35 protein-coding genes and 1 pseudogene (1 of these 36 cut by a window edge) are annotated in these 48,282 nt (G+C 67.4%); 9 read left to right on the top strand and 27 right to left on the bottom strand.

From position 1 onward, the window contains the following. Nucleotides 1-486 (top strand): annotated as a pseudogene (locus A5784_RS38735) (L-asparaginase); the annotation flags it as partial. A gap of 22 nt (nucleotides 487-508) precedes the next feature. Continuing rightward, on the top strand, nucleotides 509-976 hold the full coding sequence (locus A5784_RS08715; RefSeq protein WP_502687505.1) for a hypothetical protein: 468 nt from the start codon (nucleotides 509-511) through the stop codon (nucleotides 974-976). Nucleotides 977-998: 22 nt separating this feature from the next. Here A5784_RS08715 and A5784_RS08710 read toward each other — a convergent pair whose 3' ends face one another. Next, complete coding sequence (locus tag A5784_RS08710) at nucleotides 999-2,363, bottom strand: DNA polymerase IV (RefSeq protein ID WP_064944308.1); 1,365 nt, start codon at nucleotides 2,361-2,363, stop codon at nucleotides 999-1,001. A 33-nt stretch (nucleotides 2,364-2,396) separates the two neighbouring features. On the opposite strand from A5784_RS08710, the gene A5784_RS08705 reads away from it, so the two are divergent. Further along, nucleotides 2,397-2,615, top strand: a complete 219-nt coding sequence (locus tag A5784_RS08705; protein WP_064944306.1) for an RNA-binding S4 domain-containing protein — start codon at nucleotides 2,397-2,399, stop codon at nucleotides 2,613-2,615. A gap of 3 nt (nucleotides 2,616-2,618) precedes the next feature. Here A5784_RS08705 and ileS read toward each other — a convergent pair whose 3' ends face one another. Beyond that, nucleotides 2,619-5,762: an isoleucine--tRNA ligase gene (gene ileS, locus A5784_RS08700; protein ID WP_064944304.1), complete on the bottom strand. Its 3,144-nt coding sequence runs from the start codon at nucleotides 5,760-5,762 to the stop codon at nucleotides 2,619-2,621. A gap of 280 nt (nucleotides 5,763-6,042) precedes the next feature. Next, nucleotides 6,043-6,600, bottom strand: coding sequence for a hypothetical protein (locus A5784_RS08695; RefSeq protein ID WP_064944331.1), 558 nt, complete (start codon nucleotides 6,598-6,600; stop codon nucleotides 6,043-6,045). A gap of 136 nt (nucleotides 6,601-6,736) precedes the next feature. Here A5784_RS08695 and A5784_RS08690 point away from each other — a divergent pair, with 136 nt between their 5' ends. Together A5784_RS08690 and A5784_RS08685 are read left to right on the top strand one after the other, a co-directional pair. Continuing rightward, nucleotides 6,737-7,093 carry a transcriptional regulator gene (locus A5784_RS08690; protein WP_064944329.1) on the top strand — a complete coding sequence of 119 codons (357 nt, stop codon included), beginning with the start codon at nucleotides 6,737-6,739 and terminating at the stop codon, nucleotides 7,091-7,093. A gap of 45 nt (nucleotides 7,094-7,138) precedes the next feature. After that, nucleotides 7,139-7,876, top strand: coding sequence for a hypothetical protein (locus tag A5784_RS08685; RefSeq protein WP_064944302.1), 738 nt, complete (start codon nucleotides 7,139-7,141; stop codon nucleotides 7,874-7,876). A 17-nt stretch (nucleotides 7,877-7,893) separates the two neighbouring features. Here the strand turns inward: A5784_RS08685 and A5784_RS08680 are convergent, their stop codons facing one another. From A5784_RS08680 to mutA, 11 genes are all read right to left on the bottom strand, one after another. After that, complete coding sequence (locus A5784_RS08680; protein ID WP_502687504.1) at nucleotides 7,894-10,989, bottom strand: MMPL/RND family transporter; 3,096 nt, start codon at nucleotides 10,987-10,989, stop codon at nucleotides 7,894-7,896. A 9-nt stretch (nucleotides 10,990-10,998) separates the two neighbouring features. Continuing rightward, entirely contained in the window at nucleotides 10,999-12,744 is a 1,746-nt protein-coding gene (locus tag A5784_RS08675; protein WP_064944297.1) for an AMP-binding protein, read from the bottom strand. A 15-nt stretch (nucleotides 12,745-12,759) separates the two neighbouring features. Beyond that, the gene (locus tag A5784_RS08670) at nucleotides 12,760-14,148 is read right to left on the bottom strand and encodes a WS/DGAT/MGAT family O-acyltransferase (RefSeq protein ID WP_064944295.1); all 1,389 of its coding nucleotides are present in this window, start codon (nucleotides 14,146-14,148) and stop codon (nucleotides 12,760-12,762) included. 6 nt (nucleotides 14,149-14,154) lie between these two features. Then, nucleotides 14,155-15,495, bottom strand: coding sequence for a wax ester/triacylglycerol synthase domain-containing protein (locus A5784_RS08665; protein WP_064944293.1), 1,341 nt, complete (start codon nucleotides 15,493-15,495; stop codon nucleotides 14,155-14,157). Between the two features lie 2 nt (nucleotides 15,496-15,497). Beyond that, a complete protein-coding gene (locus tag A5784_RS08660) occupies nucleotides 15,498-16,937 on the bottom strand; it encodes a condensation domain-containing protein (protein WP_197514669.1) in 1,440 nt (479 codons plus the stop codon). A gap of 61 nt (nucleotides 16,938-16,998) precedes the next feature. Beyond that, on the bottom strand, nucleotides 16,999-23,274 hold the full coding sequence (pks2, locus tag A5784_RS08655) for a sulfolipid-1 biosynthesis phthioceranic/hydroxyphthioceranic acid synthase (protein WP_064944327.1): 6,276 nt from the start codon (nucleotides 23,272-23,274) through the stop codon (nucleotides 16,999-17,001). A 1,079-nt stretch (nucleotides 23,275-24,353) separates the two neighbouring features. Further along, nucleotides 24,354-25,622, bottom strand: a complete 1,269-nt coding sequence (gene lipL / locus A5784_RS08650; protein WP_064944289.1) for an esterase/beta-lactamase LipL — start codon at nucleotides 25,620-25,622, stop codon at nucleotides 24,354-24,356. Between the two features lie 74 nt (nucleotides 25,623-25,696). Next, nucleotides 25,697-26,026, bottom strand: a complete 330-nt coding sequence (locus tag A5784_RS08645) for a DUF4333 domain-containing protein (RefSeq protein ID WP_064944287.1) — start codon at nucleotides 26,024-26,026, stop codon at nucleotides 25,697-25,699. Nucleotides 26,027-26,063: 37 nt separating this feature from the next. Next, nucleotides 26,064-27,038 (bottom strand): methylmalonyl Co-A mutase-associated GTPase MeaB, encoded by a 975-nt coding sequence (gene meaB / locus A5784_RS08640; protein WP_064944286.1) that lies wholly within the window; start codon nucleotides 27,036-27,038, stop codon nucleotides 26,064-26,066. After that, nucleotides 27,038-29,317 (bottom strand): methylmalonyl-CoA mutase, encoded by a 2,280-nt coding sequence (gene scpA / locus A5784_RS08635; protein WP_064944284.1) that lies wholly within the window; start codon nucleotides 29,315-29,317, stop codon nucleotides 27,038-27,040. The genes meaB and scpA overlap by 1 nt, the downstream gene beginning before the upstream one ends. A 1-nt stretch (nucleotide 29,318) precedes the next feature. After that, nucleotides 29,319-31,181 (bottom strand): methylmalonyl-CoA mutase small subunit, encoded by a 1,863-nt coding sequence (mutA, locus tag A5784_RS08630; RefSeq protein ID WP_197514668.1) that lies wholly within the window; start codon nucleotides 31,179-31,181, stop codon nucleotides 29,319-29,321. Nucleotides 31,182-31,313: 132 nt separating this feature from the next. On the opposite strand from mutA, the gene A5784_RS08625 reads away from it, so the two are divergent. Then, a complete protein-coding gene (locus A5784_RS08625; protein WP_064944282.1) occupies nucleotides 31,314-32,060 on the top strand; it encodes a TVP38/TMEM64 family protein in 747 nt (248 codons plus the stop codon). A 74-nt stretch (nucleotides 32,061-32,134) separates the two neighbouring features. Here A5784_RS08625 and A5784_RS08620 read toward each other — a convergent pair whose 3' ends face one another. Both A5784_RS08620 and A5784_RS08615 read right to left on the bottom strand, forming a co-directional pair. After that, complete coding sequence (locus A5784_RS08620) at nucleotides 32,135-33,364, bottom strand: SPFH domain-containing protein (protein WP_064944280.1); 1,230 nt, start codon at nucleotides 33,362-33,364, stop codon at nucleotides 32,135-32,137. 20 nt (nucleotides 33,365-33,384) lie between these two features. Beyond that, a complete protein-coding gene (locus A5784_RS08615; protein WP_064944278.1) occupies nucleotides 33,385-33,819 on the bottom strand; it encodes an NfeD family protein in 435 nt (144 codons plus the stop codon). 57 nt (nucleotides 33,820-33,876) lie between these two features. On the opposite strand from A5784_RS08615, the gene A5784_RS08610 reads away from it, so the two are divergent. Next, complete coding sequence (locus A5784_RS08610) at nucleotides 33,877-34,731, top strand: Rv1486c family protein (protein ID WP_064944276.1); 855 nt, start codon at nucleotides 33,877-33,879, stop codon at nucleotides 34,729-34,731. 14 nt (nucleotides 34,732-34,745) lie between these two features. Here the strand turns inward: A5784_RS08610 and A5784_RS08605 are convergent, their stop codons facing one another. The 9 genes from A5784_RS08605 to A5784_RS08565 all read right to left on the bottom strand — a co-directional run bounded on the left by A5784_RS08605 (nucleotide 34,746) and on the right by A5784_RS08565 (nucleotide 43,802). After that, the gene (locus tag A5784_RS08605) at nucleotides 34,746-35,753 is read right to left on the bottom strand and encodes a ferrochelatase (RefSeq protein WP_064944274.1); all 1,008 of its coding nucleotides are present in this window, start codon (nucleotides 35,751-35,753) and stop codon (nucleotides 34,746-34,748) included. Nucleotides 35,754-35,762: 9 nt separating this feature from the next. Then, nucleotides 35,763-36,572: an NADH-dependent enoyl-ACP reductase InhA gene (inhA, locus tag A5784_RS08600; RefSeq protein ID WP_064944272.1), complete on the bottom strand. Its 810-nt coding sequence runs from the start codon at nucleotides 36,570-36,572 to the stop codon at nucleotides 35,763-35,765. A gap of 62 nt (nucleotides 36,573-36,634) precedes the next feature. Beyond that, entirely contained in the window at nucleotides 36,635-37,456 is an 822-nt protein-coding gene (gene fabG1 / locus A5784_RS08595; RefSeq protein WP_064944270.1) for a 3-oxoacyl-ACP reductase FabG1, read from the bottom strand. 97 nt (nucleotides 37,457-37,553) lie between these two features. After that, nucleotides 37,554-38,561, bottom strand: coding sequence for a VWA domain-containing protein (locus tag A5784_RS08590; protein ID WP_064944268.1), 1,008 nt, complete (start codon nucleotides 38,559-38,561; stop codon nucleotides 37,554-37,556). Between the two features lie 53 nt (nucleotides 38,562-38,614). Further along, nucleotides 38,615-39,562 carry a DUF58 domain-containing protein gene (locus tag A5784_RS08585; RefSeq protein ID WP_064944266.1) on the bottom strand — a complete coding sequence of 316 codons (948 nt, stop codon included), beginning with the start codon at nucleotides 39,560-39,562 and terminating at the stop codon, nucleotides 38,615-38,617. Then, nucleotides 39,559-40,722, bottom strand: coding sequence for a chaperone MoxR1 (gene moxR1 / locus A5784_RS08580; protein ID WP_064944264.1), 1,164 nt, complete (start codon nucleotides 40,720-40,722; stop codon nucleotides 39,559-39,561). Before moxR1 ends, A5784_RS08585 begins: the two co-directional genes overlap by 4 nt. 129 nt (nucleotides 40,723-40,851) lie before the next feature. Further along, nucleotides 40,852-41,559: an NlpC/P60 family peptidoglycan endopeptidase RipB gene (gene ripB, locus A5784_RS08575; RefSeq protein WP_064944261.1), complete on the bottom strand. Its 708-nt coding sequence runs from the start codon at nucleotides 41,557-41,559 to the stop codon at nucleotides 40,852-40,854. Between the two features lie 15 nt (nucleotides 41,560-41,574). Beyond that, nucleotides 41,575-42,993 (bottom strand): NlpC/P60 family peptidoglycan endopeptidase RipA, encoded by a 1,419-nt coding sequence (gene ripA, locus A5784_RS08570; protein WP_064944259.1) that lies wholly within the window; start codon nucleotides 42,991-42,993, stop codon nucleotides 41,575-41,577. Nucleotides 42,994-43,193: 200 nt separating this feature from the next. Beyond that, nucleotides 43,194-43,802, bottom strand: a complete 609-nt coding sequence (locus A5784_RS08565; protein WP_064944257.1) for an Rv1476 family membrane protein — start codon at nucleotides 43,800-43,802, stop codon at nucleotides 43,194-43,196. A gap of 271 nt (nucleotides 43,803-44,073) precedes the next feature. On the opposite strand from A5784_RS08565, the gene A5784_RS08560 reads away from it, so the two are divergent. Beyond that, the gene (locus A5784_RS08560; protein ID WP_064944255.1) at nucleotides 44,074-46,902 is read left to right on the top strand and encodes an aconitate hydratase; all 2,829 of its coding nucleotides are present in this window, start codon (nucleotides 44,074-44,076) and stop codon (nucleotides 46,900-46,902) included. Nucleotides 46,903-46,966: 64 nt separating this feature from the next. Next, nucleotides 46,967-47,551 carry a TetR/AcrR family transcriptional regulator gene (locus A5784_RS08555; RefSeq protein ID WP_064944253.1) on the top strand — a complete coding sequence of 195 codons (585 nt, stop codon included), beginning with the start codon at nucleotides 46,967-46,969 and terminating at the stop codon, nucleotides 47,549-47,551. A 28-nt stretch (nucleotides 47,552-47,579) separates the two neighbouring features. Here A5784_RS08555 and A5784_RS08550 read toward each other — a convergent pair whose 3' ends face one another. Both A5784_RS08550 and A5784_RS08545 read right to left on the bottom strand, forming a co-directional pair. Beyond that, entirely contained in the window at nucleotides 47,580-47,774 is a 195-nt protein-coding gene (locus A5784_RS08550; RefSeq protein ID WP_029371250.1) for a helix-turn-helix domain-containing protein, read from the bottom strand. A gap of 125 nt (nucleotides 47,775-47,899) precedes the next feature. Then, nucleotides 47,900-48,282, bottom strand: partial view of an ABC-F family ATP-binding cassette domain-containing protein gene (locus A5784_RS08545; RefSeq protein WP_064944251.1) — the end only. Its footprint extends 1,246 nt past the window's final position; 383 of the gene's 1,629 nt are visible here — the last part of the coding sequence; the start codon falls outside the window, past its right edge; its stop codon occupies nucleotides 47,900-47,902.

The following is a 48,282-nucleotide window of genomic DNA, read 5'->3' as shown; positions in this document are numbered from 1 at the left end:
TATGCGATCGTCGGCACGTCGATGTGGAGAAGAGACAGCTTCACCGGCACCCCGGTGGGTGCGGTCACCGCCGGCGGGTTCGAGCCAGGACCCGCCAAAGTACGGCCCGAACTGAGCGGACTGACCGCCGGGCGCGCACCCCGCGTCGACATCGTCGCGGTCTATCCGGGCAGCGACGCAACCGCCATGGAGGCGTGCGCCGCAGCCGGGGCCCGCGGGATCGTGCTGGAGGCCGTGGGGTCGGGCAACGCTGGTGAGCCCGTGATCGAAGGGGTCCGCAGGCTCACCGCCGCGGGGGTGACCGTCGCAGTGTCCACCCGGGTGCCCGACGGGCCGGTCAGCCCGGACTACGGACCCGGGCAACGCCTCCTCGACGCCGGGGCCGTTCTGGCGCGGCGGTTGCGCCCCGGGCAGGCCAGAGTGTTGCTGATGGCGGCGCTGGCCTCTGGGCAGCCGGTGAGCGGCATTATCGGGCAGTGGGGTTGACGTCCTCGGTTCAATGGAAGGCATGCTGTACCGCTTAGCTACGGCTGTCGCAGCCGCAGCACTGGCCGTGGCGGCCGCGCCATCCGCAGGTGCCGAGCCGCCATCTGGTGTCGACGACATCGACAGCTACCCGAACGCCCGCGGCTCCTTCTCGTCGGCCGCACCCGGCGACTTCTACTGGATCTTCTTCAAGACCCCGGACGGCAGGCACTGCGGCATCGGACCCAACGGCGGGCCGGTGGGCTGTGACGCCGTGCCGATCGACGCGCCTACCGGAACCAACCAGACCGTGGTCAACAGCTGGGGACCTGCCGAATACCAGCATTCCGACAACTCCAGATTCACCCGCGACGTGGATGTCCTGCCCGAAGGGCAGAGGCTGGAGAACTGGGGAGCCAGTTGCGGCGTCGGACATCAGGGCACCGTGACGTGCAAGACGTACGGACAGCACGGCTTCGTGCTGTCGGCAACCTACGGCGTGCTCTGGTAGTCCGGCGAGAAAAAACTGCTCCTCACGTCCGCCCGAGCCCCTCGAGATAATCGGCCCAGGCCAGGCTGTCCACCGGATTGGCCCGGCTCAGGCCCGGAGTGTCCGCGGCGAAGGTGCGGGTAGGCCCGGGCCCTGATGCCCGCGTTTCGAATCGAACGGTCATCACACCGTGTCCGGCGCCCTGAATCCAGCCGAAACCGTGCTCGGGGTGCAGCACGTCGTCTCCGATGCGCCACACCGTGGCAGCTGTGGGAGCCGCATCGACATGCTGGTGGGTGTCCCAAACCTCCTGTGGCTGCTCCAGATCCGGGAACAGGGACTCCTGCCGGGCATCCGACAATCCCGAAAAGCCCACGCCGACAAGGCGAATCGGGCCGACTTCGACCGGGTCGAGCAGCAGTCGACGCGCGGTGCCGATGAGGGTGGCCGCCTCAGTGGTGGCATAGCCCAGCGTGGCCGACCGGGTCAGCGTGCTCATGTCCGACCGCTTGAGTTTGACCGTGACGGTCCGCGCGCCGCGACCGTCCTTCTCCAGGCGCCGGTGCGCGTGCTCACCGATGGGTCCGATGGCGTCCTGAAGCTGAGCGAGCGTGACGAGGTCCTCGGGAAACGTCGACTCGGCACTGATCTGTTTGGCCTCGGCCCGCTCGGTCACCGGCCGGTCGTCGATCCCGCGGGCCAGCTGATGCAGCGCAGGCCCGACCGTCGCGCCAAGCACGCTCGCCACCTCGGTCTCGGACAACGCTGCGAAGGCGCCTACGGTCTCGATGCCCAACCGGTGCAGCTTCTCCTCCGCGACCGGGCCGATCCCCCACAACCGCCGGACCGGCAACCCGTCGAGCAACACCCGCTCCTCGGCGCGGCTGACCACCCGCACCCCGTCCGGTTTCGCCAGGCCGGACGCGATCTTGGCGATCTGCTTACCCGACCCGGCCCCGACAGAGGCCACCAACCCGGTGTGCTCGCGCACCTTGGCGCGCAACCGCTGACAGAATTCCTCGACCTCGGCCGCCGCAGCCCCCGCAAGCTCGGCCGGCTCGCCGAAAGCCTCGTCGAACGACAGTTGCTCCACAACCGGAACCACACTGCGTACCGTGTCGAGCGCCCGGCGACTGGCCACGCTGTACACCGCGCCACGCGGCGGGAGCACCACCGCGGGAGCGCCGACCAGGCGGCGCGCCTGGTGCATCGGCATCGCGGACCGGGCGCCGAAGCGCCTTGCCTCATAGCTGGCGCCGGCCACCACGCCACGCCCGCCGAGACCACCCACCAGAACAGGGCGTCCGCGCAGCGTCGGCCGGGTGAGCTGCTCGACGGACGCGAAGAACGCGTCCATGTCGAGATGCAGGACCCAGCGTGCGCCCGTCTGGAACCCGCTGCCTGCCATACCTGTCGATGCTATGGCGCTAACCTGACCGGCATGGCATCCGATGAGGTCCCGATCCGTGACGAGTCGATCCGCCTCGGCCAGTTCCTCAAACTGGCCTCGCTGATCGACACCGGCGCCGATGCCAAAGAGGTGATCGCCGACGGTCTCGTCACAGTCAACGGCGACGTCGAACTGCGACGCGGCCGCCAGCTACACCCGGGCGACACGGTGTCGCTCGAAGGCCGTACGGCGCGGGTCGTGCACGGCTGACCCTCACGCCTTCGCGATCGCCACCTGGACGCCGTCGCCGATCGCTGTGCCCTCCGGCACCGTGTCCGTGCCCACGAATTCAAAACTGGTGGCCAGGATCTCGCCTGCGATGAGGTCGCGGTGGGTGTCTGCCCATGCGGCGAACTCCGCGGGCACCGCCATCCGTACCGCGATCCGGTCGGACACCTCCAGTCCCGTCGTCTTGCGCAGCTCCTGGAGCTCGCGGATCCGGTCCTTGGCCCAGCCTTCGGCTTCGAGCTCCTCGGTGACGGTCCCGTCGAGAACCACCAGCCCCGCTCCGTCGGGCAGCGCCGAAGTCCATTCCGGATCCGCCGCAACGAGTTTCGAGGTGTATTCCGCCGGCTGCAGCACCACCGGGCCCGCGGTCAAGGTGCCGTCGGGATTGACCACACCCTCGCCTGCCTTGACGGCCTTGATGGCGGCCTGTACGTCCTTGCCGATCCGAGGCCCAGCCACCCGGGCGTTGACGGCGAGCTCGAACTTGCCGTAGGCATCGATATCGTCGGTCAGATCGACCGCCTTGACGTTCAGTTCGTCGGCGATCAAATCACCGAACGGCGCCAGCGCATCCGGATTGTCCACCGCCACAGTCAGTTTCGGCAACGGCAGGCGCACCCGCAGCTTCTTCGCCTTGCGCAGCGAGGAACCCACCGAACACACCTCACGCACCTGGTCCATCGCCGCGACCAGATCGGGATCCTTCGGCAGCACGTCGGCCTCCGGCCAGTCGGTCAGGTGCACCGACCGCCCGTCGGTCAACCCGCGCCAGATCACCTCGGTGGCCAGCGGCAGCAGCGGAGCGGCGAGCCGACTGGTCACCTCGAGCACGGTGTGCAGGGTGTCGATGGCGTCCGCGTCCTCCTCCCAGAAACGCGAACGTGACCGGCGCACATACCAGTTCGTCAACGCCTCGGTGAACTGCCGCAGTTCGTCGCACGCCCCGGAGATATCGCAGACATCCAGCGCCGCGGTCAGATCGTCGCGCAACTGCGCCAGCTTGGCCAGGATGTAGCGGTCCAGAACGTTCGTCGAATCGGTGCGCCACGTGCCTTTCTCCGGCGCGTAGAGCGCCAGGAAACTGTAGGCGTTCCACAGCGGCAGCAGCACCTGCCGCACACCCTCGCGGATGCCCTGCTCGGTGACGATGAGGTTGCCGCCCCGCAGGATCGGCGAGGCCATCAGGAACCACCGCATGGCGTCGGAGCCGTCGCGGTCGAACACCTCGCTGACGTCGGGATAGTTGCGCAGCGACTTGCTCATCTTCTGGCCGTCGTTGCCGAGCACGATCCCATGTGCCACACAGGTTTTGAATGCCGGCTTGTCGAAGAGCGCGGTGGCCAGCACGTGCATGGTGTAGAACCAGCCGCGGGTCTGGCCGATGTACTCGACGATGAAGTCGCCCGGGAAGTGAGCATCCTCGCCGGACTGGGCACCGTCGATGCCGTCGAACCAGGCCTGGTTCTCAAACGGATAGTGCACCTGCGCGTATGGCATCGACCCCGAGTCGAACCACACGTCGAACACGTCCTCGATGCGGCGCATGGTGGACTTGCCGGTCGGGTCGTCAGGGTTGGGCCGGGTCAGCTCGTCGATGTACGGCCGGTGCAGATTCGTCGGGCGCACGCCGAAGTCGCGCTCGAGCTCGTCGAGGCTGCCGTACACATCGATGCGCGGATACGCCGGGTCATCGGACTTCCAGACCGGAATAGGGCTGCCCCAGTATCGGTTTCGCGATACCGACCAGTCGCGCGCATTGGACAGCCACTTGCCGAACTGACCGTCCTTGACGTGCTCGGGGTACCAGGTGATCTCCTTGTTGAGCTCGACCATCCGGTCGCGGAACTCGGTCACCTTGATGAACCACGACGACACGGCGCGGTAGATCAACGGGTTACGGCACCGCCAGCAGTGCGGGTAGGAGTGCTCGTAGGTCTCGTGCCGCAGGAGGATCGCGCCGTTGGCGCCTGCCGATCCGTCACCGTTCTTCAGATCCCGGATGATCTGCGAATTGGCTTCGAACACATGCTGACCCGCATAGTCGGGAACCGTTGCGTCGAAGCGGCCCTTGGAGTCGACGGGCGTGACGGCGACGATGTCGGCGGTGTCGGCCGTGGCCTTGTCGTCCTCGCCGTAAGCCGGCGCCATGTGCACGATGCCCGTACCGTCCTCGGTGCTGACGAAGTGGGCGCCGAGGACCCGAAAAGAGTTGGGCGAGTCCATGAAATACGGGAACGGCGGCAGGTACTGCGTGCCCAGCAGCTCCCGGCCGGGGTAGGTACCGAGCACCTCCGGCTCCTCACCCAGCTCGCGTGCGTAGGCGGCCAGTCGGGCCTGCGCGAGCACATACCGCCGTCCTTCGGAGCCCTGCACCAGCACATAAGTGATGTCGGGGTGGACCGCCACGGCCTGATTGGACGGCAAGGTCCATGGCGTCGTCGTCCAGATCAGCAGGTGAGCGCCCTTGAGCGGGCCGTCGGTCACCGCAAATCCGACGGTCACCGCCGGATCCTGGCGGCTCTGGTAGACGTCGTCGTCCATGCGCAGCTCGTGGTTGGACAACGGGGTCTCGTCGTTCCAGCAGTACGGCAGCACCCGGTTGCCCTCGTAGGCCAGGCCCTTGTCCCACAGCTGCTTGAAGGCCCAGATCACCGACTCCATGAAGGTCGGATCCAGGGTCTTGTAGTCGTTGTCGAAGTCGACCCAGCGGGCCTGCCGCGTGACGTAGGCGCGCCACTCGTCGGTGTATTTGAGCACCGAGGCCCGGCAGGCATCGTTGAACTTCTCGATACCCATCGCCTCGATCTGCGCCTTGTCCGCAATACCCAACTGGCGCTGGACCTCGAGCTCGGCGGGCAGGCCGTGGGTGTCCCAGCCGAACCGGCGCTCGACCTTGTAGCCGCGCATCGTGCGGTAGCGGGGCACGATGTCCTTGACGTAGCCGGTCAGCAGGTGGCCGTAGTGCGGCAGGCCGTTGGCGAACGGCGGGCCGTCATAGAAGACGTATTCCGGTGCGTCGTCGCGGCGGGCGATACTGGCCCGGAAAGTGTCGTCGCCGGCCCAGTAGTCCAGCACCTCAAGTTCGCGCTCCGGAAAATTCGGTGCGGCGGGCTTGGGATAGGCGCTCACGTCTTCGTCTCCTGTGCCTGTGTTGTGCCCGCAGGCCCAACGATGTTCAAGGCACGGGGACGACGTCGCGCAGGTGCGCGAGCGCCGCGGTACCACCCCGCTTGCACGCGAAAACTCGCGTGCCGCTCAACTATCGGGCGATGACGGGCCCACCCGCCCGGTTCTACTGAGCCGCGTCGGGTGAAACCGCGCAGCCGTTCTTCCGGAGGCTCCCCGGTGATGGCCGGATCGACGCCGTTTCAAGCAGTCTAATGAGCCGTGCAAATCGCGCAGGCCGCAACTAGCCGGAGGTCACCTCGATGAGCGCCAACGGGAACTGCTCGGCCAGTTCTGCCACCGTGGCCGGATCGAAACCACGGGTGTCATACGTCCATTCGAGTTTCAGCCCGGCCCCGGAATCAGGGTGCACGTGCAGCGAGAGCAAATATCCGGTGGGTGCCGAGGACCCTCGGCCTCCGTGGTCGTAGCCGAAGTGGACATCGGCGCAGGAGCGGTCGTGGGACGGGGCCGCCGAGCGGGTGACCGTCGTCAGCAGGTCGTAGCCGGACAAGCTCCGATGCGAACTGCAGGCCACCGAGGCCCGGCGCACCAGGTCACCGTCGACGTCGACGTCCAGCACGCCCTCGCCGATGGTGCGGGCTACCGTGCGCCCAAGGGCGGCCAGCAGGATCTCCTCGGCACTGCTGCCCATGGCAGCGCGGGCGCCTGCCAGTTCTGCGCCCAGTACATCGTCGAGTGCACTCGTCATCGTCGCCATATCGGATTCCCGCGACGGCGTAGCGGTGGGGTAATCGGAAAACCAGCTCGTGGTACCGGGGTGCAGCAGTGGAGCGACCATGGAGATCACGTTAGCCACACTGTCCCAATTTTGGGAGAGTAGTGCCAAAAGTCTGACAGACGTGTCAATAAAGAAATAGCTGTGAGCAAACAGATCCAGGCTGCCCAAAGTCGATGATCAGGTCTATGGTGTGGTGATGCCCCGCACCGATGAGAACGGCAGGCAACTCAAGGCGCTGCTGGACTACCTACTCGACGGCGAGATAGACGCGAAGGCCATCTACACCGCGCTCGGCACGTCGAGCAGCACGTATTATCGGCGCATCAAAGAGTCCGACTACCCCAATGCCGAGGAGCTCAGGCAGGTGGCGGACCGTTTTGGCCTCAGTTACCCCGACCTGCAGATCAGGTTCGGACTGATGAGCCGCCAGGAAGTCTGGCACTACATGGAGTCGGCGCCGGTGACCGTCGCGGCGTCGGACACCAGGACGCGGACGGCGCGCCCGGCAAAGTTGTCCGAATTAGCGCCTCGCGCCGACGCACCGCCGCTTTAGCAATACAATCAGCTATCCGTTGAATCTCGTCGAAACGACTGTCCGATGTCAGTAGCCGTGCTCATAACGATCACCCTCGGGTGCATTGCCTGGAGCTTGTGGATCCGGCGCGTCACGTGGTCGTGCCGGTGGGAGGTTGCGGCCACCCTCAACATCGCCCTGCAGGGCGTGGCGGTGCTGCTGATGTCGCCGTTCGCGTCGGAAACCCTCGGCCAGGTGCTCCATGAGCTGACCGGAAAGTGGAACGTCGAGGACTACATCGGTCACGACTGCTACATCGTGGCCGCGTCGGCCATCGTCTACAACACGCTCGGCCGGTTGCAGGACGACGACGCGATGCAGCGCTCGTTCAAGCAGTACGTCGAGCGGCCCGCGACCCTGTGCATCCCGCTGCTGCTCGCGACGTTCTCGCTGGGCAATGGGGCAAAGGTCTATCGCGCCGATTTCTTCACGGTGCCCACCGACTTCTGGCTCAGCGCGTACTGGATTCTGCTGTGCGGCACGCTGACCTACCTGCTGCTCTACGGCGCACGGGCGATGATGGTGCTCCGCAAGGACCCGCGGTCTCGGCGCATCGCGAACATCTATCTGATCGCCTCCGTCAGCGGCATCATGGCGTGCGCCGTGCGCATCACCACCGCGTGCTTCCCCGTGCTGCAGCCCTGGGAGAACGGCAAATTCGTCTGGCTGTTCGCCTGCATGTGCGGTGCGGTGTTCGCGCTCGCCTCGGCACATTCGTGGCGCATCAAGACCCGCTGGCTCTCGATGCACGGCCAGCGCTGAGGGCTCTGAACGGTTCCTCAGCGTCCTGCCGCGTCGGCCAACTCCAGCTGATCGTCGGCTGATTCCGCGGAGCCGTTCTCGTCGTCCGGCTCCCCCGCGTGACCGTGGTGACGCGTCCCTTTCGACGGCCACCAGTTGAACCTCCCGATCAGCACCGCCGCGGCGGGCACCGTGATGGTGCGGACCAGGAACGTGTCGAGCAGCAGACCGACCCCGATGATGAACCCGATCTGCACGATGCTGGCGATGTGGCTGACCGTCAACGCGAGCATCGACGCGGCGAAGATCAGCCCCGCGGAGGTGATCACGCCGCCCGTCGCGCCCACCGTGCGGATCACGCCCGACGGGATCCCCAGCTTGGACTCGTCGCGTATTCGGGAGATGAGCAACAGGTTGTAATCGGCGCCGACCGCCACGAGGACCAGAAAGGCCATGCCCGGAACGGTCCATGACAACTCTTGCCCGAGGATGAACTGGAAGAACACGACGCCGATGCCCAGCGCCGAAAGATAGGACAGCACAACCGAGATCACGAGGTACAGCGGTGCCACGATCGCGCGCAGCAGAGCCACCAGGATGAGGAACACCACGATCAGCGTGACGCACACGATGTACCGGATATCGGCGTTGTAGTAGCCACGGACGTCGCGGTTGACAGCCGAGAATCCGACCATCGAGATTTTCGCATCGGACAACGTCGTGTTCGGTTTGGCGCTCTCGGCGGCCGCCAGGATCTTTTCGATCTGATCCATCGCCGAGCTGCCGAACGGGTTGAGCGCAGTCTGAACCAGATAGCGGACGGTGTGGCCGTCGTCGGACACGAACAGTTTGGCGGCCTTCTCGAACTCGGCCTGCGTCAGGATCTCCGGCGGGATGTAGAACCCCGACATCGGTGGGCTCGCCGCATCGCGCTTCATCCCGAGCAGGAAGGCCGAGCCCTGGTCCAATCCGGTGCCCATGCCCTTGGTCTGATCGACGAGCAGTTGGACCCCGTCGGCGAGCTGGCGGCTGGAATCCGCCAGGAGGTTCGCGCCGTCTATCGCGGATGAGATCTTCTGCTGCAGGCCGGTCGGATCGCTCATCCCCAGCTGCTGCAGGGCATTGGTCACCTTGGTCACCGTCGTCCCCAACCCGCGGATGGAGTCGTCGAGGGTGTCGCTGCCGTTGGTGGACTCCAGCTGCTTGCTGAGATCGGTGAGCGTGTTGACGCTGTCGTCGTCGTAGGCGGCGACGACGCGTTGCAGATCGGCGCGCGACGACACGCACGCCGGGTCGATGTTGCATGCGGGGCTGGCGTTCAGTGCCGTGACCGCAGGCATTGCCCAGTTGTAGAGGTCTTTGACCTGCGCGACATTCTTGTTCAGCGCGCCGCCCAGCGAGCGCATGTTGGTGACGAGCGTGGCCTTCTTGTCGATGTCGGCGAGCGTCTTGGAGCCACCGAACTGGGTCTGCAGGTCGGTGAGTGCACCCACCAGTCCGCGAACGGAGCCGACCGCGGTGAGCACCTGCGTGCGGATCTCCCCCAGCCCGTCGGCCAGCTGATGCGCACCGCCTGCCAATTTGTCGAGGTTGGCGTTGTTGCTCTCGATGAGGTCGGAGGCGTCCCGCAGCTTGGCCCCCACCTCGCCGGCCTGATAGGTGGCCTTGGCCTGTTCGAGCACTTCACCGGTGGGCCTGGTGATGCCGCGAACCTTGTCGATGTCGGGCACCTGACTGATCCGCTGGGCCATCTGTTCCAGATCGGCAAGGGCTTTCGGGCTGCGCAGGTCCTGCGGTGACTCGATCAGGATGAACTGCTGCAACGTGCTGCTGATCGGGAAGTGCCTGTCCATGGCCTCATAACCACGGTTACTCGACGAGTCGGCAGGCAGCAGTTTGCGGTCGTCGTAATTGAACTTGACCATCGCCGCACACCCGGCCAACGCGACGAGGATGGCAAGGCTCGACACCAGGTGCAGCACCGGCCGCCGCACCACATGCACGCCGGAGCGTCGCCAGAATCGGCCCGTCACGTCCTTGCGGGGCTTCACCCATCCCCGCCGCCCGGCCAGCACCATCAACGCCGGAAGCATGGTGATCGACGCCAGGAAGCCGAACGCGATGGTGACGGCCAGCGCAGGCCCGACGGTCGCGAAGGCACCCAGGTGAGCGAAACTCAGGCCAAGGAACGTGATCGCAACCGTCGCTGCCGAGCCCGCGATCACCTCACCGATCGACTTGAGGGCGGTGGCGACGGCGACGTCGGAGCTGATGCCGTCACGCAGACATTCCTGGTAGCGGCTGAACAGGAAGACCGCATAGTCGGTCCCGGCCCCCATGAGCATCGCCGTCATCAAGACGATGGTCTGCGGGCCGAGGCCCAGACCCACCTCACCCAGGGCCGCCACCACCTGCTGGGCCACCACCATCGAGACGCCGATGGTGAGCAGCGGCATCAGCATCGCGACCAGGTTGCGGTAGACCACGATGAGGATGGTCAGCACCAACACCACGGTCGAGATCTCGATGAGGTGCTGATCGCGCGCCCCGACCTTGTCGATGTCGTCGAACGTGGCCGCCGCACCCACCACGTTCACCGTCAGCGCTGAATCGCGCGTCGCGTCGTGCACCGTTTCGATGGCGCTGCGGTACGCCGCCTGACCGGGCCCGGTGCCCATCGTTCCGGACAGGCTGATGGGCAGCGTCCACGCCTTCTTGTCCTCGCTGGTCATCACCTGATGCAGCTCGGGGATGTCGACGAAGTTCTGCGTCGAGGTCACGCTGGAGTTGGTCTTGAGCTTGTCGACCAGGTCCCGGTAGGTGTCCTCGTCCGCGGGCGACAGCCCGTTCTCGTCTGTCAGGACGACGACGGCGAAGTTGCCGGCGGCTGCCTCATGGAACGCGTTCTGCATGTGTTGGCTGGCCACCAGAACCGGTGAGTCGGCAGGCAGCAGGTCCGGCGGGTTCTTCTGGGCGACCACCGCCAAGGGCGGCACCGCCAGCAGCAGCGTCACGGCGAGGCCCACCCAGGCCACGATGATCAGCACCGGCCGCCTGACGACCAGCCGACCGAGGACGGCGAAGAACCCGTCGGCGAATACGCCGCGGGTTCTCAGGCCGCTCAAGAAAGCCAACAAGTTCTGCTACGCGATCCTCACGTCAAGGCGGGTGAACTGGTCGTTGCGGTACTGCTCGACACACGAGGCGCGCCGGATCTTGCCACTCGTGGTGATCGGGATGGCACCCCTGGGCACCAGCACGAGGTCCGCGGCACTGAGCCCGTACGCCTGCGAAATCGCCGAAGCCACATCGCGTTTGATGTTCAGCAGGTTCTCCGCTGCGGCTTCTTCGGTATCGCCCCGCTTCTTGACCTCGATGATGGCGACGAGTTGTTCGGTGCGGTCCTCTTCGACCGCGATGGCCGCCACCCGTCCGCCGGTGATCTCACCGATCGTGGCTTCGATGTCGTCGGGGTAATGGTTGCGTCCCCGCACGATCAGCAGGTCTTTGATGCGCCCGATGATGAACAGTTCACCGTCGGAGATGAAGCCGAGATCGCCTGTGCGCAGCCAAGGCCCTTCCGGGGTGCCCGCTGACGGATCGGCCAGGGTCGCCCGGAAGGTGTGCTCGGTCTGCTCGGGCTTCTCCCAGTAACCGATGCAGTTGTTCTCGCCGTGCGACCAGATCTCACCGATGGCTCCGGCTTGGACCTCAAGGCGGGTATCGGGATCCACGATGCGTACCACCGGCGACTCCGGGGTGCCGTACCCGACCAGCTGTGTGCCGGGTCCGGTGCCGGTCCGCTCGGCGTGCCCGACCGAGAGCTTCTCGGGTTCGAAGGTGACGACGCTGGGCGGCCCCGGCTCGCCGGTGGCGACGTAGAGCGTCGCCTCGGCCAGACCATAGGACGGCCGCAGAACCTCTTCGCGGAAACCGAACTTCGCGAACCGCTGCGCGAAGCGCCGCAGGGTGGCCTCGTGGACGCGTTCGCTACCGCTCATCACCGCGAGCACGTCGCCCATGTCCAGACCGGCCATGTCCTCGTCGGTGGTGCGGGCCGCGGCGAGCTCGAAGGCGAAGTTGGGGCCGGCCGTCAGCGCGCGGGGATACCGCGCCATGAGCGCAGGCCAGCGGGCGGGCTTGGCCAGGAACTGCAGCGGTGTGGTGAACACCGTGTGCCAGCCGCCGAGGATCGGGGCGACCACGCCGAGCATCAGCCCCATGTCGTGATAGAAGGGCAGCCACGAGACCACGGTGGTGCCCGGCGGCGGCACCTTGCCGAAGTGCGGGAAGAAGTCGCACATCATCTGTTCGAAGTTGGCGGTCAGATTGCGGTTGGTCACCATCACCCCGGCCGGGGTGCGGGTCGAGCCCGAGGTGTACTGCAGGTAGGCGGTCGCCGGACGGGCCTCACGGTCGCTGATCGCCTTCACCCGGGCGTCGAGATCGAGCGTGTCGACCACGATGACCGTGGGCTCTGCGCTATCGGTTTGCCGGACCGCGTATTCGGTGACGTCCGCGGTGGACGGCGAGGTGGTCAGGATCACCGACGGGCGGCAATCGGCGAGCACCGCCGACACCCGCTCGTCGTGCACGCCACCCATCGGCACCGACAACGGGACGGCGATGAAGCCGGCCTGCAGCGCAGCGAGGAACGAGATGACGTATTCGAGGCCCTGCGGAGCCAGGATCACCGCACGGTCCCCGACCGTGCCGTTCTGGCGCAGAACGTGCGCCAGTCCCCGGACCTTGCGGTAGAGCTGCGACCAGGTCAGCGGGACGGGCACGCCCTCGGGATCGTGGTCGTAATCGAGATACGTGTAGGCAACGTCGTCGGGCTGCAGGCTGGCGCGTTCCCGCAGCACCCCGATCAGCGTCGTATCGGTCATCGAATTCAGCCTTTCTCAGCTGTTCCAGTCGATTTCGGCGGTGAGATCGAACTCGGCAAGAGCCTTCGCCGCCAGCTCGGCCAGTCGGGCCTTCGAATTGTGTTCTCCCGCTTGGTATCCGGTGATGCCGATGGACACCTTGCCGGCCACCCGAGCGGACACCAACACCAGTTGTCCGTCGGCGTCCTCCGCCTCCTGGCGGGTGATGCCCTGGTCGACCCCGCGGAACACGATGTACTCGGCCTCGGTGCCGTCCACCCGGGTCACCTCGGCCGGGAGATCGCCGAGGTTGGAGCACGACACCGGCAGATCACCGGACGCGAGGAAGCCGTCGGCGACCCGCTTCAGCAACCGCTTGGGTACCAGCGGGGTCAGCGGCAGGAGTTTGAGGGTCTCGTCAGGCGTATCGCGCATGGTCTTGAACGCCTGCCGGATGACGCCACGGGCGTCGGATTGGTCGGTGGTGACCGTCAGCGGGTCGACTCGCGCGGTGGCCAGCGACATCGCGTTGGCCCGGGTATCGCCGTCGGTACGATCGTTGACCGCGATCAGCAGCGTGACATCGCCGTCGGCGCCGCAGCGTCCCATTCGCTCTCCGAGCTTCGCCGCGAAACCGGCCAGCATCGAATAGCTGTTTCCACCAACGGCTTCCGCTCGGGCGTTCCAGTCTGCGAGGTCGATGAACACCGAGATCGTCGGCAGCACAATCGGTTTGTCGCCGTCGGGCACCACCGGTTTGGACACCGGGGCCGCGACATCGTCGGCTTTTTGCCCACGCAGCTGCTTGACCGCGTCGGCAACGGTGCGCGCGACCTCGGGCATGCTCGACGCGGTCTCCCGGACGTCGCGCAGTATCGCGCGCCACCGCGTGCGGGAGTTCGGCAGCAGGTAGCCGAGATCCGGTCGCCGGCCGGCGATCGCGTCGGCGATCACCATCACTCCCCCGACACCGTCACCGAGGCAGTGCGAGGCCACCACCGTGACCGCAGTCGAGCCGTCGGTCACCGGCAGCACACCGAGGTGCCAGCCGGGTCCGTTCTCAGGGTCGATCGGCAGCTGGGCCCGCTCGTCGAGCCAGTCGCCGATCTGTGCCCGCGGGCGCGGCTCGGCGACGTCCAGTGGAGCCTGGGGCCCCAGCGCGGAGACCCAGCGGTACCGGCCGAACGGCAACGGGGAACGCTCGATTCGGCGGCCGAAGAGCCCGCCGCCGAAATTCTGATGGAACCGCCGCAGCCCGTCGAAGTCGATCGGGTGGTCGTACACCCACGTGCACTGCATGACCTGGACCCGGCCCGTGGCGCGCATGGTGCGCACCGCAGCTTCGTCCCACAGCGCGAGGCGGTGCTCCGGCAGGCCACCATCCGGTGACGCCGATGACCTTGCCGGGGAATGAATTTGAGTCATCGGGGCCTACTCGATCTTGCCGGTGAGTTCGAACGCCGCGAGGGTTTCGCCGACCAAGCGGTGCAGCCACGGCGTGGAGTTCGCCGCGCCCGGTTGGTAACCGACGACGCTCAGCGAGATGGTGCCGCCCACGCCGCAGGCAACCACCGTGAGCAGGCCGCAGCGCTGCTCGATGGCCTGGCGGGTGGCGTACCGGTCCACACCGCGGAAGTACAGGTAGTCGGCCTCCGTACCGTCGGCCATCGCCAGTGCGGACGGGACATCGCCCATGTTGGAGCAGGACACCGGCAGGTCGGCCGCAAACCCGAACACCACATCCGCCATCTTGCGCACCACGCGCTTCGGGATGAACGGGGTCAGCGGCAGCAGCACCAGCGTTTCGTCGGGTGTGTCGCGGGCCGCGGCGATCGCCTGCTTGATGGCCGTGCGGGCCCCGGTCAGATCGGCCGTCACCCCTCTCGGGTCGACCGCGACGTTGACGAGTCGGACCGCGTTGGCGCGGGTGTCGTTGTCGAGGGTGCGATCGTTCTGCGGGATGTTCAGCGTCACAAGACCGTCGTCGGCACGCACCCGCCCGATCGACTCCGCGAGCTTCGCCGCGAACCCCGCGACCAGCGAATAGCTGTTGCCGCCAAGCGTTTTCGCGCGGAGATTCCAATCCTCGTGATTGATGTATGCCGTGACCGCGGGCATGAAGACGCGGTCGTCTGCACCCGTGAGCACACGCGGGCGCGCCGCATCGGACCGGGCGATATCGTCGCGCCTGCGCCGGGCGAGCGCGACTGCAGCGCGCACCGTGCGGGTCACCTCGGGCACGCCACGCAGCGTGCCGCGCAGGTCCGCCCCGATGGCCCGCGGCCGGGTGCGAGACCCGGGCGGCGGATGACCGAAGTCGGTCTTGTTGCCGTACACCGCGTCCAAGATCGTGAGGATTCCGCCGCCGCCGTCGCCCAGGCAATGCGAGCCCACCAGGCTGATCGCGGTCGAGCCGTCGCTCATCGGCAGCACACCCATGTGCCACCCGGGACCATGCTCGGGATCCAGCGGCAGCGCCGCCCGCTCGTCCACCCAGCGGCCCAGTTCCGCGCGGTCACGTGGTTCGGCGATGTCCAGCCCGGACTGGGGGCCCGGTGTGGAGACCCAGCGGTGTCTACCGAAAGGCAACGGCGAGCGCTCGATTCGCCTGCCGAACAGCCCGTGGCCCATACCCGCGTGGAACCGCCGGAGGCCGTCGTAGTCGACCGGGCGTTCGTAGATCCACACGCACTGCATGACGGCTTCCTGGCCGGTGGCGCGCAAGCCCAAAAACATGGCCTGGTCGGTGAACTCGAGCCGGTTGTCTGCCATGCTCACGCTGTTTTCAGGTCGAAGTCGTCGACGTCGGCGAACGGTCGTACCGCGTCGTGGCCCTCGATCACCCGCAGGTAGGCCGCCTTCATCGCATCGAGATAGCGCAGCACCGATTCCCGGGCGATCGGATTGCTCGGGAACGCTGCGGTGACCGTGGTCCGGTCTTCGACCCGGTTGACCCACATGCCGACCTGGTACGCCGACCGGGAATCGCTGTAGATGGTGCCCCCCAGGCGTTGCCACTCGCCGATCACGCCGGGCGAGAGCAGACCGGCATCCAGATACGACAGCATCGGGACGCCGGGATCGGGAGGCCGGATGCCGCTCTGCGGATCGGCCAATTCGAGCACCCGCTCGAACGGGACATGCGCCAGATCCATGCCGCCGTCGAACGAGCACTGCGCGGCACGGGCCGTCGCCGCGAACGACGCCGTCGACACCGGCACCGTGATGGGGACCAGCCCGGTGAACCAGCCCGTCGTCATGAACTCGGCCTCGGTGCGGCGAGTGGTGGTGGGAGTGATGACGCTGTAGGTCTCGGCACCGGTCAACGCGTACTGGGCCAGTGCCCCGCAGGCGAAGACCCCACCGCTGAAGCGCGCGCCTGCTGCCATGCAGGCCGACTCGAAGCAGTCACTCTGCTCCTTGTCGAGCAACTCCACGGTGACGACGTCCCCCGTGCAGGGCAACGACGGATCTCCCAGGGGCAACGGAAAGCGGGGCAGCGTCCCGTCATTGGCCTCCAGGAAGCTCATCCAGTCGCGGATCTCCGGGGAGTCCCTGTCGAGGGCCGCGGTGAACTCCCGTTGCTGCAGGCAGTACCGGTCGTAGCTGCCGGCCTCCGGCAGCTGCAGCGGCGCAGCCCCGTGTACCAGCGCTTGGTACATCATGTGGATCTCGACGAACGCCAAACCCATGAACATGGCATCGGTATGGACGTGGTCGACGCTGATGTACATCGTGAAATGTCCGGGGCGCTGGATGATTCCGAAGTGGAAGCAGTCCCACTGCCACGGATCCGGAGTGCCCAGGATGTGGTCGCACCACTGGCTCGCCGACATCTCACCGTGCTGGGTCGGCACGAACTTGATGTCGCGCGGGTTGGCCACCTTGTGCCGGAGGATGCGATGGTCGTCGGTGTACTCGAACCAGCTGTGGAACGTGTCATGCCGGCGCAGGTACGCGTTGATGACATGCGTCATCGCGCGAATATCGCAGCGGCCGGGTATGTCCCATGCCGGGATGTTGAGCCGGGCCATGTCGGTACCGTGCGTCCGGTGCTTGCGGTATGCCAGCAGATGTTGTTCCTGCTGGTAGCTGACCGGCACGTCGCTGACCGGGGCCTCGCGAACCTTGGCCACCGAGGCCCGCGACGGGTGCCATGACACCAGCTCGCCGGGTTCACCGGCCCAGTCGTGGATCGGCTTCATCGCAACCACGGGACATCTCCTGCCTCGACGACAGCGCTGGACGGTGTGCGTGACCCTGCGGCAGCCGCCATCACGACGAAACCGCTACGGGCGACTCAGGGGCCAAGGCGTCGCACAGCCGCTCGGCGAGAACGCGGACAGTGCTGATATCCGTTGCGCCGATGCGGATTCCGGTTTCCGCCTCGATCCGGGTACGTACCTCCAGCGTGCCCAGTGAGTCGAGGCCGTACTCGGCCAGCGGTCGGTCCGGATCGACCGCCCGGCGCAGGATCAGCCCGATCTGCTCGGCGATCATCCGGCGCATCCGCGCCTGCCATTCCTCATGCGGCAACGCGTGCAACTCGGCGAGGAAGGCGCTGCCGCCGCCCCGGTTGCCCCCCGCGGACCGGAACGCCTCGGCGAACCGGCTGTTCTGTGCGAACGCCTCGAGCCACGGGGTTCCCACCACTGGCGCGTAACCGCTGTAGGCGCGGTCGTGGCGCAGCAGCGTGGCGAACGCGTGGGCGCCCTCATCGGGCGAGATCGCGGTTCCCGAGTTCTCGGCCAGGCCCGTGCCGCGACCGATCTCCGCCCACGGTCCCCACGCGATCGCGAGCGCGGGCAAGCCCTGGCTGCGCCGCCAGTGCGTGAAGGCGTCCAGCCAGCTGTTGGCCGCGGCGTAGGCGCCCTGACCGGGCGAGCCGACCAGCGCTGCTGCCGACGAGAACGAGCAGAACCAGTCCAGCGACTGTTTGCGGGTGGCCTGATGCAGGTTCCACGCCCCGTAAACCTTTGGCGCCCAGTCTCTTTCGACGAGTTCGTCGGTGATGTTGGCGAGCACGGCATCTTCGACGACCGCAGCACCGTGCAGCACACCGCGCAACGGCAGACCGGTGGCGCAGGCCGCCTCGACGAGGCGTACGGCGACGGCGGGTTCGGCGATGTCACCGAGTTCGACGGCGATCTCGGTGCCGCCCCTGCGGATCCGGTCGACCACGGCTTGCGCTTCGGGTGTCGGCGCGGACCGACCGTTGAGCACGATCCGCCCGCAGCCGGCGCTCGCCAGTGTCTCGGCGAGGAACAACCCGAGTCCGCCCAGGCCGCCCGTGATCACGTAGGCGCCGTCACGCTGGAACACCGGCGCTTCCTCCGGTGGCACCACGGCCGAGATCTGGCCGCCGTGCGGGATGTCGAGCACCAGCTTGCCGGTGTGCTCAGCGGCGCCCATGACGCGGATGGCGGTGGCGCCGTCCTGCAGCGGGTAGTGCGTGGTCTGCGGCAACGGCAGGGTGCCATCGGCGATCCGGTGGTAGCAGACCTCCAGCAGCCGGTGCACGGTGTCGGGCTCGGTCAGCGCCAGCAGGGCCAGGTCGACGGCGTAGAACGACAGATTGCGGCGGAACGGGAACAGCCCCATCCGGGTATCGCCGTAGATGTCGCGCTTGCCGATCTCGACGAACCGGCCGCCGAAGGACAGCAGTTCCAGACCGGCCCGCTGGGCCGCACCGGTGAGCGAGTTGAGCACGATGTCCACGCCGTAGCCGTCGGTGTCCCGGCGGATCTGCTCGGCGAAGGCGATGCTGCGCGAATCGTAGACATGTTCGATACCCATGTCGCGCAACAGGTTCCGACGGGATTCACTGCCCGCGGTGGCGTAGATCTCGGCGCCGGCGGCCCGCGCCATCGCGATGGCCGCAAGCCCCACCCCACCCGTCGCGGAGTGGATGAGCACCTTGTCGCCGGCCGACATCCTCGCCAGGTCATACAGGCCGTACCACGCGGTCGCGTGCGCGCTGGGCACGGCCGCCGCCCGGTTCATCGGCACGCTGGGCGGAAGTGTCACAGCGAGATTGGCATCGCAGGTGACGAACGTCGACCACGCCCCGTCTGCGGAGATACCGCCTACGCGGTCCCCGACCTGATGGTTCACCACACCCGCGCCCACCGCCGTGACCACACCGGAGAAGTCGGCGCCGAGCTTGGGCAGGCGACCCTCGAAGCTCGGGTACCGGCCGAACGCCACGAGCACGTCGGCGAAGTTCAGGTTGGATGCGGTGACCGAGACCTCGATCTGTCCGGGGCCCGGCGCCACCCGCTCGAACGCGGCGAGTTCCAGCGACTGGATGTCACCCGGCGTGCGGATCTGCAGCCGCATGCCCTCCCGCGCGGGGTTCACCACGGTGGTGCGGCGTTCCTCGGGCCGCAGCGGGCCCGGAACCAGCCGTGCTACATACCAATCGCCGCCGCGCCAGGCGGTCTCGTCCTCGTCGGACCCGGACACCAGTTGGGCCACCACCCGGGCGGCGTCGGTGTAGTCGTCGACGTCGATCTGGCTGGCCTTCAACCGCGGATGCTCCATGCCGATCACCCGGATCAGGCCACGCAGCCCCGCCTCTTCCAGGTTGACCGCGTCCTCGGCCAGCACCGGCTGCGCGTTGCGGGTCAGCACGTGCAGGCGCGGCGGCTCCCCGTGCACCTCGGGCAGCTCACGCGCGATGTGCACGAGGTGGCGCACGGTGTCGCCGCCGCGGACACCGGACTGTTCGTCGGTGGCGCCGCTGCGCGGCGCGGTCACCACGAGCACGTCGCTGAACAGACGAGCCGCGAGGTGTTCGCGCAGCCGCTCCGCGCGGGCCGCGTGATCGGAGTGCTGCGGCCACGCCATGGTGGTGACGTCGACGTCGTGGGTCTTGAGCGCATCGGCGAGCTTGGTGGCCATCAGGTCGGCGGCGTCGGAGGTGCTGATCAGCAGCCAGCGTCCCGGATCGCTGAAGTCCTCGTCGGGCAGCTCCTGGGCCCGCCATTCGACGGCCAGCAGGCGTTCGTTGAGGGTGCGCTCACGCTGCCCACTCGCCGACACCCCGGTGCCGAGGTGCAGTCCGGCGACCGCCAGCAGCACCGCGCCCTGCTCGTCGAGCAGATCGAGGTCGACCGTCACACCCGTCGGGGAAGTTTCGACGATCCGGGCGAGGCAATAGCGCACATTGCGCGTCGACCCGTGTGCCTGCAGGCGGCGCACCCCGAGCGGCAGCATCAACGTGCCGGTGCGGTCCTCGCGCAGGTGTGGATGCGCTCCGACGGCTTGGAAGCAGGCGTCCAGCAGCGCAGGGTGAATGCCGTACACGCCCTGCTGCGACCGGATCGAACCCGGCAGCGCCACTTCGGCGAGCACCGAATTTTCCTGCGGCGCAGCGATATACGCTGCAACCAGGCCGGAGAAGGCTGGGCCGTACTGGATGCCGCGGTCGCTGTAGCCCGCACGCATCTCGGAGCCATCGACCCGCTGCGGGTGGGCGGCGAACAACGCGTCGAGGTCGTAGGACGGCGTAGTCGCCGCGCTGCCGGCGGAACGCAGGCGGGCGCCGCAACGCCGCACCAGCTCACCCTGCTGCAGCGTCTCCACCGCGAAATCGGCGTTTTCGGGTCCGCTCACCGTGGCGGTCGCCGACACCAGCGTCTGCTCCTCGAGCAGCAGCATCTGGTCGAACGTGATGTCGTGCACCTCGGCCTCGTCGCCGAGCACAGCACGAGCTGCAGCCAGCGCCATCTCGCAATAGGCGGCACCGGGAAGCGCGGCCACGTTGTGCACCTGGTGATCGCCCAGCCACGGCTGGGTCGCGGTGCCGACATCGGCTTGCCAGACGTGGCGTTCGGGCTCTTCGGCGAGTCGCACGTGGGCACCGAGCAGCGGATGCACTGCCAGCACGGCTCCGCCGGGTGCGAGCTCATTGGGGTCGCGGGTGAGGATCAGGTGCCGCCGTGTCCAGGTGGGCAAAGGCGCGTCCACAAGCCGACCCTGCGGGTAGAGCGCCGAGAAGTCGACGCGGGCACCCGCGGCATGCACGTCGGCCACCACCGGCAAGAGGCCGTTGGGCAGCTCCTGGTCGCGGCGCAGGCCGGCCAGGACGACGTGCGGGATGTCGAGCGCACGGGCGGTCTGATCGACGGCGTGCGTCAGCAGCGGATGCGGTGCGAGCTCGGTGAACACCCGGAAGCCGTCCTCAAGGGCGGCCTGCACCGCCGCGGCGAAGCGGACCGTGTGCCGCAGGTTGTCCACCCAGTAGTCGGCGTCCCAGTCGGCCAGGTCCCTCGGGTCGTAGAGGGTGGCCGAGTAGTACGGGATGGTCGGTTCGGCGGGATCCAGATCGGCGAGCTCGTCGGCGAGCTCGTCGAGGATCGGGTCGACCTGTGGCGTGTGGGACGCGACGTCGACGGCCACCTCGCGGGCCATGATGTCGCGGCTCTCCCACTCGGCGACGAGCGCCCGGATCGACTCCTTCGCGCCACCGACCACTGTTGACTTGGGCGACGCCACCACGGCCAGGACCACGTCGTTGACACCGCGCGCGGCCAGTTCCGAAAGCACCTGCTGGGCAGGCAGCTCCACCGATGCCATCGCGCCGGTACCGGCGATGGTCGCCATCAACCGCGAACGCCGGCAGATCACCTTCACACCGTCGCCGAGCGACAGCACCCCGGACACGACCGCGGCGGCGACCTCACCCATCGAGTGTCCGACGACGGCGCCCGGCTCAACGCCGCGAGCCCGCAGGGTCGCCGCCAAGGCGATCTGGACCGCGAACACCGTGGGCTGCACCCGGTCGATGCCGGTCACCACGTCGGCTGCCGTCATGGCCTCGGTCACGGAGAACCCGGATTCCCGGGCGATGAGGGGTTCGAGCTCGGCGACGGCCGCGGCGAACGCCGGCTCGGAGGTCAGAAGTCCGGCGCCCATCCCCGCCCACTGCGAGCCCTGCCCCGAGAACACCCAGACCGGTCCGCGATCACCCTGCCCGACAGCGGGCTCATACGGCATCTCGCCGTCGGCCATCTCACGTAGTCCGGCGATGAGACCGGGTCGGTCTGCAGCGAGCACCGAGGTACGCACCGACCGGTGTGCCCGGCGGCGCGCCAGCGTGTAGGCCAGATCGGCGATATCGACGTCGACCCGGTCGGTCAGCCAGTCGGCCAGCCGTCCCGCGGTCCGTCGCAGCTCATCGGCAGAGGTCGCCGACAGCGTGAACACCGAAGAACCCGCCGCGTCCTGCGGCGCCGCGCCGTCGGGAGCAGCGGCAACCGGGGCCTGTTCCAGCACTGCGTGCACGTTGGTCCCGGACAACCCGTAGGACGACACCGCGGCACGACGCGGGTGCGCATCGGAGATCGGCCAGTCGGTCGCCTCCTGCGGCACGAACAGACCGGTCTCGATGCGGGCCATCTCGTCCGGAAGCTCGGTGAAGTGCAGGTTGGGCGGAATGGTGCCGTGCTGCAGCGCGAGCACGGCCTTGATCAGGCCGACCGCGCCCGATGCCGACTGGCTGTGGCCGAAGTTGGTTTTGGCAGACCCCAGTGCGCACGCCGCCGATGTGCCGTAAACCGTTGCCAGGCTTGCATATTCGATGGGGTCGCCGACCGGGGTTCCGGTGCCGTGGGCCTCGATCAACCCGACCGTCGCGGGGTCCATGCCCGCCACGCTCAACGCCGACCGGTAGACCGCGACCTGCGCGTCACGCGACGGCGTGGCGATGTTGACGGTGTGGCCGTCCTGATTGGCGGCGGTGCCGCGGACGACGGCCAGGATGCGGTCGCCGTCGCGTTCGGCATCGACCAGCCGCTTGAGCAGCAGCACCGCGGACGCTTCGCCGGACACGAACCCGTCGGCCGCGACGTCGAAGGCATGGCAGCGGCCCGTCGGCGACAACATGCCCTGCGCCGAACCCGAGGCGAGTTTTCGCGGCTCGAGCACGATGCACACGCCACCGGCCAGCGCCAGGTCACTCTCGCCATCGTGCAGGCTGCGGCAGGCGTTGTGCACCGCGAGCAGACCCGATGAGCAGGCCGAGTCGACCGAATAGGCCGGGCCGTGCGCGCCGAGGTGGTAGGCGATGCGGCCGGAGGCGAGGCTGAAGTTGTTGCCTGTGAAGCCGTACGGGCCCTCGATGGAGTGGGCGTCGGCCGCGAGCAGCTGGTAGTCGCCGTGGGTCAGGCCCATGAATACGCCGGTCAGAGATCCGGCGAGGGTGGCAGGGTCGATACCGGCGTGCTCGACGGCTTCCCACGCGGTCTCCAGCAGCAGCCGGTGCTGCGGATCGATGGCCGTGGCCTCGCGGTCGCTGATGCCGAAGAAGTCGGCGTCGAATCCGGCGACGTCGTCGAGGAATGCGCCCCACTTCGACACCGACCGCCCGGGTACACCGGGTTCGGGGTCGTAGTACTCCTCGGCGTCCCAACGATCCGTCGGTACGGTGGTGACAAGGTCGTCGCCGCGTAGCAGGGCCTGCCACATCTGTTCTGGGGAATCGATACCGCCAGGCAGACGGCAGGCCATTCCGATGACCGCTACCGCAGTGACTGGTGCCTCAACCACCAACTTCAACCTCTTTCAAGACGTCTACGCAGACAAATCGGGCCGGGCGCCAGTTCTGCGACACCGAAGGGCGAAGACGCGTCGCGCTCCTGCCCGGACCTCGCCGCCCGGCGTCCGGCCGGCGGAATCGTCGGACGAACACTTCCGATCGCGGCGAACCGGGCAACTGGGGTTACCAGCCACGCGGCCACCTCTCTCGATACCGGCGACGATCGAACTGAGAAGTGCCGAATAAGAGTGCTCGATGCGTCAACGTCGACGCACGCTACCTGATCCCGCATTCATTCGGAATGTTGCCAATCCGAGTGCGTAGCGTAGCGCTTCATATGTGGGCAATGTTGGAAACAATGGATCGCAAAACTGCTGACATTCACCCACGATGCCCGCCACCGAAGACGGCGGCCAGTCGATGATGCGCGGCTCGGCGGCTGGGAAGCCATCCCCATCCGCTGCGGTGTTCCTCTAACTCTGTTGTGCCACAGTGGATTACCGAATCACAATACGGTGACGCCGCCGCCTGCCGTCCCATGCCCCACCGTCTCGCGAGGGGGCGCGCACGCGTAATTGATGACCTCTCCGCTGTCAACGACACGACCCCTCGGCATCCGAATAGGCATTGCTAAGCAATACTCAGCGGATTCCCAGGAATACGACAGAAAGTTTGCTGTTCACCCGTTCGCAAACTTCGAATTCCGTGGTGGAGCAAATATGCAACAGATACTGAACAGCGATTTAATATGCCTGCCTAATTGATAGCTGACCGTGCAGTCGACAAGTCTTGTTTCCGTCGTTGCGCACGCAATGACCAGTGACAACCACGTCGACGCGCGACCGCCCGGGCGAGCCGACCACCGCCGGCGTTCGCCATGGCATCGGTCCGGCCCGATACCGGATCCCGCGGCCGTCACCCGCAATTAACCCGGAGGGCAAATCCGACCCTCGCACGGGCGCTTCGCTAACGTCATCCCCGGCCGAGGCTCGGTAAACCTGAAAGTGAGATAGATCACTGGCCGGTGTGTCGCGTTACACCGACCACCAAAATCGTCAAAACGACGGACAGCAGACCCCGCGGATGCGGGTCAGCCGGCGGCCGTCTTGGACAGCTCGAACGGGCCCGAACCGAAGTCGGGTACCGGCTGATAGCCGCGGCGGCGCGCTGCCCCGACGTCCTTGCGGATGACCGCGTTGAGGGCGACGAACGCCGTCATGTCGAGCACCATCGGCGTGACCAGCCGGTTGTGCACGAAACCGATCGCCAGGCCACTGGCCGGGTCAGCCCATCCCACCGAGCCGCCCATGCCGACGTGCCCGAAGCCGGGCATGACCCCGAACGGCACAGAGTGATACCCGAGGTGGAAGGACAGCGGGACGACGAGGTTGCGATCGGGCCGCAGCGCCGACGGGCCGGTGAGACGGGCGACGGTTTGCGGAGACAGGAATTCGACACCCTCGAAGCGGCCGGCGTTGGCGATCGCTCCGTACATCCTGGCCAGCCCGCGCGCGGTCGCGACACCGTTGGCAGCAGGTATCTCACTGTCGAGGAATGGGGTTTCTCCCCGGATCAGGGACATCACCCCGGGTACATACATCGACCCGAAGGCGCCCGATCGGTCGAGCCCCGCCAGCTTGGGGGCGAGCAAGTCGAAAACGTAGTTGGGCCAGCGGCGCTGGGGCGCGAGAATCTGCGCCGCTCGAGTGGGCGCACCCACCGGGGGCCTGCCCAGATGCAGGCCGTCGGTGCGCAGGGGCTCGGCCAACTCGGCACGCATCAGATCACGCATACCCTGACCCGTCACCGCCCTGGCCAGGCCGGACAGCAGCCAACCGTAGGTCAGCGCGTGGTAGGCCGGTTTGTCGAACAGCACCGCACTGACCGGCGAGGCCGCAATGCGTTCTTCCATCAGCCTGGGGTTCAACAGCTCGGTCAGGCTCACCCCGTTGAGCTGTGACAGGCCGGCGCGATGCGCCATGACCTGCCGGACAGTGATGCCGGCCTTGCCGTTCTCACCGAACTCCGGCCAGTACGCGCACACCGGGGTGTCGTAGTCGAGCAGGCCGCGGTCTACCAGCCGGTGGATGACCGTCGAGGCCATCCCCTTGGTCGCCGAGAACACCATCGCGCCGGTATCGGCTGTCCAGAACTCGGTGCCCGCCCGGTCGGAGAATCCGGTCCACACGTCGACGACGGGCTCACCGTCCTGGAACACCGCCAACGCACCGCCGCCGAACCGGCGGCCCGGGAAGAGCTGGGAGAAGGCCCGCACGGTGCAGCCGAAATTGGCGTCTGCAGCACCCTGGACGCCATGCGGGAGCGCGACATTGCGTCCCCGACAGTCACTGTCCGACACAACTCCGAATTTACCTGGAACCCCGGCTAACTACTGGCGTGTTACCGATCTGTTAACGCCATTCGGCCCGAACGTCACCCCATCGGCTTGTCGTCGACCTTGAAGTCGATGTTGACCTTGCCGTCCTTCACCGCTTTGACGGTCGCGGTGACGCCGTATTTGGTGCCATTGCCAGCGGTCAGCACGCAATGCTGGGTGTTACCCACTTTGCCCACGATGCCGTCGTCGCATGTGACGGACTTGGCCTTCTTCTTGGCCGCGGCTTCCAGCCTCTCCTTGGCCATGGATTGCAGCTCCGTCTTCGAGACTGTCGGCTGGCTACCGCCGCTGCACCCGGTGAGCAGCACGCCGGCCGCTGCGACGCCGGCGATCAGGAGGCGCAGCGTGGAGTTCACACGTGACATACGGTTCGACCCGCCCTTCGGTTGCTGTCGATGGCCATCAGTTCGCCGCGTCGAGTATCTGCTGCGCCGCGAGCGCCGGGGTCAGTTCGCCTTCCCGCACCTGGCGCTCCACCTCCGCGCGGATGCTGCGCACCTGCGGATTGGACAGCAGGCGGTCGAGCACGGTGTCGCGCACCATCGACCAGGTCCAGTCGACCTGCTGTTCGCGCCGCCGCTTGTCGAACTCCCCCGCCTCGCTGAGCACCTGCCGATGCTTGAGCACCGTGTCCCACAGTTCGGCCAGGCCGTCGCCGGTCAGCGCACTCATCGTGAGAACCGGTGGGCGCCATAGTGATTCGCGAGGATAGATCAGCCGGATGGCACCGGTGAGCTCACGCGCGGCTTGTTTGGCCTCGACAGCGTGGTCACCGTCGGCCTTGTTCACCACGATGACGTCGGCCAGTTCCAGCACACCCTTCTTGATGCCCTGCAGCTGGTCCCCCGTGCGGGCCAGCGTGAGGAACACGAAGGTGTCGACCATGTTCGCCACGGCGACTTCGGACTGCCCCACCCCGACCGTCTCGACCAGGATGACGTCGTAGCCTGCGGCCTCCAGCAGCACGATGGTCTCGCGGGTGGCCTTGGCGACCCCGCCCAGCGTCCCCGACGTCGGCGACGGCCGGATGTAGGCGTCCGGATGCACCGCCAGCCGCGCCATGCGGGTCTTGTCCCCCAGGATCGACCCGCCGGTGCGGGTCGAGGACGGATCGACGGCCAGCACTGCCACCCGGTGACCGGCCTCGATGAGGTGCATCCCGAGGGCTTCGATGGTGGTCGACTTGCCGACGCCGGGCACCCCGGTGATCCCGACATGCATGGCCGTGCCCGCGAACGGCATGAGTTCGAGCAGCAGCTGCTGGGCCTGGTCCCGATGATCGGCCCGCGTCGACTCGACCCGGGTGATGGCCCGCGCCAGTGCGGCGCGGTCACCAGCCGGGATCGCGGCGGCGAGGTCTTTAACGGAGTGGGCCACTAGCTCAGCTGGTAGCCGAGCCGATCAGCCAGCTTCTGCAGCAGGCCGATGGCCGCGTCGGCGATGACCGTGCCGGGCGGGAAGATCGCGGTGGCGCCGGCCTCGTACAACTCGTCGAAGTCACCGGGCGGGATCACGCCGCCGACCACGATCATGATGTCCGGTCGCCCCACCTCGGCCAGTGCATCCCGCAGCGCGGGCACCAGCGTGAGATGCCCGGCGGCCAGGGACGACACCCCGACGACGTGCACATCGTTGTCGGCGGCCTGGCGGGCCACCTCGTCCGGGGTCGAGAACAACGAGCCCACGTCGACGTCGAAGCCGATGTCGGCGAACGCCGTCGCGATCACCTTCTGCCCGCGGTCGTGGCCGTCCTGACCCATCTTGGCGACCAGGATGCGGGGCCGACGTCCGTCCGCCTCGGCGAACTTCTCCACCAATTCCGTTGCGGTGCTCACGTTCCCGGCCTTCCCGACCTCGTCTCGATAGACGCCCGCGATGGTGCGGATCTCGGCCCGGTGCCTGCCGTACACCTTCTCCAGGGCGTCGGAGATCTCGCCGAGGGTCGCTTTGGCACGCGCGGCGTCGATCGCAAGGGCCAACAGGTTGTTACCCAGCCCGTCCTCGCCCGCCACACCGGATTCGCCTGCGGCACGGGAAAGTTCGACAAGTGCGGCCTGAGTGGCGGCCTCGTCTCGCTCGGCGCGCAGCTGCTCGAGTTTGGCGATCTGCTCGGCACGCACACGCGAGTTCTCGACCTTGAGGACCTCGATCTCCTGGTCCTCGTCGACCTGGTACTTGTTGACGCCGATCAGGGGCTGGGCACCGGAGTCGATGCGGGCCTGGGTACGCGCCGCGGCCTCTTCGATGCGCAGCTTCGGGATGCCGTCGCTGATGGCCTGAGCCATGCCGCCGTGCTCGGCGACCTCTTTGATATGGGCGCGGGCCTTTTCCGCGAGCTGGTAAGTCAGCCACTCCACGTAGTACGAACCACCCCACGGGTCGATCGGTCGAGTGGTGCCAGATTCCTGCTGCAGCAACAGCTGGGTGTTGCGGGCAATGCGGGCCGAGAAGTCGGTCGGCAGCGCCAATGCCTCATCGAGCGCGTTGGTGTGCAGCGACTGGGTGTGCCCCTGGGTGGCGGCCATCGCCTCGATGCAGGTGCGCGCGACGTTGTTGAACACGTCCTGCGCCGTGAGCGACCAGCCCGAGGTCTGCGAGTGCGTACGCAGCGACAGTGACTTGTCGCTCTTGGCACCGAATTCGGCCACCAACTCGCTCCACAGCAGCCGGCCCGCGCGCAGCTTGGCCACCTCCATGAAGAAGTTCATGCCGATGCCCCAGAAGAAGCTCAACCGGGGGGCGAACTTGTCGATGTCGAGGCCCGCGTCCAGGCCGGCCTTGATGTACTCGACGCCGTCGGCCAGCGTGTAGGCCAACTCCAGATCGGCTGTGGCACCGGCCTCCTGGATGTGATAACCCGAGATCGAGATGCTGTTGAACTTGGGCATCTTCGCGCTGGTGTAGCCGAAGATGTCGGAGATGATCCGCATCGACGGTTTCGGTGGGTAGATATAGGTGTTGCGGACCATGAACTCTTTGAGAATGTCGTTCTGGATGGTCCCGGCAAGCCTCTCCGGCGGCACGCCCTGCTCCTCGGCGGCCACCACGTAGAGCGCGAGGATCGGCAGCACCGCACCGTTCATCGTCATCGAGACGCTGACGCTGCCGAGATCGATGCCGTCGAACAGCTGCCGCATGTCGAGGATCGAGTCGATGGCCACACCGGCCATGCCGACATCGCCCTGTACCCGCGGGTGGTCCGAGTCGTAGCCGCGGTGGGTGGCCAGGTCGAAGGCCACCGAGAGACCCTTCTGGCCGGCCGCCAGGTTGCGCCGGTAAAACGCGTTGGATTCGGCAGCGGTGGAGAAGCCCGCGTACTGGCGGATGGTCCACGGCTGGTTGACGTACATCGTCGGGTACGGCCCACGGACGAACGGCGGGGCGCCCGGAAAGCTGTCCAGCGGGTACCCGGCCTCGACCACCGCGTCCCGGTCGGCGGCGATGTAGACCGGCTTGACGTCGATGCCCTCCGGCGTCGACCAGGTCAGCTGCTCGGGGGCATACCCGTGGGCCGCCGCGGCCTCGGCGACGTGCGTTGCAACGGCCTGCGGGGTGGCGGGCTCGCCGGTGCCCTCACCGTGCAGCGGTACGCCGGCGAAGCTGCCGATCGGGGTGGCGGACGGAGCCGGGCTGCCGGCGACATCGTTCAGAGTCATATCAGGCCCCCAGACCGGTGAGCAGGTTCGACAACACTTCTACCGCATTGATCTTCGCGGTCAGGTACCCGTCGGGTTTCGAATCGGCTTCCGCGACAGCCTTTTCCGGCCCGGCCAGCAGAACCTGGCCCACCCCGGCCGCGTGCGCGGCCTCGACCACCGCGGCGGCCTCGGCTCCGTAACGGGCATCGGTGCCGCACAACACCGCGACGCTGGGCGACCCGGTCTCCGCGACAGCCGAGGCGACGCTCGAGGCCTCGACCGTGCCGGGGTTGACCGCCTCGATGCCGCCCGAGGCCAGCAGGTTGCTCGCGAAGGTGGTCCGGATGTTGTGCTCGGCCAGCGGGCCGAGCGGCAGCAGCAGCACCCGGGGGCGAGCTCCGTTGGCCGCCAGGAAGGCATCGGAGCGGTCGCGCAGCTCTTCGAAGCCTGCCGCGTAACGCGCCCAGCCCAGCACTGAATTACCTTGCACGAGCGGCGCTTCGGCGAGGTTCGGGAACTCATTGACGCCGGTGATCGCGGTGCGGCGATGCGCGATGTCATCGGAGCGCCGCCCCGCCACCTCGGCGATCTCGGCCTTCAGGTAGTCCTGGGCCGCCACGAATCCGCCGCGGGATTCGATCTCCTGGAAGTGCGTCCAGGCCTGCTCGGCGAGCTGGGCGGTGAGGTCCTCGACGAACCAGGATCCGCCCGCCGGGTCGAGCACCTGACCGAGGTGCGACTCCTCGAGCAGCAGCAGCTGCGTGTTGCGGGCGATCCGCCGGGCGAAAGTGGTTGAGGTGCCGTCCAATCCGCCGGGGATCGCCGCATCGAACGGATGCACCGTGATGGTGTCGGCGCCGCCGACACCGGCGGAGAACGCGGCCAGCGTGGTGCGCAGCATGTTCACCCACGGATCCCGCTGGGTCATCATCGGCAGTGAGGTGACGGCGTGTAGCGTCGCCGCCCCGCAGTCGGGCGCACCCACCACTTCGGCAACCCTGGCCCACAGCTGCCGGGCCGCCCGCAATTTGGCGATGGTCATGAACTGATCGTCGTCGGCGGCGTACCGGAAACTGATCTGCCGCAACGCATCATCGGCCGCGATGCCGCCGTCACCGAGGATGCGCAGGTAGGCCACGCCCGCGGCGACCGAACCGGCCAGCTCCAAGGCCGCACTCGCGCCGCGATTGTGGAAGGCCGGGCCGTCGACGGTGATGGCGCGCACCCGGCCCGCGTAGCCCGTCAGCTGTGCGGCAGCGGCGATCACGTCGGCCTCGGTGGCCGCGCCGCGCCCGGAAAAGCCCGCGGTGAGCGGGTCGGCGCCCAGGTCGACCGACAACCGGGCACGCTGGTCGTCGTCGAAGTCCGCCAGCAGGGCCAGCACCTTCTCGGCGGTCACCCGATAGTCGGCGCCCGCGGTCTCGAACACGATCGGCACCAGGTCGAGGAACACGCCGTCGAGCACGCGGTCGATATCGGCGGCCGCGACGCCGTCCGGGCCGCCGATCCGCAGCAGCAGGGCGCTGACGCCTTCGGTCAGCGCGAGGAGCAGCACGCCGTTGACGGTCTCGACGCCGGAACCGGGGACGATCGGGAACGGCTCGGCCACGCGCCAGCCGGCCTTCACATCACGACGTGCGTCGCCGCCGCGGATATAGGGCCACTGACCCGGCAGCGACGGCTCGGCCACGGCGTCGAGGCTCGTGTAGAGCGGACGGATCGGGAAACCTTCGTAGGTGGCCGAGTCCAGTAGCCGCTCCGGCTCGGCCGGCAGGTCGGCGCTGTCCCCCCGTCGGCTCTTGGCGAGGACGCCGGCAACCGCCTTGCGCCACTGATCACGGTCGGATTCGACCGCACTGGACCCCTGTAACGACACCCGCATCTCCTGTTGTCGCAGCTTGTGACCTAGCCACTCGTTTCTCAGGCTAAATGATCACTATCACGGCTCTGCCCGCCGGGCAGCCGACGCCGACGGCGGTGACTGGGAGATGTTCGCCCGCGGCCCGTAGTCTTGATGAGCGTGAAACCCGTCGTCAGCACCCTGCGAACCGTGCGTGCCGCGGTGATGACGACCGTGCTGCAGCTGCCGCCGCGCCGCATCGTCGCCATCCTGGCCGCAATTGTGATTCTTGTCGCAGTCGCACTTCTGGTGCCGTTGCCCACGGCGCTGCAGCTGCGCGACTGGGCCGGCTCCGTCGGGCCGTGGTTTCCGCTGGCCTTTCTGGGCGCCCACATCGTGGTGACGGTATTTCCGTTTCCCCGCACGGCCTTCACGCTGGCGGCCGGGCTGCTGTTCGGTCCGGCCCTGGGAGTCGCGATCGCCGTGGTGGCCAGCACGGTGAGCGCGGTGATCGCGTTGTTGCTCGTCCGAGCGGCCGGTTGGCAACTCGACCGGCTGGTCTCGCACCCGAAGCTCGACGCGGTCGATGCGCGGCTGCGCCAACGGGGCTGGCCGGTGGTGATATCGATGCGGTTGATCCCCGCCGTCCCGTTCTCCGTGCTCAATTACGCCGCCGGGGCGTCTGCCGTGCGTGTGGTGCCCTACACGCTGGCCACGATCGTCGGGCTGCTTCCCGGGACGGCCGCCGTCGTCATCCTCGGTGACGCGTTGACCGGCAACATCAGCCCCGCGTTGTTCCTGGTGTCGCTGAGCACGGCCGCCCTCGGCGTGGCCGGGTTGATCTTCGAGATGCGCAGCCATCGCCGGGCTCAGCACAACGCCGTGTCAAGCGACGCGGTCGACACTGTGACCGGCGGCTGAACCGATCACCGACACCGAGACCCCCGCTGCCGATGATCGAACTGCGCCTGCAGTCCCAGGCCTGACGACGGCTGTCAGGCGCGGTGCGACCCGCCGGGCAACCCGCCCTGCGGATACGGCCCATCCAACGAGGGCGCCTGCGGCGGGTGGGCGGGCGCCGACCCGAGCGGCGCAGCGGCGGCCGGAGCCCCCAGCGGCGGCGTCGTCGCGCGAGCTTCGGCCTCCGCCTTGGCCACCGCCTGCGCGATGGCCGGGTCGGTTTGCGTGCTGAACCACCCGGCGACCTCGTCGGAGTCGTCCTCCGGCTTGGGCAGATTCTCCTCCACCGGGGTCGGCGTGTACCGGAACACCCCGTCCTCGCCGGGCGCACCCAGCATCTTGGTGAATCCCTGTAGCGCCGAACCGAAATCGCTCGGCACGATCCACACCTTGTTCGCCTCGCCCTTGGCCATCTGCGGCAAGGTCTGCAGATACTGGTACGCCAGCATCTCCGGGGTGGGCCGGCCGGCCTTGATCGCCGCGAACGTCTTCTCGATGGCCTTCGCCTGGCCCTGCGCCTGCAGGTACTGGGCGGCGCGTTCACCCTGGGCCCGCAGCATCCGGGACTGCCGGTCGGCCTCGGCGGCGAGAATCGCCGCCTGTTTCGCACCCTCGGCCGCCAGGATCTGCGACTGCTTCTGACCTTCGGCCTGCTTGATCGACGATTCCCGCACACCCTCGGCGGTCAGGATCATGGCGCGCTTCTCGCGGTCGGCCTTCATCTGCTTCTCCATCGACTCCTGGATCGACGGCGGGGGGTCGATGCTGCGCAACTCAACCCGCGCCACCCGCAGGCCCCAGCGGCCGGTGGCCTCGTCGAGCACACCACGCAACTGTCCGTTGATCTGGTCGCGTGAGGTCAGCGTCTGCTCCAGCGTCATCCCGCCGACCACGTTGCGCAGCGTGGTGGTGGTCAATTGCTCGACACCGACGATGTAGTTGCTGATCGAGTACACGGCGGCCTGCGGCTCCGTCACCTGGAAGTAGACGACCGTGTCGATGTTCAGCGTGAGGTTGTCCTCGGTGATCACCGGCTGCGGCGGGAACGACACCACCCGCTCACGCAGGTCCACTCGGGCCCGGATCCGGTCGATGAACGGCACCAGCAGCGTCAGCTGGCCGCTGACCGTGCGGCTGTAGCGCCCCAGCCGCTCGATGACCGCCGCCTCGGCCTGCGGTATCAGCGCGACGGACTTCGCCACCACGATGATGGCGAACACCACGAGCACCGCCAGGAAGACCAACCCGGCTATAGCACCGTCCATGTGAGACACCCCTTTTTGGTTTACAGAGACTTGAAGACAACAGCGGTGGCGCCGTCGATCTTGATGACGGTGACGTGGTCGCCGGGTTCGAACACATCGTCGTCGTTGAGTGGCCTGGCCGTCCACACCTCGCCATCGAGTTTGACCTGGCCTTCGTGCCGGGCGACCCGGTCCAATACCAGCGCCGACTTGCCTTCCAGCGCCTGGACCGGGTTCGGAAGGCCGTGCCCGCTGAGCAACCGCCTGCGCAGCGCGGGCCGTACCAGCACCAGCAACAGGACCGAAACCACCAGGAATACGGCGCCGTCGGCCCATACCGGCCAGTCCAGCAACGCACTGGAAGCCGTGGCTGCCAGCGCTCCGCCGCCCAGCATGAGCAGGAACATATCGCCGGTCAGCGCCTCAGCCCCGGCCAGCCCCAGCGCCACGATGAGCCAGATCAGCCACACAGGCATGCATCCACCCTAGCGAATACCGCCGTTGCGGCGGCCGACTATTACACTGCCAGCATCATGTGGTGTCCAAGTGCAACGCTGTCGGTGTGGGCCAACGCCTGGCTCGCGGGTGCCGCCGCGCCCGACGACGTCCTCGACGCGTTATCTCAATGGGCTCCAACGCATTCTGTGACCGCCTACGATTCGTCGGCGGCGGTCCGCACGGGCCTGCCCTGGCCGGAGTTGGAGGACTCCGGTTCGGTGTCGCTGCTGCAGACGCTGCGCACCGCCGCCGGACGGTCGGTACGGACCCCCACCATCACGGTTGCCCAGCCGATTCCCGGTGACGTCCGCGGCCTGCCCGCGGGCACCCAGTTCCAGCGCGACGCCGTGACCGTCGGCGAGGCGGTCATCGTCAACCACGACGAGTTGCCCGGCGTGGGTCTTGTCCCCGAGTTCGAGTACTTCGACTTCGATGAGGCAGAAGACAGTTCGATGTTCGACCCGGAGCCCCGCGCGTTGTCCTGGACCGTGTACTCGGTCCCGACGCTGCCGCCGCCCGAGCAGTTCGAGCTGGGCACCGCCGAGTACGAACTGCGTTCCGCCGTCCGCTCGGCCGCCGAGACGCTCGGCGCCCTACGGTCCGGGGCCGGCATGGAGGTCGAGGATCCGCGGGGCATGGTCGAGCAGATCCTGGACGCCACGCGACTGCACCGCATCCCCGACCACGCGCCCACCCGAGCCATCCGGGTTCTGGAAACCGCCGCGCACGTCGACGCGATCGTCACGGTGAGCGCAGGCCTGACGCCCATCGGGCTGCAGACGTCCTCGGAGGTGCAGCTGGCCGGTGACACGCTGCGCCCACTGACCCAGGTGGTGCGAGCAGCCAGACTGGCGGCTCTCGGCGCCATCATGCAGTCCGCCTGGCGCTGAACCCGGAGCTCTGCCTAGCTCGCGCTGGGGCAGCAGTTCGGGGTACAGGACGCGCCGTCGATGCTGAATCCGTATCCGGGCGCCGGATCGGGCCCCGTCACGCGCAGCGGTTCGGTGCCGTCGCGCAGCTCCGCGATGAGCCCGGCGGCCAGCTTGGCGTAGCGTCGGTCGGCGTTCGGCGTGGCGGCGCGGGCCAGCGCGATGCCCGCGGCGTCGGCCTGTTGTCGCAGTTCGTTGTCGAGATCCCACACCACCTCGATGTGATCGGCGACGAAGCCGATGGGGCACACCACGACAGCCTTGACACCGCGCTGTTGCAGGGCCGAAAGGTGATCGCCGACATCGGGTTCCAGCCACGGCACCTGCGGTGGGCCGGAGCGGGACTGCCACACCAAGTCGTAGTCGTCGACGCCTGCGGCGGCCGCCACCAGCCGCGCGGCGTAGGCCACCTGCCTGCTGTAGAGCCGAGGCCCGCACCGTTCGTCGGCGGCGATCGGGATGGAGTGCGCGGTGAACACGACGCGCGCGTCATCGGGCAGCGAGGCCGCAGCTTTCGTGACCGCCTCGGCATACATCTCCACCATCAGCGGATGATCGAAATACTGTCGCAGCTTCACCAAATGCGGTGCGTCGGGGCCGGCCGCGGCCCGGGCCCGGGCGATGTCCTCGACGTACTGCCTGCAGCTCGAGTAGCCGCCCCACGCCGACGTGGTGAACACCGCGGCACGCCGAACACCGTTGTCGCGCATGGTGGCGACGGTGTCCTCGACATAGGGCTCCCAGTTGCGGTTGCCGAAATACACCGACAGATCAGGCATCTCGGCGCGCAACTGCTCGATCAGCGCACGATTGATCCCGTTGATCGGTGACACGCCACCGAAATGCAGGTAGTGCTCGGCGACCTCATCGAGCCGCTCCGGCGGGATGTTGCGCCCGCGGGTGACGTTCTCCAGGAATGGCCGTACCTGCTCAGGTCCCTCGGGCCCACCGAAGGACAACAGCAACAGGGCGTCAAAATCCATCGGTTCGGATCAGAGCAGCTGGGTGTGGGCACCGCCGTCGGCGTAGACCACGGTGCCGGTGGTGGCAGGCAGCCAGTCCGACAGCAGGGCGCACACCGTCTTGGCGACCGGCGTCGGATCCTTCATGTCCCAGCCGACGGGAGCGCGCTGATCCCAGCCCTCTTCCAGCAGCCGCATCTGGTCACCGGCCTCGGCGCCCAGTGCCCCGCCGACGATGGCGCTCATCGCGAGCGTGCGGATAGGCCCGGCGGCAACGAGATTGGAGCGGACGCCGAACTGGCCGGCCTCGCGCGCGACGAACCGGTTGACCGATTCCAGAGCACTCTTGGCGACGGTCATCCAGTTGTAGGCGGGCATCGCGCGGGTGGGATCGAAATCCATGCCGACGATGCTGCCGCCGCGGTTCATGATCGGCAGCGTGGCCTTGGCCAACGAGGCGTAGGAGTAGGCCGAGATGTGGATGCCCTTGGCGACATCCTCGTACGGCGCGTCGAAGAACGGGTTGATGCCCATGCCGGACTGCGGCATGAATCCGATCGAATGCACAACGCCGTCAAGCTTGTTGCCCTCACCGATGACGCCGGTGACCCGCTCGGCCAGGCTGTCGAGATGCTCGGTGTTCTGCACGTCGAGTTCCAGCAGCGGAGCCGGCTTGGGCAGCCGGTCGGCGATGCGCTGGATGAGCTTCATCCGATCGAAACCGGTCAGCACCAGCTCAGCCCCGGCCTCCTGGGCCGCCTTGGCGATGTGGAACGCGATAGACGAATCGGTGATGATCCCGGTGACCAGGATCCGCTTGCCTTCGAGCAAACCTGCCATGAGTGCGACTCCTTCTTGGGCGAAAAGTTGAGCGAAAGTTTTAGTAGGCCAAAGGTTTTGGCTCAGTGGCCCATGCCCATGCCGCCGTCGACCGGGATCACGGCGCCGGCGATGTAGCCGGCGTCCTCGGAGGCCAGGAAGCTGACGGCGCCTGCGACGTCCTCGGCAGTGCCGACCCGCTTGGCCGGGATGAACTCCAGCGCGCCGGCCTGGATCCGCTCGTCCAGGGCGCGGGTCATCTCGGTGTCGATGTAGCCGGGGGCGACGACGTTCGCGGTGACCCCGGCCTTGGACAGCTCACGGGAGATCGACCGGGCCATGCCGATCAGCCCGGCCTTGGCAGCCGCGTAGTTGGCCTGGTTGCCGATACCCCACATGCCCGAAACCGAGCCGATGAAGATGATCCGGCCGAAACGTTTGCGCTGCATGCTGCGGGAGGCGCGCTGCGCGACCCGGAACGCACCGGTCAGGTTCGCGTCGATGACGTCGGTGAAGCGGTCTTCCGTCATCCGCATGAGGAACGCATCCTTGGAGATACCTGCGTTGGAGACGAGGACCTCGACCGGGCCCTGGTGCTCCTCGACCTCCTTGAAGGCGCGGTCCACGGCGTCGTTGTCCGTAACGTCACACACGACACCGAAGAGCCCGTCCGGAGCGCCCGATCCACGGTGAGTCACGGCCACCTTGTGCCCGTCGGCGGCCAGTCGCTGCGCGATCGCCAAGCCGATACCGCGGTTGCCACCGGTGACCAGGACCGAGCGGGAAACGAACGCAGGACGGCCACCAGGGGTGGTTTCGGGGTCGGCCTCAGTGGCGACCTTGTCGGGTGCCTGTTCGCTCCTCGCGTCCGCAGTTATCTCTTCGCTCCTCGCGTCCGCAGTCATGCTCGTCAACTTATCGCCTCAGTCGCGGTTCGCTGAAATCGACACCAGGGCCGGCGCATGCGTCGTTGCGCCGCCCCGCTGCCGATCTCGACGGTCGTTAATTGGGCAACCTGCGGTTGACCAACAGTCCGGCCAGCGCCGCGAGCGCAAGCACCAACGCCCCGAGCCGCAGCCAGCCCAGGCTGGCATCGCCCTTGATGGTCTCGTAGCCGATCTGCTGCTGCAGTGACGTGAAGACCGCCTTGAGCTGCTCCAGGTTGGCCGCGTTGAACGAGTCGCCACCGGAGAGCTGCGCGATCTTCTTCAGCGTCTCGTCGTCAACCGGCACCGGCTGGCGCTGATCGTTGATCTCGACATAGCCGTACGGCGTGCCGAACGACACCGTGGAGATCGGGACGCCCTGATCCTTGGCGGTGCGGGCCGCGGTGTAGGCGCCCTTGGGGTTGTCGGGGTTCGACGGCACCGTTTCCTTACCGTCGGACATCAGCACGATCCGCGCAGGCGGGGGCTCGTCGCCACCGCCGATCACCGCGCCAACCGTCGCGATCGCCTGCAACGCGGTGAAGATGCCCTCGCCCGTCGCGGTTCGGTCGGCGAGCTGCAGCTTGTCCAGCGCGTTCTTGGTCGCATCGCGGTTGGTGGTCGGTTGAACCAGCACGGTGGCGGTGCCCGCGTACGCGATCAGACCGAGGTTGATGCCGGGGGTGAGCTGGTCGGCGAACTGCTTGGCGGCCTCCTGCGCCGCGGCCAGCCTGCTCGGTGCGACATCGGTGGCCCGCATGGACTGCGAGACGTCGATCACCAGCATCACCACGGCACGGTTGCGCGGGATCCGCACATCGTGGGTCGGGCCCGCCATCGCCACGGTGAACAGCAGCAACGAGATCACCAGCAGGATCGCGGGCACATGCCGCCAGCGGGTGGGCTGCTTGGGCGCCACGCTCTCCAGCAGCTCCATGTTGGCGAACCGGAGGATCCGCTGTTGACGGGCCCGCTGGACGATGACGTACAGCGCGGCAAGGGCGGCCACCACGAACAGGAACAGGAACCACCACGCGTGCGCGAAGCCGGACAGGCTGATCGGCCCGAGTATCGGTAATGTCATGTGCTAGTTGTCATTTCAGTGTCGATGGTCGTCGGCCAGACGTCTTTTGTGCGTTATCGGCCGGCCAGTGCGCCCCGGCGGCGGTTCGCCACGAACCGCACCACATCGGCGATCCAGTCCCGGTCAGTGCGTAGGCTCAGCAGCGGGGCATCGCAGCGGCGCAAGGTCCGGGCCACCTCCGCGCGATGAGCCGCGGCGGCTTGCTCGAAATCGCTGCGCAGTTGCGCGTCGATGGTGAACTCTCGGGTGACGCCGGTTTCGGTGTCCTGCAGGATCACGTCCCCGACCTCGGGCAACTCGACGTCACGTGGGTCGAGCACCTCGATGCCGAGCACCTCGTGACGGCCTGCGATGGCCCGCAGCGGGCGCATCCAGTTGATGGGCCCCAGGAAGTCACTGATGATCACGGCCATGCCGCGTCGCCGTTCGGGCCTGCGCAACGCGTCGATGGCCGCGGCCAGATCACCCCGGACGCCGGTGGGTGCCTTCGGCATCGTGGCGATGGCGCGCAGCATCTCCTGCTCGTGCATGCGGCCCGACAGGGCCGGGACGCGCCGGACCGATTCGCCGTTGGCGATGATCGCGCCGATCCGGTTGCCACCGCCACTGTTGAGGAACGTGATGGCCGCGGCCGCGGCGACAGCGAGGTCACGCTTCTCACAGCCCGCGGTACCGAAGTCGAGGCTGGCCGAGACGTCGACCACCAGCCAGGTCTCCAGCTCGCGGTCGGCGATCATCTGCCGAACGTGCGGCATCGTGGTGCGCGCCGTCACCGACCAGTCCATGCGACGCACGTCGTCGCCGGGTTGGTAGATACGCGACTCCCCCGGCTCCGAACCGGGGCCGGGGATCAGCCCCAGGTGGTCGCCGTGCAACACGCCGTCGAGCTTGCGGCGGACCGTCAGCTCGAGTTTGCGCAGGGCCGCCGACAGAGCGGGGTCACGGATCTCGCCGCGCTGCAGCGACGGGAGGTCGACTGAGCGGCGGCCCGGAGCCGTCACCGACCCGCGGCCGCGGCGGCAGCGGCGGGCACTACGGGCTGAACCGAATGCCCTTGCTGCGGAAGGGCGTTCACCTGCGGCAGCGCCACGGTCTGCAGGATGCGGTTGACCACGGTCTCCGACGAGATCTCATCGGCCAGCGCGTCGTAGGTGAGCACCAGCCGGTGGCGCAACACATCAGGGATGACCTCGACGACGTCCTGCGGGATGACGTAGTCGCGGCCGCGTACCAGCGCCAGCGCGCGTGCCGCGGCGATGATGCCGAGCGATGCACGCGGCGAGGCGCCGTAGGCGATCCACGCCTTGGCGTCGGGCATGCCGAACTTCTCCGGTTCACGCGTCGCGGTGACGATACGCACGACGTAGTCCACCAGCGCGTGGTGCACGAACGTGTTGGCCGCGACGTCCTGCAGGCGCAGCAGATCGCCGGTGTCGAGAATCTGCTTGGGCTCCGGAGGCTTGACGCCCATCCGGTAGATGATCTCGCGCTCTTCCTCCGGCGACGGATAGTCGACGTTGAGTTTGAACAGGAAGCGGTCACGCTGCGCCTCGGGCAGCTGGTACACGCCCTCCTGCTCGATCGGGTTCTGGGTAGCCATGACCAGGAACGGGCTGGGCAGCGGGAAGGTCTTGCCGCCGATGGAGATCTTGCGCTCGGCCATCACCTCGAGCAGGGCCGACTGCACCTTGGCGGGCGCGCGGTTGATCTCGTCGGCGAGCAGGAAGTTGACCACCACGGGGCCGAGTTCGATGTCGAAGTCTTCCTTGCCCTGGCGGTAGATACGGGTACCGATGATGTCGGTGGGCACCAGGTCGGGGGTGAACTGGATACGGGCGAACGTGCCGCCGACCACCTTGGCGAACGTCTCCACAGCCAGCGTCTTGGCGACACCCGGCACACCTTCGAGCAACACGTGCCCCTTGGCGAGCAGGCCGACCAGCATGCGCTCGACCAGCTGGTCCTGGCCGACGATGATGCGCTTGACCTCGAAGATCGCCCGTTCCAGGGTATGCACCTCACCCTGCAGGCCGCCGTTGTTCGACGCCGGGGCGGCGTGCGCGCCGGCCTGCGCAGCCGGGGAGCCGGGAGGATAGCCCGGCGCCGGGCTCGAGCCGGGGTAACCTCCGGCGCCCTGCGGCGGTCCACTCGGTGACGTCATTCAACTTCCTCCCACGGTGTTCGTCTGCAAACGCATCAATACCAATAGCCGGGCAGCCGGGTGCCCTCGGTCAACTATTCCAGGCACTTCCGAATCCGTCGACGCTGGCCGGAAGAGTTCAGGTTCCGCTCAGGATTCGATGATGCGGGACAGGTGGGGCGACATACCCGCGGTCCGCACCGGGCTGACGGTGACCTTCCCGGCACTGCCGGACGCCTCCAACATCTTTCCGCCACCGAGATAGATGGCGACGTGCTGGCTACCACCGGGGCCGTAGAAGATCAGATCGCCGCGTTTGGCCTGCGACGGCGGGATCGCACGGCCGGTGTTGTACTGGTCGCCGGAGTACTTGGGGATCTGCACACCCACGCCCGCGAAGGCGTAGCGGGTCAGGCCCGAGCAGTCGAAGCCGATCTTTCCGGCGTCGTAGTCGACCCCGGGGCCGGGGCCGGTCAGCGTTCCACCACCCCACGAATAGGGCACGCCCATCTGGCTGCCGGCGCGGCGGATGGCGTATTCGATGGCCTGCGGGCCGCGCACCGCTCCGGCAGGCAGGGTCGATGCCGCGGCTGTCTTCGGCGCCAGGCCGATGCTCTGCAGGAACTGCTGGCCGAGGCTCTGGGTGGTCTGCAGCGCGATCTGGCTGACCTGGAAGGACGCGTTGGCGATCGCCACCGGGTCACCCGGGGCTCCGGAGCTGACCACCTTGGGCAGCGTCGGGTCCCACGCGCCGTCGTCGGGTGCGGCAGCGGCAGGCCACGCGCCCCCGACGGCGAGCGCGATTGCGAGCGCCGTCGATGCCAGGATCCTGGTGGGGCGAAATGACTTGGAGCGCAATGCAATCCCTACGATTCAGTACTCGATGTAGCGGACGACGTATGGCGTCATGCCGCTGGTGCGAACGGGTGAGATCTTGACCGTCGACCCGGTGTACGGCGCTTCGAGCATCTGGCCGTTGCCGAGGTAGAGCGTGACGTGCTGGGCGCCGCCGGGGCCGTAGAAGATGACGTCGCCGCGGCGCATCTGCGAGGACGGGATCTTGCGGCCTGCGTTGTACTGCGATCCCGAGTAGTGCGGCAGCTTGATGCCGACGCCGGCGAAGGCGTACAGGATCAGGCCTGAGCAGTCGAAACCGACGGTGTCGGCACCGGAATCGATACCTCGGCTGGGGCCTGCGGCGTTTCCGCCGCCCCACGAATAGGGAACGCCGATCTGCGAGCCCGCGCGCTGGATGACGTACTCGGAGGCCTGCCGCCCGTAGACCCGGGGAATGGCGCCGTTGGTGTAGCCCGTCGGCGTGGGCAGGATGCCCATCTTCTGCAGGAAGCTACGGCCCATGTTCTGGGTGACCTGCGCCGACGTCGACGAGATGCCCAGCACGGTGTTGATGATTGCGACCGGGTCACCCTGCACGAACGCGCTCGGGATCGCGGGCAGTGTGGGGTCCCACTGGCTGTCCCAGTTGGCGGGGCGTTGTCCCGCTGCCCCGGGAGCGCGGTCCCAGTTGCCCGGGTTCGCCTGCGGAAGGGTCGCAGCGGGCGTATTGCCCGCCGGTCCCGACATGGGCCGCGCCTGGTCGAGTTTGGCCTGGGCCGCGGCACGTTGCGCGGTGAGCTGCTGCAACTGGTCACGCTGGGTGCCGAAGGTCTGCTGAGCGTCCTTGAGTGCCGACACCGCGGAATCCTGGCTGGCCTGGGCGTCGCGGGCGGCCTGGTCGGCCTTCTGCTTGGCCAGCCGGGCGGTTGATTCCCGGTTCACCTGTTCGGTCCGGGCCCGCTGCAGGTCGGCCATCACCTGATCGGAGCTGACGGCCAGAGTCTGGCTGGTGGCGGCCGCGTCGATCATGTCGGCGGGGTCGGCCGCGGTCAGGTACGAGCTGGACGGGCCGTTGACGTAGCTGGCCGCAGCGAAAGTGTCGAAGCGTTTCTGCGCGGCGGCGATGGCGGCGTTGGCGTCGGCGATGCCCTGCTGACTGGCGGTCACTTCGCGGTTGGCCGCGTCGGCGGCGTCGCGCGCGTCCTGCACCGCGACGATCGCCTTGTTGACGCTCTCCTGCTGGGTCTGGATGTCGGCACCCAACTCCTGCAGCTTCTGGTTCGCATTGGCCACGGCGGCAACCAGACTCGCAACGTCCTCCGGGCCGCCGGGTTCGGCGACCGCCGGTGGGACACCGCCGGCCAGAGCCGTGGCGAGCAGCATCCCGATCGTCAGCGGTACGGCGCAGATGCGGCCGTACAACTGCGACCTAGAGGCGCGAAGGGAGCGTCTCATGCGACTCAAGTCTCCTTGGGCTCAACGACGGCGTACCGGCAGGTTTGCTCGCAGCCTTTGCGCAGAAGTCACACAAAGCACAACTACAACAATGGGTACCGTTTGCACCGTACGTCACATGAGAAGCTAAAGAAACTTTAGTCACAAATTACAGATATGTAATTGCGAATAGTGTGACCGTTTAGTGATATTCGAGGAATTTACGAACTAATGTTCGATGGATCCGCGGGCTCGCTCTGCGAGCCCGTCCCGGCAGTCGACGCCGCGGCACGTTTGCCACGAACCTGCAGGACGCGGGTGATGACGGCGGCCGCGGCCACCCCTAGCGTCAACGCGATCGTCAGGGTTGTCCACGGGAAAATCGGAGTCGTTATCTGATCGACGAAATTCCGTGCCGACTGCACCGGGTTACCCGTCTTGGCAACGTCTTGTCCGGCCTCCAAAGTGACCCGATCTATCGACTCGCTGTACGTGCCGGCAAATGACGGACTGATGGCGAGCACGGTCGACCCGGGATTGGCCTGACCGACCTCGGTGGCGATGTCCCGCAGCGGGGTGTCGATGAACGGATTCTTCGGCACCACGATGACCTTGAGGTCGACGCCCGCCTGCCGCGCGTCGCTGACCACCTGGCGAAGCTCCGGCACGTCGGCGGCGGGTGCGCTCACCCCGTCGTCGGCGACGTCGGCCTGCACGGCCGCCATGCAGTGGGCGACGCCATCAGGTTGCGCCGGGCTCAGTCCCACGGTGTCACACACCTCGACCGGGATGAAGGCAGGCAAAAACGGGATGACGTGCGGTCCAGTCACAGGGGCACGGTACGCCGTGTCGTTGAGTCGGCGAGCAGCGACACGGCCGTCACGCTCGGGCGTGGGCTACCCCGGTAAGTTTGGGCGCCCGGGAGCTGACGCGGCCCACGCCGCGGCGACGGATGGTCGAATCCGGCCGTCCGGGTAGCACCGGCGAAGCAACAAGAGAAGACTGTTACGCGCCCTGCGGCGCATTGCAGGACAAGCGTACTGTTAACATCGGAACGCCGCCGACACAGCCCGTCGCGGCGAGAACAAGCCGGGAGTTGATGTGAGCAGCGAGAATACGGAAAATTCGTCCCTTAACTCGTTTGGTGCCCGTGACACGCTGACGGTCGGGGACCAGAGTTACGAGATCTATCGTCTGGACGCGGTACCCGGGACCGAAAAGCTGCCGTACAGCCTCAAGGTGCTCGCCGAGAACCTGTTGCGCACCGAGGACGGCGCCAACATCACCAAGGACCACATCGAGGCCATCGCCAACTGGGATCCCTCGGCCGAGCCGAGCATCGAGATCCAGTTCACCCCGGCCCGCGTGCTGATGCAGGACTTCACCGGTGTGCCGTGCATCGTGGATCTGGCCACCATGCGAGAGGCCGTGGCGGCCCTGGGCGGCGACCCAGACAAGGTCAACCCCCTCTCCCCGGCCGAGATGGTCATCGACCACTCGGTGATCCTCGACGTGTTCGGCAACGCCGGCGCGTTCGAGCGCAACGTCGAACTCGAATACGAGCGCAACGCCGAGCGCTACCAGTTCCTGCGCTGGGGCCAGGGCGCGTTCGACGACTTCAAGGTCGTCCCGCCCGGCACCGGCATCGTGCACCAGGTCAACATCGAATACCTGGCCCGGGTGGTGTTCGAACGCGACGGGGTGGCCTACCCGGACACCTGTGTGGGCACCGACAGCCACACCACGATGGAGAACGGTCTGGGCGTGCTGGGCTGGGGCGTCGGCGGTATCGAGGCCGAGGCCGCCATGCTGGGCCAGCCAGTCTCGATGCTCATCCCCCGCGTCGTCGGCTTCAAGCTGACCGGCGAGATCAAGCCCGGCGTGACCGCCACCGATGTGGTGCTCACCGTCACCGACATGCTGCGTAAGCATGGCGTGGTCGGCAAGTTCGTCGAGTTCTACGGCAAGGGTGTGGCCGAGGTGCCGCTGGCCAACCGCGCCACCCTGGGCAACATGAGCCCCGAATTCGGTTCCACCGCAGCGATTTTCCCGATCGACGAGGAAACCATCAACTACCTGCGCCTGACCGGGCGCACCGAGCAGCAGCTGGCACTGGTCGAGGCCTACGCCAAGACCCAAGGCATGTGGCACAACCCCGATCACGAGCCGGCATTCTCCGAGTACCTCGAGCTGGACCTGTCCACCGTCGTGCCGTCGATCTCGGGTCCCAAGCGCCCCCAGGACCGCATCGAACTCTCCGATGCCAAGAACGCGTTCCGCAAGGACATCCACAACTACGTCGAAGAGAACCTGCCGACCCCGGAGACCAAGCTCGACGAGGCCGTCGACGAGTCCTTCCCGGCCAGCGACTCCGTGGCCCTGAGCTTCGCCGATGACGGCGCTGTCGACGCCCGCCCGTCGGCGGCCAACGGCGCCGCGGGCCGCCCGTCCAAGCCGATCACCGTGCGCTCCGAAGAGCGCGGCGAGTTCGTGCTCGACCACGGTGCCGTGGTGGTCGCGGGCATCACCTCGTGCACCAACACCTCCAACCCGTCGGTGATGCTCGGCGCCGCCCTGCTGGCCAAGAAGGCCGTCGAGAAGGGCCTCACCTCCAAGCCGTGGGTGAAGACCAACATGGCACCCGGCTCGCAGGTCGTCACCGACTACTACAACAAGGCCGGCCTGTGGCCGTACCTGGAGAAGCTGGGTTACTTCCTCGGCGGCTACGGCTGCACCACCTGCATCGGCAACACCGGGCCGCTGCCCGACGAGATCTCCAAGGCCATCAACGACAACGACCTGTCGGTGACCGCGGTGCTCTCCGGTAACCGCAACTTCGAGGGCCGCATCTCCCCCGACGTCAAGATGAACTACCTGGCGTCCCCGCCGCTGGTGATCGCCTACGGCATCGCGGGCACCATGGACTTCGACTTCGAGACCGACCCGCTGGGCCAGGACCAGGACGGCAACGACGTCTTCCTCAAGGACATCTGGCCGTCTGCCCAAGAAATCGAGGAGACCATCGCCTCCTCGATCAACCGGGAGATGTTCACCGACTCCTACGCCGACGTCTTCAAGGGCGACGACCGCTGGCGTTCGCTGCCCACCCCGGAGGGCAACACCTTCGCCTGGGACGAGGCCTCCACCTACGTGCGCAAGGCCCCGTACTTCGACGGCATGCCCGCCGAGCCGGCGCCGGTCACCGACATCACCGGCGCCAGAGTCCTTGCCCTGCTGGGCGATTCGGTGACCACCGACCACATCAGCCCGGCCGGCTCGATCAAGCCCGGCACCCCGGCCGCCCAATACCTCGACGCCAACGGCGTGGCGCGCAAGGACTACAACTCGCTGGGGTCGCGGCGCGGCAACCACGAGGTGATGATCCGCGGCACCTTCGCCAACATCCGGCTGCGCAACCAACTGCTCGACGATGTGTCCGGTGGTTACACGCGTGACTTCACCCAGGAGGGTGGCCCGCAGGCGTTCATCTACGACGCGTCGGTCAACTACAAGAAGGCCGGCATCCCGCTGGTCGTGTTGGGCGGCAAGGAGTATGGCTCCGGATCGTCGCGCGACTGGGCCGCCAAGGGCACGGTGCTGCTCGGCGTCAAGGCCGTCATCACCGAATCCTTCGAGCGCATCCACCGCTCCAACCTGATCGGCATGGGCGTCATCCCGCTGCAGTTCCCGGCAGGTGAGTCGGCCGCGAGTCTCAAATTGGACGGCACCGAGACCTACGACATCACCGGCATCGAGGCGCTCAACGAGGGCAAGACGCCCAAGACCGTGCACGTGACGGCCACCAAGGAGGACGGCTCCAAGGTCGAATTCGACGCCGTCGTGCGCATCGACACCCCCGGTGAAGCCGACTACTACCGCAACGGCGGCATCCTGCAGTACGTGCTGCGCAACATGCTGAAGTCGAAGTAGTCCTGGCCGGAACAACCAAATCAGCTATGGCGCTACGCCAGGCGCCTGCGCGAGGAGTGAACCAGTGCCCCGGGTGACCGACGACCATCTGGCAGCCCGCCGCCGCCAGATTCTCGACGGCGCCCGGCGCTGCTTCGCTCAGTACGGGTACGAGAGTGCGACCGTGCGGCGGCTCGAACAAACCATCGGGCTGTCGCGCGGCGCAATCTTTCACCACTTCAAGGACAAGGACACCTTGTTCTTCGAACTGGCCCGCGAGGACGCCGAGCGGATGGCCGACGTGGCCGCCCGCGAGGGTCTGATCCAGGTGATGCGCAACATGCTGGCCGCGCCCGAGCAGTTCGACTGGCTGGCCACCCGGCTGGAGATCGCCCGAAAACTGCGTAATGATCCGGCATTTCACCAGGGCTGGGCAGAGCGGTCGGCCGAACTGTCCGCTGCCACCACCGAACGGCTACGGCGGCAGAAGCAAGCCGGACGGTTGCGCGACGACGTCCCGAGCGCGGTTCTGCACATCTATCTGGACCTGGTGCTTGACGGCCTGGTGGCGCGGCTGGCCTCGGGCGAGGACCCCAAGAATCTCAGTGCGGTCCTCGACCTCGTGGAGGCATCGGTGCGGCAACAACACCCGCCTTCAGCCGATCACTGAAACCGGCTGCGCCGCAACGGCTCTGCGCTCAGGCCCGGGCTCGGGTGCGATGATTGGGTCCACCTCTGCTGCGCATGGTGGTGCCCGATTCGCGCAGCAAGCTGTGTATCGAACCGTACGACCGACCCGTCGTAGCAACCAGCGAGCGGATGCTGGCGCCCCTCTCGTAGGCGCTACGCAACTCGGTCAGCAATTCGTCCCGGGTCTTGTTGGTTTCCTTCATCGACATCTCCCCGCTGTGGATGTCCCGACGGTTACCCAGACTAGAAACAGCTCACACGTCGGCGGGCGAAATTGGCCAACGTCTTAGGATTTGGCGTCGATCCGGTTTTGGCGAGTGCAACAAACTCAAGCCAGCTCGATGAGGTCGCGGTACTCCGCCGACCAGAAATCCTCGGTACCGTCGGGCAACAGCACCACGCGCTGCGGGTCGAGCGCCTCGGCCGCGCCCGGATCGTGCGTCACCAACACCACCGCGCCCTGATAACTGCGCAACGCGTCGAGCACCTGCTCGCGCGATGCCGGGTCCAGGTTGTTGGTCGGCTCGTCGAGCAGCAGCACATTGGCGGTCGAGGCGACCAGGCCGGCCAGCGCCAGTCGGGTCTTCTCGCCGCCGGACAGCGTTCCGGCCGGCTGCTCGAGCTGCGGCCCGGTGAACATGAAGGCGCCCAACAGACCTCGTAGATCCTGCTCCCCCGTGTCGGGCGCTGCATGCCGGATGTTCTCCCACA

It is taken from the genome of Mycobacterium sp. 852013-50091_SCH5140682 (assembly GCF_001665685.1).
GTDB lineage: Bacteria > Actinomycetota > Actinomycetes > Mycobacteriales > Mycobacteriaceae > Mycobacterium.
Note: the sequence above shows the minus strand (reverse complement) of the source record. Positions and strands in the feature narration are given on the sequence as shown.

Coding starts and splice junctions, on each gene's coding strand:
- mutA (WP_197514668.1), bottom strand. CDS start 31,181: ATGCGGGTGTCGTTACAGGGGTCCAGTGCGGTCGAATCCGACCGTGAT.
- A5784_RS08645 (WP_064944287.1), bottom strand. CDS start 26,026: ATGTCACGTGTGAACTCCACGCTGCGCCTCCTGATCGCCGGCGTCGCA.
- A5784_RS08715 (WP_502687505.1), top strand. CDS start 509: ATGCTGTACCGCTTAGCTACGGCTGTCGCAGCCGCAGCACTGGCCGTG.
- A5784_RS08605 (WP_064944274.1), bottom strand. CDS start 35,753: ATGGATTTTGACGCCCTGTTGCTGTTGTCCTTCGGTGGGCCCGAGGGA.
- A5784_RS08670 (WP_064944295.1), bottom strand. CDS start 14,148: ATGACTCAAATTCATTCCCCGGCAAGGTCATCGGCGTCACCGGATGGT.
- inhA (WP_064944272.1), bottom strand. CDS start 36,572: ATGGCAGGTTTGCTCGAAGGCAAGCGGATCCTGGTCACCGGGATCATC.
- A5784_RS08620 (WP_064944280.1), bottom strand. CDS start 33,364: ATGGACGGTGCTATAGCCGGGTTGGTCTTCCTGGCGGTGCTCGTGGTG.
- A5784_RS08550 (WP_029371250.1), bottom strand. CDS start 47,774: ATGAAGGAAACCAACAAGACCCGGGACGAATTGCTGACCGAGTTGCGT.
- A5784_RS08690 (WP_064944329.1), top strand. CDS start 6,737: ATGCCCCGCACCGATGAGAACGGCAGGCAACTCAAGGCGCTGCTGGAC.
- A5784_RS08625 (WP_064944282.1), top strand. CDS start 31,314: ATGAGCGTGAAACCCGTCGTCAGCACCCTGCGAACCGTGCGTGCCGCG.
- A5784_RS08675 (WP_064944297.1), bottom strand. CDS start 12,744: ATGACCGATACGACGCTGATCGGGGTGCTGCGGGAACGCGCCAGCCTG.
- A5784_RS08710 (WP_064944308.1), bottom strand. CDS start 2,363: ATGGCAGGCAGCGGGTTCCAGACGGGCGCACGCTGGGTCCTGCATCTC.
- A5784_RS08590 (WP_064944268.1), bottom strand. CDS start 38,561: ATGACATTACCGATACTCGGGCCGATCAGCCTGTCCGGCTTCGCGCAC.
- A5784_RS08685 (WP_064944302.1), top strand. CDS start 7,139: ATGTCAGTAGCCGTGCTCATAACGATCACCCTCGGGTGCATTGCCTGG.
- fabG1 (WP_064944270.1), bottom strand. CDS start 37,456: ATGACTGCGGACGCGAGGAGCGAAGAGATAACTGCGGACGCGAGGAGC.
- scpA (WP_064944284.1), bottom strand. CDS start 29,317: ATGACTCTGAACGATGTCGCCGGCAGCCCGGCTCCGTCCGCCACCCCG.
- A5784_RS08695 (WP_064944331.1), bottom strand. CDS start 6,600: ATGGTCGCTCCACTGCTGCACCCCGGTACCACGAGCTGGTTTTCCGAT.
- A5784_RS08705 (WP_064944306.1), top strand. CDS start 2,397: ATGGCATCCGATGAGGTCCCGATCCGTGACGAGTCGATCCGCCTCGGC.
- moxR1 (WP_064944264.1), bottom strand. CDS start 40,722: ATGACGTCACCGAGTGGACCGCCGCAGGGCGCCGGAGGTTACCCCGGC.
- A5784_RS08610 (WP_064944276.1), top strand. CDS start 33,877: ATGTGGTGTCCAAGTGCAACGCTGTCGGTGTGGGCCAACGCCTGGCTC.
- A5784_RS08665 (WP_064944293.1), bottom strand. CDS start 15,495: ATGGCAGACAACCGGCTCGAGTTCACCGACCAGGCCATGTTTTTGGGC.
- A5784_RS08615 (WP_064944278.1), bottom strand. CDS start 33,819: ATGCCTGTGTGGCTGATCTGGCTCATCGTGGCGCTGGGGCTGGCCGGG.
- ripA (WP_064944259.1), bottom strand. CDS start 42,993: ATGAGACGCTCCCTTCGCGCCTCTAGGTCGCAGTTGTACGGCCGCATC.